This is a genomic window from Rhodococcus sp. IEGM 1318 (assembly GCF_033142465.1).
GTDB classification, from domain to species: Bacteria; Actinomycetota; Actinomycetes; order Mycobacteriales; family Mycobacteriaceae; genus Rhodococcus_F; species Rhodococcus_F qingshengii_B.
Window position 1 is genome coordinate 1 of record NZ_JAWLSC010000005.1, and the last position, 56,361, is coordinate 56,361.

General features: G+C 62.3%; 55 protein-coding genes and 5 pseudogenes (1 of these 60 only partly in view). 37 read left to right on the forward strand and 23 right to left on the reverse strand.

What is annotated here, in order from left to right; all coding sequences use genetic code 11:
- Positions 1-39: 39 nt before the first annotated feature.
- On the forward strand, positions 40-588 hold the full coding sequence (locus R4P65_RS13145; protein ID WP_317826817.1) for a hypothetical protein: 549 nt from the start codon (positions 40-42) through the stop codon (positions 586-588).
- Between the two features lie 48 nt (positions 589-636).
- On the opposite strand, the pseudogene R4P65_RS13150 reads toward R4P65_RS13145, so the two are convergent.
- From R4P65_RS13150 to R4P65_RS13160, 3 genes and pseudogenes are all read right to left on the reverse strand, one after another.
- Positions 637-865, reverse strand: a pseudogene (locus R4P65_RS13150) (SulP family inorganic anion transporter); the annotation flags it as partial.
- Positions 866-967: 102 nt separating this feature from the next.
- Positions 968-1,114: a hypothetical protein gene (locus R4P65_RS13155; RefSeq protein WP_317826818.1), complete on the reverse strand. Its 147-nt coding sequence runs from the start codon at positions 1,112-1,114 to the stop codon at positions 968-970.
- A gap of 15 nt (positions 1,115-1,129) precedes the next feature.
- Positions 1,130-1,789, reverse strand: coding sequence for a GAP family protein (locus R4P65_RS13160; RefSeq protein WP_317826819.1), 660 nt, complete (start codon positions 1,787-1,789; stop codon positions 1,130-1,132).
- Between the two features lie 258 nt (positions 1,790-2,047).
- Between R4P65_RS13160 and R4P65_RS13165 the strand changes: the two genes are divergently transcribed.
- Positions 2,048-2,260: a hypothetical protein gene (locus tag R4P65_RS13165; RefSeq protein WP_317826820.1), complete on the forward strand. Its 213-nt coding sequence runs from the start codon at positions 2,048-2,050 to the stop codon at positions 2,258-2,260.
- Between the two features lie 89 nt (positions 2,261-2,349).
- On the opposite strand, the gene R4P65_RS13170 is transcribed toward R4P65_RS13165, so the two are convergent.
- On the reverse strand, positions 2,350-2,766 hold the full coding sequence (locus tag R4P65_RS13170; RefSeq protein ID WP_230815965.1) for a hypothetical protein: 417 nt from the start codon (positions 2,764-2,766) through the stop codon (positions 2,350-2,352).
- A gap of 145 nt (positions 2,767-2,911) precedes the next feature.
- On the opposite strand from R4P65_RS13170, the gene R4P65_RS13175 reads away from it, so the two are divergent.
- Positions 2,912-3,385 (forward strand): SRPBCC family protein, encoded by a 474-nt coding sequence (locus R4P65_RS13175; RefSeq protein WP_317826821.1) that lies wholly within the window; start codon positions 2,912-2,914, stop codon positions 3,383-3,385.
- 54 nt (positions 3,386-3,439) lie between these two features.
- Here R4P65_RS13175 and R4P65_RS13180 read toward each other — a convergent pair whose 3' ends face one another.
- Both R4P65_RS13180 and R4P65_RS13185 read right to left on the reverse strand, forming a co-directional pair.
- A complete protein-coding gene (locus R4P65_RS13180) occupies positions 3,440-4,111 on the reverse strand; it encodes a cation transporter (RefSeq protein WP_317826822.1) in 672 nt (223 codons plus the stop codon).
- Positions 4,111-4,455: a metalloregulator ArsR/SmtB family transcription factor gene (locus tag R4P65_RS13185; protein WP_317826823.1), complete on the reverse strand. Its 345-nt coding sequence runs from the start codon at positions 4,453-4,455 to the stop codon at positions 4,111-4,113. Before R4P65_RS13185 ends, R4P65_RS13180 begins: the two co-directional genes overlap by 1 nt.
- A 126-nt stretch (positions 4,456-4,581) precedes the next feature.
- Here R4P65_RS13185 and R4P65_RS13190 point away from each other — a divergent pair, with 126 nt between their 5' ends.
- Positions 4,582-5,352 (forward strand): acyl-[acyl-carrier-protein] thioesterase, encoded by a 771-nt coding sequence (locus R4P65_RS13190; protein WP_317826824.1) that lies wholly within the window; start codon positions 4,582-4,584, stop codon positions 5,350-5,352.
- Here R4P65_RS13190 and R4P65_RS13195 read toward each other — a convergent pair.
- The gene (locus tag R4P65_RS13195; protein ID WP_317826825.1) at positions 5,343-5,939 is read right to left on the reverse strand and encodes a CHAP domain-containing protein; all 597 of its coding nucleotides are present in this window, start codon (positions 5,937-5,939) and stop codon (positions 5,343-5,345) included. The two genes, R4P65_RS13190 and R4P65_RS13195, sit on opposite strands and share 10 nt — an antisense overlap.
- A 131-nt stretch (positions 5,940-6,070) precedes the next feature.
- Here R4P65_RS13195 and R4P65_RS13200 point away from each other — a divergent pair, with 131 nt between their 5' ends.
- The 4 genes and pseudogenes from R4P65_RS13200 to R4P65_RS13215 all read left to right on the forward strand — a co-directional run bounded on the left by R4P65_RS13200 (position 6,071) and on the right by R4P65_RS13215 (position 9,272).
- On the forward strand, positions 6,071-6,586 hold the full coding sequence (locus tag R4P65_RS13200; protein ID WP_317826826.1) for a toxin-antitoxin system HicB family antitoxin: 516 nt from the start codon (positions 6,071-6,073) through the stop codon (positions 6,584-6,586).
- Between the two features lie 65 nt (positions 6,587-6,651).
- A complete protein-coding gene (locus R4P65_RS13205; RefSeq protein WP_317826827.1) occupies positions 6,652-7,527 on the forward strand; it encodes a DUF4097 family beta strand repeat-containing protein in 876 nt (291 codons plus the stop codon).
- A gap of 14 nt (positions 7,528-7,541) precedes the next feature.
- Positions 7,542-8,483, forward strand: coding sequence for an ATP-binding cassette domain-containing protein (locus R4P65_RS13210; protein WP_317826828.1), 942 nt, complete (start codon positions 7,542-7,544; stop codon positions 8,481-8,483).
- A pseudogene (locus R4P65_RS13215) lies at positions 8,480-9,272 on the forward strand (ABC transporter permease). The gene R4P65_RS13210 and the pseudogene R4P65_RS13215 overlap by 4 nt, the downstream one beginning before the upstream one ends.
- Before the next feature lie 74 nt (positions 9,273-9,346).
- Here the strand turns inward: R4P65_RS13215 and R4P65_RS13220 are convergent.
- Together R4P65_RS13220 and R4P65_RS13225 are read right to left on the reverse strand one after the other, a co-directional pair.
- Positions 9,347-10,021: pseudogene (locus R4P65_RS13220) on the reverse strand (2-phosphosulfolactate phosphatase); the annotation flags it as partial.
- Between the two features lie 12 nt (positions 10,022-10,033).
- Positions 10,034-10,861 (reverse strand): transglutaminase domain-containing protein, encoded by an 828-nt coding sequence (locus R4P65_RS13225; protein WP_317826830.1) that lies wholly within the window; start codon positions 10,859-10,861, stop codon positions 10,034-10,036.
- An 88-nt stretch (positions 10,862-10,949) separates the two neighbouring features.
- On the opposite strand from R4P65_RS13225, the gene R4P65_RS13230 reads away from it, so the two are divergent.
- A complete protein-coding gene (locus R4P65_RS13230; RefSeq protein WP_317826831.1) occupies positions 10,950-11,963 on the forward strand; it encodes an ABC transporter substrate-binding protein in 1,014 nt (337 codons plus the stop codon).
- On the opposite strand, the gene R4P65_RS13235 is transcribed toward R4P65_RS13230, so the two are convergent.
- Positions 11,938-13,230, reverse strand: a complete 1,293-nt coding sequence (locus R4P65_RS13235; RefSeq protein ID WP_317826832.1) for an MFS transporter — start codon at positions 13,228-13,230, stop codon at positions 11,938-11,940. The genes R4P65_RS13230 and R4P65_RS13235 overlap by 26 nt on opposite strands.
- A gap of 132 nt (positions 13,231-13,362) precedes the next feature.
- Here R4P65_RS13235 and R4P65_RS13240 point away from each other — a divergent pair, with 132 nt between their 5' ends.
- Positions 13,363-14,484 carry an endonuclease/exonuclease/phosphatase family protein gene (locus R4P65_RS13240; RefSeq protein WP_317826834.1) on the forward strand — a complete coding sequence of 374 codons (1,122 nt, stop codon included), beginning with the start codon at positions 13,363-13,365 and terminating at the stop codon, positions 14,482-14,484.
- Here the strand turns inward: R4P65_RS13240 and R4P65_RS13245 are convergent.
- Complete coding sequence (locus tag R4P65_RS13245; RefSeq protein WP_317826835.1) at positions 14,455-15,534, reverse strand: alpha/beta fold hydrolase; 1,080 nt, start codon at positions 15,532-15,534, stop codon at positions 14,455-14,457. The two genes, R4P65_RS13240 and R4P65_RS13245, sit on opposite strands and share 30 nt — an antisense overlap.
- A 106-nt stretch (positions 15,535-15,640) precedes the next feature.
- On the opposite strand from R4P65_RS13245, the gene R4P65_RS13250 reads away from it, so the two are divergent.
- Complete coding sequence (locus R4P65_RS13250; RefSeq protein WP_317826836.1) at positions 15,641-16,243, forward strand: TetR/AcrR family transcriptional regulator; 603 nt, start codon at positions 15,641-15,643, stop codon at positions 16,241-16,243.
- On the opposite strand, the pseudogene pip reads toward R4P65_RS13250, so the two are convergent.
- Positions 16,231-17,190 (reverse strand): annotated as a pseudogene (pip, locus tag R4P65_RS13255) (prolyl aminopeptidase). The gene R4P65_RS13250 and the pseudogene pip sit on opposite strands and share 13 nt — an antisense overlap.
- 101 nt (positions 17,191-17,291) lie before the next feature.
- On the opposite strand from pip, the gene R4P65_RS13260 reads away from it, so the two are divergent.
- The 9 genes and pseudogenes from R4P65_RS13260 to R4P65_RS13300 all read left to right on the forward strand — a co-directional run bounded on the left by R4P65_RS13260 (position 17,292) and on the right by R4P65_RS13300 (position 25,696).
- Complete coding sequence (locus R4P65_RS13260; protein WP_230815949.1) at positions 17,292-17,750, forward strand: hypothetical protein; 459 nt, start codon at positions 17,292-17,294, stop codon at positions 17,748-17,750.
- 4 nt (positions 17,751-17,754) lie between these two features.
- Positions 17,755-18,351, forward strand: coding sequence for a hypothetical protein (locus R4P65_RS13265; protein ID WP_317826837.1), 597 nt, complete (start codon positions 17,755-17,757; stop codon positions 18,349-18,351).
- A gap of 84 nt (positions 18,352-18,435) precedes the next feature.
- Positions 18,436-19,056, forward strand: a complete 621-nt coding sequence (locus R4P65_RS13270) for a helix-turn-helix domain-containing protein (protein ID WP_317826838.1) — start codon at positions 18,436-18,438, stop codon at positions 19,054-19,056.
- Between the two features lie 9 nt (positions 19,057-19,065).
- A complete protein-coding gene (locus tag R4P65_RS13275; RefSeq protein ID WP_069145366.1) occupies positions 19,066-19,926 on the forward strand; it encodes a 3-hydroxyacyl-CoA dehydrogenase in 861 nt (286 codons plus the stop codon).
- Between the two features lie 152 nt (positions 19,927-20,078).
- Positions 20,079-21,122: a ParB/Srx family N-terminal domain-containing protein gene (locus R4P65_RS13280; RefSeq protein ID WP_317826839.1), complete on the forward strand. Its 1,044-nt coding sequence runs from the start codon at positions 20,079-20,081 to the stop codon at positions 21,120-21,122.
- 47 nt (positions 21,123-21,169) lie between these two features.
- Positions 21,170-21,445: pseudogene (locus tag R4P65_RS13285) on the forward strand (sulfite reductase subunit alpha); the annotation flags it as partial.
- A gap of 46 nt (positions 21,446-21,491) precedes the next feature.
- Positions 21,492-22,385: a hypothetical protein gene (locus R4P65_RS13290; RefSeq protein WP_317826840.1), complete on the forward strand. Its 894-nt coding sequence runs from the start codon at positions 21,492-21,494 to the stop codon at positions 22,383-22,385.
- Between the two features lie 132 nt (positions 22,386-22,517).
- Positions 22,518-24,152, forward strand: a complete 1,635-nt coding sequence (locus tag R4P65_RS13295; RefSeq protein WP_317826841.1) for an ABC transporter ATP-binding protein — start codon at positions 22,518-22,520, stop codon at positions 24,150-24,152.
- On the forward strand, positions 24,149-25,696 hold the full coding sequence (locus R4P65_RS13300) for an ABC transporter ATP-binding protein (RefSeq protein ID WP_317826842.1): 1,548 nt from the start codon (positions 24,149-24,151) through the stop codon (positions 25,694-25,696). The genes R4P65_RS13295 and R4P65_RS13300 overlap by 4 nt, the downstream gene beginning before the upstream one ends.
- Before the next feature lie 773 nt (positions 25,697-26,469).
- Here the strand turns inward: R4P65_RS13300 and R4P65_RS13305 are convergent.
- Together R4P65_RS13305 and R4P65_RS13310 are read right to left on the reverse strand one after the other, a co-directional pair.
- Positions 26,470-27,555, reverse strand: a complete 1,086-nt coding sequence (locus tag R4P65_RS13305) for an ABC transporter substrate-binding protein (RefSeq protein ID WP_317826844.1) — start codon at positions 27,553-27,555, stop codon at positions 26,470-26,472.
- A 73-nt stretch (positions 27,556-27,628) separates the two neighbouring features.
- Positions 27,629-28,459 (reverse strand): siderophore-interacting protein, encoded by an 831-nt coding sequence (locus tag R4P65_RS13310; protein ID WP_317826845.1) that lies wholly within the window; start codon positions 28,457-28,459, stop codon positions 27,629-27,631.
- 171 nt (positions 28,460-28,630) lie between these two features.
- Between R4P65_RS13310 and R4P65_RS13315 the strand changes: the two genes are divergently transcribed.
- The gene (locus tag R4P65_RS13315; RefSeq protein ID WP_317826846.1) at positions 28,631-30,217 is read left to right on the forward strand and encodes a helix-turn-helix domain-containing protein; all 1,587 of its coding nucleotides are present in this window, start codon (positions 28,631-28,633) and stop codon (positions 30,215-30,217) included.
- 19 nt (positions 30,218-30,236) lie between these two features.
- Here R4P65_RS13315 and R4P65_RS13320 read toward each other — a convergent pair whose 3' ends face one another.
- Positions 30,237-30,893, reverse strand: a complete 657-nt coding sequence (locus R4P65_RS13320) for a TetR/AcrR family transcriptional regulator (protein ID WP_230815938.1) — start codon at positions 30,891-30,893, stop codon at positions 30,237-30,239.
- Between the two features lie 167 nt (positions 30,894-31,060).
- Between R4P65_RS13320 and R4P65_RS13325 the strand changes: the two genes are divergently transcribed.
- The 6 genes from R4P65_RS13325 to R4P65_RS13350 are packed head-to-tail and all read left to right on the forward strand — an operon-like array spanning position 31,061 to position 38,838.
- Positions 31,061-32,449 carry a flavin-containing monooxygenase gene (locus R4P65_RS13325; protein WP_317826847.1) on the forward strand — a complete coding sequence of 463 codons (1,389 nt, stop codon included), beginning with the start codon at positions 31,061-31,063 and terminating at the stop codon, positions 32,447-32,449.
- Positions 32,446-33,600 (forward strand): serine hydrolase domain-containing protein, encoded by a 1,155-nt coding sequence (locus R4P65_RS13330; protein WP_317826848.1) that lies wholly within the window; start codon positions 32,446-32,448, stop codon positions 33,598-33,600. Before R4P65_RS13325 ends, R4P65_RS13330 begins: the two co-directional genes overlap by 4 nt.
- Positions 33,597-34,637 (forward strand): NAD(P)-dependent alcohol dehydrogenase, encoded by a 1,041-nt coding sequence (locus R4P65_RS13335; RefSeq protein ID WP_317826849.1) that lies wholly within the window; start codon positions 33,597-33,599, stop codon positions 34,635-34,637. The genes R4P65_RS13330 and R4P65_RS13335 overlap by 4 nt, the downstream gene beginning before the upstream one ends.
- A gap of 19 nt (positions 34,638-34,656) precedes the next feature.
- A complete protein-coding gene (locus R4P65_RS13340) occupies positions 34,657-36,318 on the forward strand; it encodes a class I adenylate-forming enzyme family protein (protein WP_317826850.1) in 1,662 nt (553 codons plus the stop codon).
- Positions 36,315-38,060 carry an amidohydrolase family protein gene (locus R4P65_RS13345; RefSeq protein ID WP_317826851.1) on the forward strand — a complete coding sequence of 582 codons (1,746 nt, stop codon included), beginning with the start codon at positions 36,315-36,317 and terminating at the stop codon, positions 38,058-38,060. The genes R4P65_RS13340 and R4P65_RS13345 overlap by 4 nt, the downstream gene beginning before the upstream one ends.
- A complete protein-coding gene (locus R4P65_RS13350) occupies positions 38,050-38,838 on the forward strand; it encodes an SDR family NAD(P)-dependent oxidoreductase (RefSeq protein ID WP_317826852.1) in 789 nt (262 codons plus the stop codon). Before R4P65_RS13345 ends, R4P65_RS13350 begins: the two co-directional genes overlap by 11 nt.
- 2 nt (positions 38,839-38,840) lie before the next feature.
- Here R4P65_RS13350 and R4P65_RS13355 read toward each other — a convergent pair whose 3' ends face one another.
- The 3 genes from R4P65_RS13355 to R4P65_RS13365 all read right to left on the reverse strand — a co-directional run bounded on the left by R4P65_RS13355 (position 38,841) and on the right by R4P65_RS13365 (position 41,183).
- Positions 38,841-39,320: a carboxymuconolactone decarboxylase family protein gene (locus R4P65_RS13355; protein ID WP_003943220.1), complete on the reverse strand. Its 480-nt coding sequence runs from the start codon at positions 39,318-39,320 to the stop codon at positions 38,841-38,843.
- Entirely contained in the window at positions 39,317-40,441 is a 1,125-nt protein-coding gene (locus R4P65_RS13360; protein ID WP_317826853.1) for a dihydrodipicolinate reductase, read from the reverse strand. The genes R4P65_RS13355 and R4P65_RS13360 overlap by 4 nt, the downstream gene beginning before the upstream one ends.
- A gap of 61 nt (positions 40,442-40,502) precedes the next feature.
- On the reverse strand, positions 40,503-41,183 hold the full coding sequence (locus R4P65_RS13365) for an NrtR DNA-binding winged helix domain-containing protein (RefSeq protein ID WP_317826854.1): 681 nt from the start codon (positions 41,181-41,183) through the stop codon (positions 40,503-40,505).
- 79 nt (positions 41,184-41,262) lie between these two features.
- On the opposite strand from R4P65_RS13365, the gene R4P65_RS13370 reads away from it, so the two are divergent.
- The 7 genes from R4P65_RS13370 (at position 41,263) to R4P65_RS13400 (ending at position 50,990) form a co-directional block, all read left to right on the forward strand.
- On the forward strand, positions 41,263-42,231 hold the full coding sequence (locus tag R4P65_RS13370; protein WP_317826855.1) for an ADP-ribosylglycohydrolase family protein: 969 nt from the start codon (positions 41,263-41,265) through the stop codon (positions 42,229-42,231).
- Positions 42,232-42,371: 140 nt separating this feature from the next.
- Positions 42,372-42,881, forward strand: coding sequence for an O-acetyl-ADP-ribose deacetylase (locus tag R4P65_RS13375; RefSeq protein ID WP_317826856.1), 510 nt, complete (start codon positions 42,372-42,374; stop codon positions 42,879-42,881).
- 270 nt (positions 42,882-43,151) lie between these two features.
- Entirely contained in the window at positions 43,152-44,294 is a 1,143-nt protein-coding gene (locus R4P65_RS13380; protein ID WP_317826857.1) for an Ig-like domain-containing protein, read from the forward strand.
- Positions 44,295-44,323: 29 nt separating this feature from the next.
- The gene (locus R4P65_RS13385) at positions 44,324-46,069 is read left to right on the forward strand and encodes an Ig-like domain-containing protein (protein WP_317826858.1); all 1,746 of its coding nucleotides are present in this window, start codon (positions 44,324-44,326) and stop codon (positions 46,067-46,069) included.
- A gap of 102 nt (positions 46,070-46,171) precedes the next feature.
- Positions 46,172-48,295, forward strand: coding sequence for a phosphocholine-specific phospholipase C (locus R4P65_RS13390; RefSeq protein WP_317826859.1), 2,124 nt, complete (start codon positions 46,172-46,174; stop codon positions 48,293-48,295).
- A gap of 80 nt (positions 48,296-48,375) precedes the next feature.
- Positions 48,376-49,845: a cellulase family glycosylhydrolase gene (locus R4P65_RS13395; protein ID WP_317826860.1), complete on the forward strand. Its 1,470-nt coding sequence runs from the start codon at positions 48,376-48,378 to the stop codon at positions 49,843-49,845.
- 83 nt (positions 49,846-49,928) lie between these two features.
- Positions 49,929-50,990 carry an alpha/beta hydrolase gene (locus R4P65_RS13400; protein WP_317826861.1) on the forward strand — a complete coding sequence of 354 codons (1,062 nt, stop codon included), beginning with the start codon at positions 49,929-49,931 and terminating at the stop codon, positions 50,988-50,990.
- Positions 50,991-50,997: 7 nt separating this feature from the next.
- Here R4P65_RS13400 and R4P65_RS13405 read toward each other — a convergent pair whose 3' ends face one another.
- Positions 50,998-51,324, reverse strand: coding sequence for a helix-turn-helix domain-containing protein (locus R4P65_RS13405; RefSeq protein ID WP_317826862.1), 327 nt, complete (start codon positions 51,322-51,324; stop codon positions 50,998-51,000).
- Between the two features lie 56 nt (positions 51,325-51,380).
- On the opposite strand from R4P65_RS13405, the gene R4P65_RS13410 reads away from it, so the two are divergent.
- A complete protein-coding gene (locus R4P65_RS13410) occupies positions 51,381-52,265 on the forward strand; it encodes an NAD(P)H-binding protein (protein ID WP_317826863.1) in 885 nt (294 codons plus the stop codon).
- Positions 52,266-52,325: 60 nt separating this feature from the next.
- Here the strand turns inward: R4P65_RS13410 and R4P65_RS13415 are convergent, their stop codons facing one another.
- Entirely contained in the window at positions 52,326-52,454 is a 129-nt protein-coding gene (locus R4P65_RS13415) for a hypothetical protein (protein ID WP_003943237.1), read from the reverse strand.
- A 179-nt stretch (positions 52,455-52,633) separates the two neighbouring features.
- Complete coding sequence (locus R4P65_RS13420; protein ID WP_317826864.1) at positions 52,634-53,206, reverse strand: TetR/AcrR family transcriptional regulator; 573 nt, start codon at positions 53,204-53,206, stop codon at positions 52,634-52,636.
- A 53-nt stretch (positions 53,207-53,259) separates the two neighbouring features.
- Here R4P65_RS13420 and R4P65_RS13425 point away from each other — a divergent pair, with 53 nt between their 5' ends.
- Positions 53,260-53,697 carry a DUF2867 domain-containing protein gene (locus R4P65_RS13425; protein ID WP_317826865.1) on the forward strand — a complete coding sequence of 146 codons (438 nt, stop codon included), beginning with the start codon at positions 53,260-53,262 and terminating at the stop codon, positions 53,695-53,697.
- On the opposite strand, the gene R4P65_RS13430 is transcribed toward R4P65_RS13425, so the two are convergent.
- Positions 53,698-54,387 (reverse strand): YoaK family protein, encoded by a 690-nt coding sequence (locus R4P65_RS13430; RefSeq protein WP_230815919.1) that lies wholly within the window; start codon positions 54,385-54,387, stop codon positions 53,698-53,700.
- A gap of 14 nt (positions 54,388-54,401) precedes the next feature.
- Positions 54,402-55,955: an MBL fold metallo-hydrolase gene (locus R4P65_RS13435; RefSeq protein ID WP_050654984.1), complete on the reverse strand. Its 1,554-nt coding sequence runs from the start codon at positions 55,953-55,955 to the stop codon at positions 54,402-54,404.
- A 244-nt stretch (positions 55,956-56,199) separates the two neighbouring features.
- On the opposite strand from R4P65_RS13435, the gene R4P65_RS13440 reads away from it, so the two are divergent.
- Positions 56,200-56,361, forward strand: partial view of an ABC transporter substrate-binding protein gene (locus R4P65_RS13440; RefSeq protein WP_317826866.1) — the 5' end (the start) only. The gene runs 816 nt beyond the window's last position; the window shows 162 of its 978 coding nt (coding positions 1-162); it begins with the start codon at positions 56,200-56,202; the stop codon falls past the right edge of the window.

Consider the following 56,361-nt stretch of genomic DNA (forward strand, 5'->3'; position numbering starts at 1 on the left):
CACCTTCGCTGATCGTTGGCCGGGATCGGAAACTTACTGATGGAAACCGGCCGAAACACCGTTAGCGAGACAGACCCGATCAGTTCCACGTCCTACGCTCGCGCTCTCGGCCGGATGTACGGGCGCATCTGGAGTGTGCCGACTGCGACGCTTCGTCAGGCGTGGCGTTGGATAGCGGTCGTGTTCGTAGTAGCTACATCGGTGGTCGGGGCGGCCCTGTGCCGAGAACTGAATGGTGTGCCGGGGGTGGGCAGACTCCTGGAATTTGTTGCTGTCTACGTGGTGTGGGCGCTCGTCTGGACTGCCGTGCCGATGCTGTTGACGGCCAATCGCATGACCACTCGTATGTGTGTCGGGTCCGGGTTGCTCACCGCGACGGGTCTGAGCGGACTGCACGTGGCAGGCACCCTTTTCCTGCCCCGTATGACCAAGACCTCTCAGGACGAGTTCGGCCTCCTGGGCGTGATGTTCACCGTCATCGGCTGGCTGTTCGTCTTCTCGGCCATCGTGGTTGTCGCGTCGTCGATCGTCGGATCGGTGGCCAAAGATTCCGGCCCACTGGGAATCTGGCTGCGAACCTCACGCTGAGGCGCTGCCTCCACCTGCAAGCGCCTGCAACACGGTCGGATAGACGTCGATGCCCAGTAGCACGACGAGGAGCGAACCCGGTACGAGCGGAAGCCATCGCTTGACGCCCAGGACCATTGCCAGGCTGAGCAATCCGATGATCACCGTCGGTCCGTCGACCTCACCCAGTTCCTTCACCAATGATGATCGTGAGCGCCAGACCCACGATAAAGCCCTTCAGAACCGGCTCGAAGATGAAGGAGGCGATGAAGCCGAGGCGCATGAATCCCGCCAGCAGAGTCGCGCCGAGAACGAGATGGAGGATGGGCACCCACAGTGGAGGGTGTGCGCTGGTGAACCTGGAGTGCCGTCAAAATGGTGTATGCGCCGGCCAGCGCGACTATTCCGAGATACCACCCGACCGGGTACGCGATGCTGTTGATCCGCGCTCGTTCGGAAAGGAGCACGCAACAACGGCAACCACCGCCAGTGGGCTCATGATGATCCCGAGCGCCAGCGGGATCTGTTGCAGTAGCAACGATCCCATAACTACCTCCAGTTGTCAGAGACCGCCGATGCCCTTACCGATGAGAACAACACCGATAACCAGGATCAACACACTCATCACTGTGGCGTTGTTGTCCTGCAACCACACCTTCAGCTTGGCCAGCGGACCGCGCAGTCGCTCCGCGGCAACGAGGTAACCGATCACGGGGACGCACACTGTCGAGGCCGCGATGATCGTGAAAACCAGAATGGCGACAACAACTTCTCCGGATCCAAGCGAGGCGGATCCGATCGAGATTCCGGCCGCGATACACATCATCAGATTCTTCGGATTGATCGCAGCCAGAGCGAAGCCCAAGCCGAGGCCTTTGGGAGCGGTCATGTCGTCGATGGCTTGCATCCACTTCGGGGTTTCGTGCTCGCCTCCGCGTCCGCGCCATTGCTTCGCTCCGAACGTAAGAAGCAACACACCCAACGCCAGCTTGATCCACGAAACCGTCGCTGACGGATCACCTTCGGAGTCGCCGAGCTTGCTGGACAAGAGCACGAAGATCACAGTGGCGACAACGATTCCGAGTATCCAGCCCAGAGCGAACCCGACGCTCGTGCTGCCGGCTCGCTTGGACAACAACATCAAGATTGCGGCGATGATCGGGATCGGCGATACCGCGACGCCGACCGCGAGGGGTAACAGATCCCCGATGACAGATCCCATGCCGACCTCTTCTCTCTCCCGGTCGACACTAGGGGCGGGGGCCCTGCGCAGCCTCACACGAAAAGGATGAACAGAACCGTGGCGACATTCACCCGTAGGGGATGAAGCCCGAGGAGCGTGCGCAAGTAAGACTGGATCCCACGGATGCGGAGTCCTGGATCGAGCAGCGACGCCGATTGCACTTGACGACACCTGATTTCGAGACTCGGCGCGGGGCGGGTCCGAACCTCATGGCCCTACGAAATGGAGCGGACCCTGATGAATGCTCCCACTCGGTATCAATTCCTCATCGACGGCGAAGTGTCGGACCGCGTCAAGGCCGCGTTTCCCGAATTCAGTGTTGCGAGCGCGGCCGGCGGATTCACCAGTTTGTACGGACCCGTCGCGGACCACACGGCCATGCGAAGCATCATGGCCCGCCTCGATTCCCTGGGATTGACGGTCGCCGAACTGCGAAGGCTCCCGGACTGATCCGAGACGTCGGACTGCCTCGCGCACGAGCGATGGTCCCGACCGAGTCGATTCGGTCGGGACCAACAGCTCCCGCAGTTATTCGGTGCCTAGACTCTGTCCCTGTCCCAGGTCGCGACGGCCCAAATCACTACGACATCGAGCGCGATGACAAGGATCGACCACACTGGGTAGTACGGCATCCACAAGAAGTTGGCGATGATCGAGAGCGACGCAATGACGATTGCCGCCGCCCTGGCCCACACTGCACCGGTGAAGAGGCCGAGGGCCACCAAAATTCCGATGATGCCCAAGATGATGTGGATCCAACCCCACGTCGAGATGTCGAACTTGTACGTGTAGTTGATACCCACGACAAACAGATTGTTGTCAGCGACGGCCGCGATGCCCTGAAGCAGAGCGACAATGCCTGCGGTGAGCAGCAGAATTGCTGCTGCAAACGTCGTACCGACCGCGAAACCCTGCCGGACAGGGTGATTCGCGGGTTCCCGCGGTGGAGCAGTCATCAGCGTTCCTTTCGACAGAATGCACTTCCCTTACTCAGTCTCGAGGGGCTGGAAAGCGAAAACATCACCCGCCGCGGATGAACCGCAGGTCATCGACCCGTACCCGCTTGCCGGCGTCGCAAACCAACATTGACAGACTGGCACCGTGCAGCACACCGTAGTCGTGATCACCGATATCTATGCTCCACCTGCGGTGATCTTCGATCTCGAACTCGACATGGACGAACACTCCGCCTCGCTCCGAGCAACAGACGAGCTGGCTGTCACCAGTACGGGTAGATCAACGCTCGGAGAGAGCGACGAGGTGTCTTTCACTGCTCGGCACTTCGGGCGGAGATTCTCGATGACAAGCCGGATCACGCAGTACAACCGTCCCTACTCATTCACAGACGAGCAGGTCCGCGGCCCCTTTGCCGCAATGCAGCACGAGCATATCTTCGACAGTCAGCCGGGCGGCTGGACGCGAATGCATGACCGCTTCACGGTTACGGCCCCGTTCGGCATGCTCGGACACCTGATACTGAGGTTGGCTGTCGCCCGCTATCTGCGGCGTCTTCTCGAGCAACGGGCCGCGCACATCAAGAGCCGTGCAGAAGCCGGCACCCCTTTCACCGACTGAGTACCCTCTCTGACGCGCCGCAGAGAGTGCTCACTCGACAAAACCAGTGCCCACTCAGCAGCAGTCGCACTCGTGCCCGCTCTTGGGCGCAGCCACGACCGGGCAGCACGGATCACCCTTCCACGCGTTGATGCCTTCTTTCACCGCGATGACGGCGATGACCAGTGCCGCAATCGGATCCGCCCACGACCAGCCGAGCAGCGAGTTGAGCAGCAAACCGACAAGCAACACCGCAGAGAGGTAAGTGCAGAGCAGCGTCTGCTTCGAGTCCGCGACCGCCGAGAGCGAACCCAACTCCCTACCCGCTCGGCGCTGCGCATAGGACAGGGTCGGCATGATCGCCAAACTCACTGCAGCCAAGACTATTCCGACAGTAGTGTGCCGCGCTTCACCCAGACCGAACAGTGACCGAATCGCGTCGAAAGACACGTACGCGGCAAGCCCGAAGAACGAGAAGGCAATCACTCGCAGTGCCGACTTCTCACGACTCGCCGGATCCGGAGCCGAAAACTGCCAGGCGACCGCTGCCGCCGAGGACACTTCGATCACCGAATCAAGACCGAACCCGAACAGGGCCGCGGAAGACACTCGCGTCCCCTCCGTCAACGCGATAATCGCCTCGACGACGTTGTAGCTGATCGTGATCGCCACGAAGATGCGAATTCTTCTCGACAAGAGCGCTCGTCGGGCAGCCGACTGACCGACGTGATCGAGCGGCGCAACCATCAGCAGCACCCCTCTGATTCGCTGTCCGGGCAGTACGACGGATCAACCGCGAGAACGACCCCGAGCAGGTCGTCGAGAGCCTGACCGATATGTGCGTCGGCGAGTTCGTATCTGGTCCGGCGCCCTTCCGGGACCGCCACCACCAAGCCGCAGCCACGCAGACAGGCCAGATGGTTGGACAGCTTTTGCCTGGTCACAGCCAATGTTTCAGCGAGGTCGGACGGATACCGGGGCGCGGTCTTCAGCTCGAGCAGTATCCGTGTTCGAGTCTCGTCGGAGAGAGCATGACCAAACCTCGCAAGCACCGCCACGTTGGTCACCACATTCATGCCGTCGATATCCATGGGTACGACAGTACATCGAAATCTGTATTCAGAAAACAGTGAACTCAAATGGTTCAAGATCCGGCCATCGGGTACCGCAAGCCTGGAACGCCCGACCAGACTTCGACCAGCGGGAGCCCGCATCAGATGAACCGCACAAAAATCGACGATCGCATAGCGATGCCAGAACTTCCGAAAACCGGCAGCATCTTTCATGCCTCCTGGCCCGTGCGAACAGGGGACATTCACACCGACAAAAGCCTGCGCCTCGACGCGATCGCGCGATACCTCCAAGACGCGGGCTTCGACAATCTTGTCGACCGCGGCGCCATGGAGACCCATCCACTGTGGATGGTGCGGAGGACGGTGATCGACGTACTCGAACCCGTCGTCTGGCCGGATCGAGTTCACCTGCAGCGCTGGTGTTCCGGACTGTCCAGCAGGTGGTGTTCGATGCGGGTTCGCATCAGGTCCGAAGCCGGCGGGTTGATCGAAACCGAGGCGTTCTGGATCAACATCGACCCGAAGACGGGAATGCCCGCAACCATCAGTGAAAAGTTCACCGCCGCGCTTGCATCGACCGCAATCGACCAGCATCTCCACTGGCGGCGGTGGATCGACCCGGCCCCGGACACGACGCCGTCAGCGGATACGCCATTCCCATTGCGCTCGAGCGATTTCGACCCCTTCGATCACGTGAACAACGCGATCTACTGGCAGCCTGTGGAAGACGCGCTGACCGATGACCTGAAGCGCGGACCCTTTCGGGCGATCCTCGAGTACACGCAGCCCATCAAGAGAGGTGAGCAGGTGACTGCGCGAGGGGGCGCGAACGCCCTGCACATCGACGCCGGCGGCGAAGCACGAGCGTCGGCGCGCTGGTTCGCCTTGACTCCGAAGAGCAGCGATCAGGGGTGAAGCTTTCCGAATCCCACGACGGCAGAGTCGGATTGCCAGTCCAGATCGTGCACCCGCACCTTGCCGAACTCGTTGCCGCCAACCGTGATCGCTGTATCGCCGTCCACTGCCACCACGATGTTGGTGTGCTGACCGACCCATCTCGAACTGTCGTAGATCACCACATCACCCACGTTAGGGGTGTACCCGCTGCCACTCTCGGCGTACGCGCCGATCCCCTGGTAGTACTCCTGCAAGGTGTACACCCCCGGAATGCGCCAGCTTCCGGAGTTCGGGTTCGACAATGGCCGACCCGCTTCCCTCATGATCCAGCTGACAAAATCGGCGCACCACTCTTCGTCGATACCGTCGGAATAGAAAGTGCCCGGACGGTCCTGCTCATGCTCGGATTGCAGTAGCTCGAGCACCCGACCTTGATCCGACGTAAGCACACTCGCATCCACCGCCGGGAACTCAGCCGTGTCCCAGGGCAGGTAACGCGATGGCGCGACCGCGACGACAACCACCCCAACCACGATCACGAGGCCGAGCACCCCGGCAATCCAGAGCAAGATGCGGCGTCGGCGGTTCGATTCGGCAGGACTCACCCTCACGAGTGTGCCAGCCTGCCGCGAACCGAATCGCCGGCCACCCCGATGACCTGGTAATTCTCATCAAACCCACACGAATGTGCCATCGAGCTATTGCTATGGCACCAAAGTGATGCCATAGTGATGCCATGGATTTGACACCGTACGTCGACAACCTTCGCCACGAACTCGCGGTGGCGGCCGAAGCAGGCGGAGAAGACGCAAAGGCACTCGCCGATCGTTTGACCGCACCGTTGGAATCAGCAGTGCGACTCACCCTGCTCGACGCATTGTCTGCGGCAGCTGCCGAGATCACCCGGGACCTCGCCCCCGGCTCGGTGGACCTGCGCCTGCGGGGACGCGAACCCGAATTCGTGGTGGCACCGGCTATCAGCGAACCGGCTCCGGCTCCCGTCGAAGAAGAAACGGTTCCGGCTCCGCGCCCTGTCACGGAGTCCGACGACGCCTCGATGACTCGAATCAACCTGCGTCTGGGGCAAGACCTCAAAGACCGGATCGAGGCAGCGGCCCGGGAAGCCGGGATCTCCGTCAACGCGTGGCTGGTTCGCTCGGCTGCAACCGCTCTGGAAGGCGGCATGAACAGAAGCATTCCAAGACAGCGCACGTCCCAAGGTTCCGATAGCTTCACCGGCTGGGTGCACTGACACCGGCCTACTTTTTCGCACCACCCTCTTTCATTAACCGAGACAACCTCATCGGGAGTATCACCATGCCCACATTCAGCACACCCGACCCCATCACCTTGAGCTTCGACGTGGCAGTCGGGCACATCCGGATCACGGCGAGCGACCGCAACGACACTGTCGTGGAAGTGCTGCCCAGCAACTCGTCTCGCGAGGTCGACGTTCGAGTCGCCGAACAAACGCGCGTCGAATTCGCGGGTGGCCGGCTGCAGATCAAGACTCCGAAACAGCGCGGCCTCGGCATTTTCGGGAAGACAGGATCTGTGGACATCTCCGTTCAACTTCCCTCCGCTTCGGAACTCGAAGGCACTGCCGCAGTTGCCAGCCTCCGCGCCGACGGCACTCTCGGACGATCACGCGTGAAGGTCTCGGCCGGCGATTGCACACTGGACACCACAGGACCGCTCAACGTCAGCACCGGGGCCGGCGCGATCACCGTCGAGCACGTGGCCGGAGACATCGACACGAGCACCGGGTCCGGAAGTATCCGCATCGGCCGCGTCGACGGCAACGCGGAGGTCAAGAATTCCAACGGTGACATCAACATCGGCATGATCACCGGCGCGCTGAAGGCGAAGACCGCCAACGGAAGCGTCGCCGTCGAGCACGCCGAATCCGACGCGAGCGCCGCAACCGCCAACGGCGACATCCGTTTCGAGACGATCGAGAGTGGAGTCGTATCCGCAAAGACGGCTGCCGGGCGAATCCATATCGGTGTTCGATCCGGAACCGCCGCGCGATTCGACGCTCATACATCCTTCGGTCGCGTCGACAACCAGATGAATGCCACGCACGGACCGGCTTCGACCGAACGCCGGGTAGACGTCCGGGCGCACACCAGCTACGGCGACATCGTCATTCGACGTTCGGAGCCTCGAGAAGAATCCAACAAGAAGATCTAGCGAAAGGAACGCTGATGTCCCGTAAACCAGCCATCACCGCGACGGGCCTGAAGAAGGCCTACGACGACAAGACGGTACTGGACGGAATCGACATCTCCGTCGACCGCGGAACCGTCTTCGCGCTCCTCGGACCCAACGGCGCCGGCAAGACAACCATCGTGGAAATCCTCTCGACCCTCGTTCCTGCCGACGGCGGCGACATTCGTATCGCCGGGTACAACCCTTCCGACGATCCCGACGCGGTGCGTTCGCGTATCGGCGTCACCGGGCAGTTCTCGGCGGTCGACGACTATCTGTCCGGTGAGGAGAACCTTCTCCTCATGGCGGACCTCCATCATCTCGGTAGAGACGAACGTCGAACTCGCACTGACGAACTCCTGAAGAAGTTCGATCTGGTCGACTCCGCAGACAAGCTGGCCTCGACCTACTCGGGCGGCATGCGCCGACGGCTAGACCTGGCAATGACGTTGATCGGGCGGCCGGAGATCATCTTCCTGGACGAACCCACCACCGGTCTCGACCCCCGGAGTCGACGCACCATGTGGCAGATCATCCGGGAGTTGGTCAGCGACGGTGTCACCATCTTCCTCACGACGCAGTACCTCGAGGAAGCCGATCAGTTGGCCGACCACATCGCCGTCCTCGACCAGGGACGGATAGTCGCCCAAGGTACGGCGACGGAACTCAAGCGGCACATCCCCGGCGGCCACATTCGACTCCATTTCTTCGACCGAGATCAACTCGATACTGCTGCAGCTGTTTTCGACGAATCATCGCGTGATGACGCCGCCTATGTCCTCCAGGTCCCCAGCGACGGGGGTGTCCGCTCGCTGCGTTCTCTTCTCGACCAACTCGACGCCCACTCGATCGACGTCAAGGAACTCTCCGTACACACACCGGACCTGGACGACGTGTTCCTGACTCTGACCGCCACCGAAAGGACCGACGCGCGATGACCACCATGACGCTTGCCTATCAGGACTCGAAAACCATGCTGCGTCGCAGCATTCGACACATCCTTCGATATCCGTCGATGACGGTGATGCTTGTCGGGATGCCAGTCGTCTTTCTGTTGCTGTTCGTCTACGTGCTCGGCGGGACGCTCGGGAACGGCCTCGGCCCAGGCGGTGGTGGCCGAGCCGAGTACGTCAACTACGTTGCACCGGCGATCATTCTGATGACCGTGGCATCAGCGGCACAGGGTACTGCCATCTCCGTCGCAACCGATATGACCGCGGGGATCATTGCACGATTCCGCACGATGGCGATCACGCGTACGTCCGTCCTGACGGGTCATGTTCTCGGCAGTCTCCTTCAGACGATCGTGAGCCTGGTAGTCGTCATCGCCGTGGCGATAGCCGTCGGATTCCGGCCTACGGCAGGCTTCGTGGAGTGGGTCGCGACGTTTGCCCTCCTGATCCTGGTCTCCATCGCCATGATCTGGTTGTCCGTTGCCTTCGGCCTCGTCAGCAAGAGCGTCGAGACGGCAAGCAATCTCCCGATGGTGTTGATCCTCTTACCTTTCCTGGGAAGCGGATTTGTCCCCACCGACTCGATGCCGACCGTGTTGCGATGGTTCGCCGAGTATCAGCCGTTCACTCCGATCATCGAGACCCTTCGAGGACTGCTTCTCGGCGAAGCGATCGGGAACAAGGCGCTCCTCGCGATCGGATGGTGCGTCGCGATCACTCTCCTCTCCTACCTCTGGGCGCGGAGTTTTGTTCAACCGACGCCCGGTGCGCTGACCTCGAAACACACGATCTTCAAGAACAGGTACGGTGTCGCTGTCGTCGAGTTCCGAGGCGATGGCGACGTCGTGTGGAAACCCCATGACGATCAACTCGCGTCCTGAGGCACAGTCCCGCAGGCGGTCCTCGTACGAATCCGACACCGCCGCCCAGGCATCCGCCGCCATCCGCGCCTCGGGCGATACGTGGCCGTCCCAGCCGGCCGCGGTCAGTGCGGCCACGACAGCACCAGCGCCCCACAGATCTTCCACCGCAGGACGCAACTCTCCACCGGGCCACTTCTCCCCGGAAGCGACAATTGCCACTCGGGATCGCGGACCATGCTCGTGCACAATCCAATCGGCGACGGCGGAAGCGTTCCTCAATGAAGCGCCGACACACACCGCAACCTGGGACGCCAACGCAAACGCGATAGTCGACCCGTTCGGCGAAGGCAGTACCAGCCGACTCGGCACCTCGGCCTCGCGAATCGTCCGGGGAGACAGACTGATCTGCCCCTCCCTGGCCACACTTCGTCGTACTGCCAGGGCCGCATCGGCATCACGTGCGTAGTCGACCGCACTCTCGTCGTTCCAGGAATAGGGAAAAACGTCGATTCCCGCGTCAGCGGCGACGCTCAACGTCGTCGTGAACGAGAGGACGTCGACCACGACGGCGGTATCGACTCCCGCAGCGATCGCCTCGGCGCCGCGCAGGCCCCAGTCGAATCGAAGTCCGTACTCGAGTTGGCGATGCTCCGGATTCATCGCACCAGCATCTCAGAAACGAATCAGGTTGTCCGGCACGCACAAATCCTCGTGCTCGTACAGTGCTCGCACGGCAACTGGATCGTCGCCGGCGCACACCTCGGCGATATCGTCGAGCAGTAGGTCGTAGTCGGCGCCGGTCTTTCCGTCGTAGGCGTCCGTCATACGACCCCACTCGTCCCACGGCAGGGTTTCGACCTTGTTCATCGCGGCAAGATCCTTCACTGCGTTGCCGCGGATCTCGGCAGGCCCCCAGTTCTGGGTGCCGTACACCCCGAACTGGGACCCGTCGATCTCGCCGCGTCGATACGCCAGCCACGCCTCGCCGCCACTGAGGAATTCTCCCGGCTGCAGATCGTGGGCGTGAGAAAGCACGTTCTGTCCGAGGATCTCCGAGTCGATGCGGATCCACCGCTTGCCGGCGTTGTCCCAGTACTCGGTAATCCAATGGTCGACGCCCTGTCCCGGTTGAAAGTAGGTGGCAAACCCACAGCGGACCCGCGCAGCAAAACCGCGATAGCGCAGAAACGCACAACTCAAAACGGCAAAGTGCCGACAGGTTCCGACGAGCCGCTTGTCGGGTTGCCGGGCAGAGGTCACCGGTGCCGGATCGAGCGCAAGCAGGCGTTCGAGCAGAACGCTTGCCGGCCGGATCTGGTTTTCGTCGAATCGGTCGGTGGGCAGATTCAGCGACCGCGCATCGGTGGGTTGGACCACCAGGTACGGCACTACCCGGCATATTTGCACGGGGTCGGTGGGGAGTGACTCGAGGGCGAGCGGGTCCACTCCGTCGATGCGGGTGAACGGTCCTGCTGATGTGTAGTCGAGAACCGCCGTCATGGGCGGAGACTAACAATCCCTGCCGACACTGCCGCTCCACTATGGTTAGGGTCCCATAACCATGAAACCCGAGGTTGCTGTGAACCCAATGTTGAGCCGCCGTGCCATGCTGTCCGTCACCTTCGCCACAGCAGCAGGTTTTGCCCTTGCTGCCTGCGGCGACAGCGCGAAGGACGAATCCACTCCCGGCACCGAAGGTGCTCACGCCGAGGCCAACGCCTTCCCGGTGACGATCGACCACAAGTTCGGCTCCACCATCATCGGGCAGGCACCCAGCCGCATCGCAGCGGTCGGCATCGGCGACGCAGACGTACTGCTTTCCCTCGGGCTGACTCCCGTCCTGGTCCCGGTGTGGAAGGGATCGACCGACGACGGAATCGGAGTCTGGGCCGACTCGGCAGTCCAGGGCGCCGAGCCGACACCATTGGCCAACGCCACCACCGATTTCGACATCGAAACGATCGTGGCAGCAGCGCCTGACCTGATCATCGCCGTCAACAACGCGATCGACGAGGATCTGTACAAGCAGCTCAGCGCCATCGCGCCGACTGTGCTTCACGCCGCCGATCAGACGGATTGGGTTCTGCCCTGGCAGGAAGTCACGACCCGCATCGGTACGGCTGTGGGCGTTCCCGCGCAGGCAAAGCAGGAGGTCCAGGAAGTCGAAGACCTCATCGTTCGCACCCGCGCGGAGAACCCCCAGTTCGAAGGCAAGACAGCAGCTCTCGTCATTCGCTGGAGCGACGGAAATCTGCGAGCGTTCAGCCCCGAGGCAGCGCGCGCTCAGCTGCTCACGCAATTGGGATTCACGGCTCCTGCCGCACTGAAGGATCGGTTCGCGGGCAAGCTGAACTACGAGATCTCCGCCGAGAACTACGACCTCCTCGAGTGCGACTACCTGCTCTTCGACAACTACGAAAAGGCTCGCCCCGAGATGGAGACGCAGCCGGCGTTCACCAATCTGAACGTGGTCAAGACCGGCGGCCTGATCAGCTTGGACCCCATCGTCAGTGACGCGGTGTCCATGCCGAACCCGCTCACCATTCCGTTTGTGCTGGAAGATTTTGTAGCAAAGATCAATCAGACAATCGCGGGTCGATAACCTTCGTTCGACCGGACCACACCCACAACACCACAGCCGACACGGCCACGCAGACCGAAACGATCACCCATGGTGACGCCGGCGCTGCGTGGCCGTTGTCGACTAGGTCGTACACGAATCCGACTCCCACGGTTCCCAGGAGCGCGAGCAGACCGCCGATCGTGTTGAGCATGCCGAAGTGCGCTCCGAGGTTGCTTTCACGACCGAGGATGGCAATGGTGTCTCGCATCGGCGGCACCATCAACATCTGTCCCAGGTGCAGCAGCCCGATCCACACCGCCAGACCGACTATCTGCGTCGACGCCGAAGCTGCGGAGTCGACGCCGGTGACCAGCGGCACCAGGAACGACACCGAAATGAGCACAAGCCCGAAGGTGATCGCGCGTCGATGCCCGATGCGGTGGGCAACCGCGACCGTCGGTCCCTGCCCGACGATCACCAACACCGCTGCGCCCACGTAGAACCATCCCAGCGCCGACTGCGAACCGATTCCGCGCTCGAGCTGTTCCGGAAGCATCAGGTACAGCTGGCTGTACGCAACCAGCTGAAAACTGCAGAGCGTCGCGAAGAGCAGAAAGTTGTTGTTGGTCAGGACGCTTCGCCAGACGTCGCGCAGCGTATAGGTCGACACCTGGCCGTCGTGGGCATCGCCCGGCCGCGGGAACCAGATGAAGAACCCGACCCACATGATCGCGAACAGCAACCCCGCGCTCGACGCCGTCCACGAGAACGGAAACATCAACAGAGCAGCACCCAACGCCGGACCGATCACGGTTCCCAGACGACTGCACATCTGTTCCACTGCAAACAGATCCGTACGACGCATGACTCCTGAGGTTTCGAGTTCGCGTCCGTATTCGGCGTTGGCCGACTCCACTGCGGGTGCGAACAGAGCTGCGGCGAACCCGACCAGAAGCACACCGACGATCACCGCCGCCATACTCTCGGCCAATCCGAGCATCAGGAAGCCGACCACGCGAACTGCGATGCCCAGCAGAATGATCGGACGCTTGCCGAACCTGTCGGCAAGGCTTCCACCGATGAAGAACATGCCCTGCTGACTGAACATCCGGAGCCCGAGGACCAGGCCGACAATCCAGGCCGCGAATCCGAGGTCCTCCGAAAGGTGCACCGCGAGAAAGGGGACAACCAGATAGAACCCGATGTTGAACAGCACCATCGAAAGAAGGAGCAACTTCACCACCGGCGGCAGGACACGAACCTTCGCGAAGGTCTTGTTACCGGGGAAACGCTCACTGAGTACCACGACCAAAAGACTATTGCCCGCGCGGTGTTCTGTGGAAATCTGCCATTTTGCTATTGGTTAACTGTCCGTTTAGGTAGCGATGGTAATCATCTTCCGGGGGTTCGAGCACACGACAACGAGAGCCGGGATTTGATGAATGGATTGACGCGCCGCCAGATGGTCAAGGCGATGGCGGTAGCCGCAGGGACAGTCACCGCGAGTGCATTTACCTTGGGTGCCAATGCCTCCGTCGCAGGAGCGAACCCCGCGACGGAGATCAAAGTGCTCTCCCTCAATACCTGGCACGGCGGAACCAAGATCAACGGTGGCCTGCAGCTGATCGCCGACATGATCATCTCGACCCAGGCGTCGATAGTTCTCCTGTCGGAAGCCGGCACTGCGACAACTGTATTGGCCGACATGCTGACCAAATCAGGAACCACCTTCTACGGAGCAGCGTCCTCCGACGTGGGGATTCTCTCCAAGTTTCCGATCGAGGAGACAGCCGACCTGAACTCGATGATCAAGGCAGTCGTGACGGTCGACGGCAAACAAATCGCTGCTTACTCGGCACATCTGGCCTACACGTCCTACGCGACCTATCTACCGCGCGGATACGGCGCGGGTGTTCCCAAGCCTGGAGAGTTCTCCGAGTTCGGCTGGAACAAGATGCCGTCCGGTCCGGTCACGGACCCCGAGACGGTTCAGCGTGTGAACGTCAATTCGGGACGACCCCTGGCAATTTCGACGTTCATCGACGATGCGGCCGCAGAACGAGCGAAGGGCAGGTCCGTCATCCTCGGCGGCGATTTCAACGAACCGTCGGCCCTGGACTGGACCGACGGCACGCGAAATCTGTTCGACCACAACGGTGTCGTCATTCCGTGGGAATCCACCCGTCTGCTCGACCAAGCCGGATTTGTCGATGCATACCGCAGCAAGTACCCGAACCCGGCTACACACCCGGGCTTCACCTGGCCGTCCGACAATCCCGACGTCGACACCTCACAGCTCACCTGGGCACCCGAGGCAGATGAACGCGATCGGATCGACTACATCTTCGCCGACCGCGCTTCCGACCTGAAGTTGGGATCTGTAGGAATCATCGGACCCCGAAAGACGATCGTGCACAACAAAAGAGTGGAGGAGAACTCCCAGGACAACGTCATCGCTTCACCGACGCCGTGGCCGACCGATCACAAGGCCGTTCTTGCGACGTATCGTTTTGCCAGCTTCGGCGGCGGATCATCTACCGGTTCGTGGAACGGTTCCTGACAGGGCATCTCGTAGCCAGTCGATCATCATCGGCGTCAACTCGGGCAGCTTGCTCACTGCGCAGTGCCCCGCATCCGGGATGACGTGTACCTGCGTGTTCGGGCGCTCTTCGAAGAGTGTTGTGTCCGAGAGCGGGATGTGAACGTCGTCGGCCCCGTTGACCACAAGCATCGGGGCCCGGCCGTCGTCGGCGGTCATCAAGACACTGCGATCGAACGCACGGAGACCCTGTACCAGCGCCTCTTTGGTTGCCGGGGCATCGAAACCCAGTGCGTTTCCGACGATGTCGCCCATGCCGTAGACCAGGCGCTCGGCGTTCGCAGCCTCGAACGCACCCTTGACCGGGGCACCGATGTTGATCACCGCATCGACGGCGCCGGTCAACCCCGAGCGCACGGCGAAGTTGCCGCCGAAGGAGACTCCCAGGTGCGCCACCTGCCCGTTGCCGAGAGCGCGAGCCGTCGATACGAGCCCGTCGATCACCTCGTCGCCGAAAGCATCGAGAGGAACGGGTGATTCACCAGTTCCCGGCTGATCGAAAGCAACAACCGTCACCCCGGCGTTCTTCGCGAACGCGCTGGCCAACGGATGCATGTCCATCTTCCAGCCGTCGACGCCGCCGCTGAGCAACAGGACGGGTGCGTCTTCGTACCGTCCGTCCGCCGAGAGGATGTGTACCGGTAGCTCGATCTCGCCGTTTCCGTAGGGCAGGGACAGGATTCGACGCTCGAACTCGAGCCCGAATCCTGGTGCTGCCTTGACGTATTCGTCCACCTGATTGCGCAGAGCCCGTCGACGGGATTCGTTGGCCAGCACCGGGAACTTGGCGATTCCGTAGATCATCGCTGCCAGGGAATGATTGCTGGCCGCGGAGTACTTCGCCGCCAGCGCCGACCACTCGTACGACCAACCACCCGGCGCGTCGGCCCAGGTCGAGTTGATGGACGCGCGCAGTTCCTCGAGATCCGAGACGGGGAGCCCGAAGCTCAGAAACTGACCTGTGCGCTCTTCGAAGAGGCCTCGGTGATCGACAGGAAATTCGTATGACATGGGAAAACACCCCTCAATTCATCTCTAATGCAACGACCAGTTGCATTAGCTCAGTGAATCACGCGTCTCCAGCTAACACAACACCTTGTTGCGATAAGGTTTACCCATGACCTCGACACCACAACGGCCCGGAGGGCGAAGCGCCAGGGTGCGCGAGGCCGTCCTGGCTGCCACCGCGGCCGAACTGTCCGAACGCGGATTTGCAGCGATGACCATCGAGGACATAGCCGCCCGTTCCGGAGTCCACAAGACCACCATCTACCGGCGGTGGAGCACACTGTCCCAGTTGGTGGCCGACGCGGCCGTCGAAATATCGGCAACCACCGTTCCCATCCCGGACACCGGTTCCGTCGAATCCGACCTGCGCGAGATGGCCAGATCGATAGTCGCACTGGTAACAAGCGAGTCGGGCGGCGCGTTGGTGGCTGCACTGTTCTCTGACGCGGTTCGTACGCCAGAAGTGGCAAGACTCAAGCGCGAGTTCTATTCCGCACGTTACGAACTGGCCGATATCGTGGTCCGCCGAGCAGTCGAACGCGGGGAAATCTCCGAGAAGGTCTCAGCTGCTGATCTTCTGGCGGCCGTCGCCGCGCCCATCTACTATCGCCTGTTGGTCGCCGATCTACCTGTCGACCAGTCGGTTGCCGATCGCGCTGCTGCCGGCGCGCTCGCTGCGGCGCACGCCGGAGCACTCGATCAGACCGAATGAGCCAGTGAATTCAGCGCTTCCACGATTGCCTCGTTGAATCCACCCCCGCCATGCCCGGCGTCGTCGAGCACCACCAACTCACTGCCCGGCCAACGCTGGTGGATCGCCCAGGCAGTATCGAGTGGTCCGGAAATGTCATACCGGCCGTGCACGAGAATCGCGGGAATCTCGGCGAGACGGTCCATTCCGTCCAGGATCTGATTCGGCGCGAGGAAGCAATCGTTGGCCCAGTAGTGCGTGACCAGCCTGGTCATCACCCGACGGAAGTCCGGATTCTGGTATCGAACACTCGGAGTCCACCCCGGCATCAGCGACACATGTACGTCTTCCCAGCGGCACCACTGCACCGCAGCATTCTCCCGCACAACAGGATCCGGATCGGCGAGCAGTCGCGCGTATGCCGCGGGAAGGTTTCCGTCACGCTCTTCCTCCGGCAACGGCGCGACGAACTCTTCCCACTCGCGCGGAAACACTCTGCCCATGGCGCGGGTGATTCACTCGATTTCGCCCCTCGTCCCGCCGGTGATCGCGCCCAAGGCCATCGCGATCACCCGCTCGGGAAACGCCTGGGCGTACACCAGCCCCAAACTCACGCCCCAGGAAAGTCCCGTGACGATCCATCGCTCGATACCGAGATGCTCACGAAGACGCTCGATGTCTTCCACAATGTGCGCCGTCGTGTTCACGGTCAGATCGACGTCCGGACTGCTCGCAAGAGGAAGACTGCGCCCACAGCCCCGCTGATCGAACAGAACTGCGCGAAAGGCTTCGGGATCGAAGAAGCGCCTGGCACCGACAGTGCATCCCGCACCGGGACCGCCATGGAGATAGAGAACAGGAATACCCGTCGGATTCCCGACGGTCTCCCAGTAGAGACTCTGACCATCCGCCACTTCCAACAGACCGGACTCATACGGTTCGACGGGCGGGTACAGGACAGCAGTCATAGGCGGTGATTCTTCCATCAAGCCGGCTACTCGAGTAGGCAGCACGCGGCCGAGCAATGGCCTAGCGTGGACAGGACACCACTGCGACGGGAGTACACCAGATGCGTGATGGGTTCAGGTTGCCGGGGTACGGCGGCGCAGCGGTCTTCCTTCGCAGTCATGCGGTTCCCGCCACTGTCTTCGAATCCGACGTGCCCACACTTGTTTTCGACGTCGGGCTGCTCAGCCCCGATCGGTTCAATCAGTACCTCAGCCGACACACGGATGAGGGGTTTGTCGAGCGGCTGGCGGCGTTCTTCTTTCACGCGGCCGCAGACTTCCATCCCGAAAAGTCGCTCCCGCCGTTTACCGACGAACGACTCGGGCTGATGATCTCGGTCTGTTCCAGCACCGATCGAGAGGTGGAACTCGACTTCTCACTGGCCGAGGATCCCGAATCGGAGGACACCGAACGCGACGAGATGACCTTCGAGACAAGCCGAGTCGTCCTCGCGACCTCGGCGCAGACGGTTTCTCGACTGACCGGTGGAGTAGCCACCCACTTCGACGGGGAGTTGTAGAGACATGGGTTTTCTCTTCGAGGTTCTCGATTTTCCCGAAGGCAGTCGGATGACCGATCTGTGGAACAACACGTGGGCCGAGCCGGCAACCGGAGAGGAGATCGCGTCCGGCCACTTCATTCACCTCGGAGACGATCAGCACGTCGACGTGGAGACAGATTTTCTCAGTAGTCACCTGCCCTTCAACGTGGCAGGCTTCGGCGGAGTCTTTCCCGACGGCAAACCCTGGATGTTCGTCATGCAGAAGGCACCGGCCGACCTCGCGACCAGGCTGCGCGGTGAGGACGATCCACACTCGCTTCTGCGCGGATCACTCGACCGCGCCATATCTTTCAATCCCGATGCACTGGTGGCCGAGGAATTGTCCTGGAGGCATGACGATCTGGTGAAGGTGTACGAGGAAGAGGGCATCCCAGCAGCATCCATCGTCGGCTGGTCGGCCGCGGATCTCCTGCGCGGCCTCTTGGCGCAGTGTTGCAATGCCGAACTTGCCGCCGTCGTCGCCGGATACCCCGAATGTGCCTACCCCGAATCGGCGCATGCGTGCGAAGCAGACGTGTTCGCCGACGTGTTCGCCGGTTGGGTCAGCGGAATGCGGTGATGTGACGGAGGAGACCCCATCCTCTCGATATTTCGGAGTAGACTCATTTATGAGCGGGATCCGAAATGAGACGAGGTGAGCGGGATGACGAAATCGGACCAAGAGTTGGGTCGTCGTGAACGCAACAAACTCGAGAAGCAGACACGCATCTTCGACGCCGCGGCCGAACTGTTCGCGGAAAAGGGCTACAGCGCAGTCACAACTCAAGAAATTGCCGATCGCGCCGATGTAGCCGGTGGCACCCTCTTTCGTTACGCCGCAAGCAAAGCCGAGCTACTGCTCATGGTGTACAACGCGGAGTACCGCAAGCAGATCGAACTGGGAGAAGAGCGTGAGGCCAAATCGACGGGCACAGAAGATCGTGTGCTCGAGCTTGTTTCACCCCTGCTGATCGCGAGTCGCCGAAACGACGAGAACACTGGTATCTACCAACGCGAAGTGTTGTTCGGCGAGCCCAGCGAATGTTTCCGGGCCGAAGGTCTGGAACTCTCGCAGCGCCTGCAAACGCGGATTGCGCAAATCTTGCTCGAGGGGCACCCCAAACACACCACCCGAACCATCACTGCAGCGCGAACGATTTCCAACGTGCTGCACTTCGAAATAGCCCGCGCGGCATTGGACCGGATCACGGCTGACGAACTCACGAACATCGTTGCCGCACAAGTTCGATTGACGCTTGCCGGACTACCCACCGAAAAGGATTGAGGATCAAAAATGACTGAACTGAAGCAGATCACCGTTCTGGGTACCGGAGTTCTCGGCTCGCAGATCGCCTATCAGACCGCCTATCACGGATTCGACGTCGTCGCGTACGACATCAACGCCGAGGTCATCGAGAAGGCCAAGGCTCGGTTCGACTCGTTGGCCGCGGCCTACAAGGCCGAAAACGTCGAGGGCGCCAAGGAAGGCAAGGCCGACGAAGCGCTACAACGTATTACGTACTCATACGATCTCGCCGAAGCCGTGACCAAGGCCGATCTTGTCATCGAGGCAATTCCCGAGGACATCGCCATCAAGCGCGACACCTACGAGAAGCTCGCCGCAGTAGCTCCTGAGCACACGGTGTTCGCAACCAACTCCTCGACGCTTCTGCCGAGCGACCTCAAGGAGTTCACCGGCCGCCCCGAGAAGTTCCTCGCACTGCACTTCGCAAATCACGTGTGGGTCAACAACACTGCCGAGGTCATGGGCACCGAGTCCACCGACCCCGCCGTGTACCGCGAGGTCGTCGAATTCGCGAAGAACATCGGCATGGTGCCGATCGAACTCAAGAAGGAGAAGGCGGGCTACGTACTCAACTCGCTCCTGGTCCCGCTCCTCAATGCAGCATCCGACCTGCTGATCGACGGCATCGCCGATCCCGACATGGTCGACAAGACGTGGCGTATCGGCACTGGAGCCCCGTTCGGCCCCTTCCAGATCATGGATGTCGTCGGGTTGACCACCGTCTACAACATCTCCTCGCAGGGCGGCGAGAAGCAGCGCGCGTTCGCCGACTACATCAAGAAGAACTACATCGACGAAGGCAAGCTCGGCGTCGCTGTCGGCGAGGGCTTCTACAACTACAAGGGCTGACCGACTTACCGGCTCACCGCGCGGTGGCTACGACTTGAATTCACGTGGTAGCCACCGCGCGGACGTCTGTTGTCAGCAAGTCCGAAACCACCCTGAGCGATTGTGACGCAAGCTTCTTCACGTGCGAACCCATCCTCAGGAGAGATCCCCACATGCGTCGTTCCGCCATCTCGGCACTCACAACACTGGTACTGCTCGGCGCCGGAACACTGGTCAGCACACCCGCTGTCGCTGCTCCCCTCGCGTGTGGCGGAATCTCCACCGGTTCGTTCTCAGGCTCCGTCGGCGGCTCGGAGTACCTGTGCGCCAAAGAAGGTGACCTTCTGGACGTGCGCATCGGCGACGTTCATGCGACGCAGCCTTCCCTCGGCTACGACGAGGTGTACTACAAGCTCGGGCGATACACGCTCGGAAAAGATGCGATCAACAAGAAGTTCGACGACTGGTGCGAGGCGAACGGCCAGATCCAGGCTGCGACCGCTACTCCCGCCTCGACGCTGAAGGACCCGTCGTCCTTCACCTGCCAGATACCAGTGGGTCAGGAAACCGCCGAGAGCATCGCGCCCATGAAGACCGTGGTCGTCGGACCCCGCGGCGATCTCTACCTGACCGACGGTCACCACACCCTCACGTCCTTCATCGAGACGGCAGACGGGGGTCCCGACCTTCACGTGCGACTTCGAGTTCTCGGTAACCTCAGCGGCCTGAGTGAAGGGGCCTTCTGGACCGAGATGGAAAAGAACAAGTGGGTCTGGTCGCGTGACGTGGACGGAAACCAGGTACCGGTCCAGTCCCTGCCGAAGAGCGTCGGCCTGGCCAACTTCGCCGACGACAAGTACCGCAGCCTGATGTACTTCTCCCGCGACATCGGATTTGCCGCTGGCTCGATCCCGTTCCAGGAGTTCTACTGGGGTGCGTGGGTCCGCGACACCGCGCCCGTCGACCTCACCAACTGGAATCGCGACGACCTCTCCAGCTACCTGGAGACCGTGAAGTCGGTGACCAAAGCACAGACCGCGTTGGCGGGCGATGCCGTCGTCGACAGCGGATTCACTGCCACCGATCTTGGTGTCCTGCCAGCCTGGAACGACGGCAAAGCCGAGTCCAAGGGAGCTTTCGCAAAGCTGTCGAAGCCGTACACCGACGACAAGCCGGGCAAGATCGCTTACGCACTTGCCTACAAGGCAACCCTCTGACTTGCTCGAATCCAAGTCGCACCCAACAGACTGGCCTGACCCGTGACGGTGTCCTGACGCGTCTCGACCTCGCCTTCTCTCGTGATCAGTCCGAGAAGATCTACGTCCAGACCCGCATGCGCGAGCATGGCCGAGACTTGTTCGACTGGCTCGAAAACGGTGCGCACGTGTACGTCTGCGGCGACGCGACCCGGATGGCAAAGGACGGCGACGACGCGCTGCACGAGGTGGTCTCCGAGCACGGTGGGTTGGGTGCGGACGCCGCCGAGGATTACGTCAACAACCTCAAACGATCGAAGCGGTATCTACGGGATGCCTACTGAGATGTGCCCGCACCGTGGCGAATGCCGTTGCGCAGCTTTGGCGCGCATGTCGGACCTGGACGCACTACTTGCGCGTCCAGGGTTCCGCGGTGGACTGATCGACACCGCACCTGAGGTAGTCGGCAAAATGCTGCCACTCTTGGACGACGCCGTAGCGATCACCGTTGCAGGTCCGGTGGCTGTCAACGACTCGGGCAAGTACGCCGTTCCAACAGTTCCCGGCGATCCGCTGGTCTGCACGCCCGGACTCGTCTCCCTACGTTTGAAGCCTTCCGCCCTCGGTTCGGTGGTGACCACTGACGCAGAACAGCACCTGCCCCCGACGCTTCGGATGTTCGGTACCCACGAGTCAAGTTCACACACTACGTATTTGACCCCGACCTCGGATCGTCTCGCCTTCGAAGCGATGCGAACTGCACCGAGCACTGTGAGGGAAACAAGCCCTCCCGTCCAGACATCGAATACTCCCGCCTTTTGGGCCGAGGCCGATCAGCTGACACAGCTCGACTTCATCCTCGCGGACAGCGGCACCGAACGTCGTAGCGGCTTAGTCGCTTTGGGTGCCCTCGGCTACCGGCGAGTCGATCCTCACCTCATGGCTGCCGGGATGGAGCACCTGTCCTACCACCAACTGCCCGTCACGAGTGTCGTCGCCGGCAACGGCTGCCTGCAGATTCATCGCGGTGACCTCGACGCCGCAGCCATGTTCGGCGGGACATTGACTCTAGCCTCGGACACGTGCCGAACGATGATCGATCTGAACGGCGTCTCGGAGTGCTGGCTGACCCGCACCCACGGAGTGCACGGTTTGACGACGTCTGTCGAGGTGTACGACTTCCGCCGCAAGTGCGTAGCCGTGTTCACTCAGACTGGCCCAACCGAATCCGCGGTCATGAGCGTATGGGAAGACGTCATGAGCAGCATTTCTGCAGCATCCTGAAAATTGCAGTGCGTTCCATTCAGGTGTAAGAAATCGGCGCATCGCGATAACTGGACAGGACGACCGAAGCCTAGCCTTGGGTTTCGGTCATTTGTCGTGTCTGCACCCGGACGCTGATTCAAGGAGTTATCCATGCCCCGCCCTCTCGTCGAACCGTCGCTGGTCCCGGCTTTGCGCCCGGCGCTTCCTGCATTGGCCGCCGGGGTGGTCGCGGCGGCAGCGTCGGGGGTCGCGATGCTCGGTGCGCTCTGGAGCGTCGTGCAACTCGTCGGTGAACCCTCGATGAGCCGGGCCGGGTGGGCATGTGGGCTGTGGCTCACCGGGGTAACGCTCGCGGCCACGTCGTCATGGCTCTCGCATCACGGCGAGTCGCTCTTCGAGGCCAGGCTTCGACGCCAGCTCGCAGCTCATCTCGTTCGACTGCCCGCAAGTACGCTGTCCCGCTACAGCGGAGACGCACTGAGGAGGCTCGTTTCGGACGACATCTCAGCGCTGCACCATATGACTGCGCACCTACCGGCCGAGTTCGCGACACTGATCGTGGTCCCGGCGGTCACGATCGCGGCGCTGGTCGCCTCAGCCGGCCCCGTGGCGCTTCTCGCTCTGGCTCCTGGCATCGTGGCAGCACTGTTCTACTTGTTCGTGATCCCCAGAATGGCCGCTCGGCACAGCGCCGAAAGCGCGGATGTCATGGGCGACATCGTGACCGCTGTGGACGACTATGCCCGCGGTATCCACGTCTGCCGGATCTACGGCGCGCAGACCGGCGCTGCCGCCGACTATGCAGAATCGACAGCACGGTTCACCCGGGGAATGCAGGAGCGCGTTCGACTCGTGGCTACCCCTGCGGCCGTCGCGGTTGCCCTTATGCAGGCGACGGCGACGTTCGCGATCGCCTATGCCGTCGGATATCGCGGGGATGCAACGACGTTGGCCGCCACTATTCTCTTCAGCCTCGCAATCGTGACACCGGCCCTGCGGCTCGGGCACGGCCTCGACTACGTCGCGGCTGGACGCGCTGCTGCAGTCCGGCTCGCCGCTGCCCTGGACGAACCCACCCTTCCTGCCGGTGAAGCACTCACCGTTCCGGCGTCGAGTCCCTCCGACTGCCTGGAGATCGTTGACCTGACTGTCATGATCGCGGACCGCAGAGTCGTCGACGGCGTCACGCATACATTCCGCCCAGCCGCGATCACTGCGATCACGGGACCGAGTGGAGCGGGCAAGTCGACGCTCCTGAAAGCACTGGCCGGCTTCGAGATCCCGGAACTGGGTACCGTCCGCTACGCGGATCAGAGCGTCGTCACGATCGACGAGAACCTGCGGCCACAGTCCATTCTGCTCACACCCCAGGGCGCAGACGTGCTGCCGGCCACGGTGCGCGAGAACATCGCGCTGGCCGCCCCCGATGCAACGGACGCGGAATACACCGCCGCACTACGCCGGGCACAGATCGACATCAGCCTCGACACCGACGCCACTTCACTCTCCGGCGGAGAACGTCAGCGAGTCGGGCTCGCTCGGGTATTCCTCTCGCCCGCAACAGTACTGCTGCTCGACGAGCCGACAAGTGCGCTCGACGATCGGACAGCGGCCGAACTGCTGAAGGAACTGCGCCACTTCGCGCACGACGAAGGAAAGACGATCGTGATCGTCACCCACGACCCTGCTCTTGCAGACGACGCCGACGATCGACTCGACCTCGTCAGTCCCAACTCGCACAACGCCGCCTCGCGCAATGCCGCCCTGACTGGAGCCGAACAATGAACAGCGCCAACGTAGCCCGCCGCCGCTTGATCACCATTGGATTCGGTTGGGTGTCCGTTGCTGTCCTCGAGGCGATCGCGTACACCACCCTCGCCCTCTCGATCGCTGATCACCGGTCGCCGGTTCTCGTGCTGGCCACGGCCGCAATCGCTCTCTTCGTGACCGTCCTGGTCTCGCGGGGCGGTTACTTCACCGGGGCTCGACTCGTCGGCGATCTCTACGACGCGCTCGGCGACGCCTTCGCCCGTGCAAAGCTGTCGTGGTTCACCGACGCCAACCGGGCACTGTTCGCCACCGTCGCCGGCCGCGGAATCCCGTCACTGATGAGCGTTCCCGCGCACCAACTTCAGACCTTCCTCGTTGCACCACTGATCCCGCTGCTCCTGCTTCCCGGAATCGCGGTCGTTGCGGGACCCGGCGTCATGCTGATCGTCGGCGGACTGCTCGCCGTTTCGCTCGCCGCTCAGACGCTAGCCCAACGCGCGCTCAGCCGAGCGGACGAGCGCCGACACGAGGCAGAGCTCGCAGCAACGCAGTCGACGCTCGAACTCACCGACCATCTCGAATTACTGCGTACGGCAGCCGGTCCCACACGTTCCGTCGAACGCATCGAGCGAAGCTGGCTGGATCAGGAAACCGCGCTTGCGCGGACCAATCTCGCCGCGGCACCAGCGACATTCATCTCGGCGATCGCCACCATTATGCCGTTGGCAGGCGCAGTGATTTTCCTCGCCGCCACCGGATTCGACGATCCCGCATCCGCTCTCGCCCTCGTCATCCTCACCGTTCGCGCCGCTGCGCCGCTCGACGAACTCGCCCTGGCCGGAATCGGAGTCAACGAACTGCGCGCAACGGTTCGCGACTACCGCGCCGCGACTTCGGCTCCCGCGCTGCCTGAACCCGCACCCCAGGACGCCGCGCGCCCTGTTGGAACGGACATCAAGGTCGTCGGGGTGGACCACGCTCCGGTTCTGCATGGCATCAACGCGGAGATCCCCGCTGGTGAGCGTGTTCTCGTCGCAGGGCGCTCCGGTACGGGGAAGAGCACACTTCTCGGGCTGCTCATGCGTTTCGATGACCCGGACGACGGCAGCGTCACTCTGGGCGGAGTTTCATTGCGCGACTTGCCCTACGACGACCTGGCGGCGCACATCGGCTACGTGCCACAAGATCCACTCGTGTTCTCGGGCACGCTCGGCGAGAACATCGGACTGGGAAGACCGGGCGCTACCGAAAGCGAGATCGAGGACGCCGCAAGGCGCGCTGCCCTCGGCGCCGTTCTCGAACGCTCGACGCTCGGCATCCATCAGGACGTCGGACACCAGGGTGCCGCTCTCTCCGGCGGCGAACGTCAGCGGGTGGCGATCGCTCGCGCCTTCCTCAAAGACGCTCCCGTCCTGGTGCTCGACGAGGCTACTTCGGCTCTCGACGAGGGCACCGAGCGCCGCATCGCCGGCGCCGTGCGGGAATTGGCGGCTACCGTCTTCGTCGTCACCCACCGCGACCCCGCCATCTGGGAGCCCACCCGCACGATCACCCTCTGACATAACTTGCCCTACAGCCAGGCCTACATCGATGCGGCCTGGCAGACTCAGCGAAAGCCTTTGCCCCGTAAAGCGAACGGTTCTTCAGATCAGCTTCCTGTGAGGACCAGCGCTGGGAGCATTGATGAGCCGACGGCGGCCGACCCAATGCCTAGAGGAATCAGCGCCGACATCATGTTTCGGTAGTCAACGGCCTCGATGGGCGGAAGCCCGGGGATGGGATTGGGAACGGGAGCGTGACGTTCCCAAGCCCCACATCGATTCGAAGTGAAGCTAGTGTCGCCCCACATGATTTCTACTGTTTCCGGCCCACCGCCGAAGTTGTTGTCGATGATGTCCCGGCCATAACCTGTCCGTTCCCAGTAACAAGACCGGCCGCCGGAGGTACTCCAGAGACCAGGCAGCATCTGGCCCTCGCCACTGCCAACTCGGTAGGTGCCATCGGTACCGGCCGGAATATACGTACCTGCGTTTGCGACACCGCCACCCACAAAGATCAAACCGGCAGATGCTGTGGCACACAACAGTGCCCCGACTAACTTTTTCTTCACTGACTCTCCTAAAACTCGCAAACTCGACCAGCGAACCTTAGGCGACCGACCGGTCGGATCGCGCACACCTGTCCGAATTGTGAAGTATTTCACCCCGGAGTGAACGAAGCCCTCGACGATCAGGTCCAGCGTCGACCCCGTGTTATCACTGCGACACGAACGACCCGCCGCCACACAATCCTGTGGCGACGGGTGAGTGCTTTCCGTTCTGCAGTTGTGTGTCTACAGCTTCGCGCTGATGAGCGGCACGATATGTTCAGCCGCCCATATTGTTCCGATCGGACCACCACTCGTGATCGCCCACAGAACATCCCCGCCGTCGGCGGTGCGAGGAGGCAGGCCAACCCAATGACCGGAGGACACAGCTCCCAGCGCTTGGAAAAGCTTCCCGCCGGTCAGCTTGTCGAAATCCTCCTCGCTGCCGGCGGCACTGCGGCCGATCAGGAGGAAGTCCGCATCGATGTTCTCGAGAAGTTCCTCGCCGACAGTACTCTGGGTGACGAACTCTTTTGCGTGCGGGTTCTCGGCGAAACCGAGCTCACCCAAGAATGTTGCCGGAGCCGAACCGAGCGCCGAAAGATACTGCAGCCCATTGCCGGTGCCGTAGAAGATCGCCCAGGTTGCAGTCAGACCCGCGAGTTGCGGGTTCTCCTGGCGCACGTTCGCAAAATACTGGTCATGGTCGGCCACGATCTTTTCGGCCGCCTTCGAGAGGTCGAGCGTCTCGCCGAGTACGCGGATCGACTCCTTCCACGGCACGAGCATCCGCGACTTCGTGTCGGGGCTCGTCACAACCGGTGCGATGGAGGACAAATGCTCGTAGTAATCGCCCAGGGACAAACCACCCAGGCCGTCAGCCCAGCCGACGGCGACGATGAGGTCCGGTTCGCTCGCGGCGATCGCTTCGACGGGAAGTGTTCCACCCATCGCGAACTCGAAGGTATCGAGATTCTCTGCGTCGTAAGGCAACAAGTACGACTGGGAAGCCGATTCCTTCACCATCGACGAGGAGAGGACGGGTTTGACGCCGAGCGCGAGGAGCATTTCCGTGTCGACGGCGTTGGGCACGATGGCGGCGATCCGCTCCGGTCGCTTCTCGAGAATACTTGTACCGTATGGCGATTCCAGGGTCAGCGGGTAGGTAGTCGTTCCTTCCGCAGCCGGAAGGGCGTTCCCCTCCGAACCGGGAGGGGATGCCGTTTTCGAGTCTTCGGCCGAGGCCGAGCACCCGGTCACGAGTAGCGCTGCGGCGAGCGCGGCCCCGATCAGTCCGGTGATCCGTGATCGTCTGGTGCGCAGGACTGTCATTTCTGCCTTTCGGTGTTATCGAACACTTTCGGTGTTGCTGAGGTGAAGGTGTTGGGTGAGCGATGGAGCCAGGTCAGGAATCTGCACGCACGGCCCCGCCTCGTTTCCAGTAGCCGGTGAAATCGATGTCCGTCCTCGCAATTCCTCGATCACGAATCAAATGACGACGAAGCGAGCGAACCGTCGCCTGTTCGCCTGCAAGCCAGCCGAATACGCGCCCGTCAGGCCATTCGACAGCACTGACCGCGTCGAGCAACAAAGTAGTAGCGCCGGACTCGGCCCCCTCGCGTGGCAACCAAGTGACACTCACCCCGGACAACTCGCGCACCGATTGGATGTGAGCCGAGTCCGCAATTTCGACGAACACATGCCCCCTGGCATCGGCGGGCAATTCCTCGAGAAGACGTGCGATCGCCGGCAACGCGGTCTCGTCACCGACGGCCAGCAGATACTCGTAATCTTCCGGGAGTCCCTGCGATACAGAGGGGCCCGCGATGTGCATTCGGTCGCCCGGACTGGCGTCCCGCGCCCAGGTGGTAGCCACTCCCTCGCCGTGAACGACGAAATCGACGTCGAGTTCCCTTGTTCGCGGATCGTAGCGGCGCACGGTGTATGCGCGGGCAAGCGGACGGCGCCCCGCAGCGAAAGTCACACTGCCGTCGACCATTACCGGCAGCACCGGGTCGGATTCGCCGGGGTAGGTGAACAGCAACCGGATGTCGTCGTCGAAGCCCGTACTCGCGAAGGCGGGTTCGGCAATTCCGTCGGCGTTGGTGAAGGTGTCGAGTTGGGCTCCGGTGAGCGTCACTCTCCGCATGCCCGGCGTCACCTCTGTCACCCGATGTACCTCGAGTTCGCGCAAGGTAACGGGGTACGCCCTTGTCGGACGGGTGTTTCGGGGCACGGAAAGTCTCCTCGGAAGCGCACAGACGGGGGTCCGGCCCACGTTCGATCACGGCGGGAGGGCCAATAAATAAAGCTAGCCTGCCCTAATCAGTTATGGTTATCCGTGCGTGCCGACTTCTTACACTCATCGGTCGGCTGGAAGAGAATGCATCGACGTCGGGAGGGCATCGTGGGACCACGGTTGGTGTTCCCCGCAGGCGAAGTCCCCGAGATCCCCGCGGCTCGGCTCGCCTCGATCGCGAATGAACGCGAGCCACTGCTATTCTGGGTACATACCGGGCGCGCAGAACTGCAGATCGGCGGCCGTACCCGCAGTGTGACTGCGGGGGCGGCAATCTGGGTACCGGCGGGAATCGCGTACAGCATCCGGGTCGATCCGGGCGCGGTCGCATTTCCCATCCCACTGCCCGCGGCCGACCTGCCGCCCGCGTTGAACCGGGTCATCGACTTCGAGATCCCAGCAGACTGGCAGGACTGGCTCGTCCACCAATTCGCGCACAACTTGGGATTTCTTCGGGGCGAGACGGCAGCGGGAGCCGGACTGATCGAGCTTGTCGCGGGAGCCCACGCCAATGAGGTCAGCGCTTCGGTGCCGCACTCCCCGCCGAGTTTGCCTCGCTCGGCCGAAGCCCTCGAGATCGCTCGCACGCTTCTACGGACCCCAGCCGATGACACGGAACTTTCCCAGTTCGCCCGGCAACTCAAGATCGGTGTCCGCACCCTGCAGCGCCGATTCACCGAGGAGACGGGGTTGCCGTTCGTGCGCTGGCGCACCTCGGCCCGGATCGCGGCAGCAACCGCTTACCTGGACACCGGCCGTGAAATCGGTTGGACGGGTACGCAGGTCGGATTCGCAACTCCCGCGGGATTCACCCGCGCCTTCCGTGAACACACCGGCATGACACCCAGCGCCTACGCACGTGCACACCGAGGTTCGGCGCCGATCCAGGAGAACGAAACGTTGGCACAGAGCGTCGCACTGTTGTCCGAGGAAGGCGCCCCGCCAGGCTCGGCACCGATACCGCCGACGATCCCCGCAAGCGGAACATGGGCTAGGGTCAACGACTTTCACGTCGTCGTCTGGATCTATCGAGGCTCCGCCCGGGTTACTTTCGGCGACCGAACGTGGAATCTGAGGCGGGGCGACGCAATGTGGCTTCCAGCGGGGGTGCGCAACAGTGTCGAGATCGCGGAAGGCTCTCTGCTACTTCCCCTCGGGTCCCAGCCGGGCGCCTCTCCGGTCGCCGCACCGCCGCCACGTGTGCTGCACTTCGCTCGCGAAGCGGAGACGTATCTGTTGCACACGGTGGTCGCGAATTACACTCACCTACGCCCCGAGATCCACGACCCGGCGCGAATCTCGAGGCTGGTCCGCAGCTCTGCAGCGGCTCGTCCACACGGCAGCCGTCAGAGCGATCCAGTCGAGACGATCCTTGCCGCACTACGGGCCGACCCCACCGATTCCCGCACGCTGTCGGAGTGGAGCGCTCGACTCGGCGTCGACGAGAACTTGCTCCAGAAAGACTTCACTGCGGCCACCGGCCAGAGCTACCCACGCTGGCGAGCCCAGTTACGCATGACCCTCGCGCGTGCCCATCTCGAGGAGGGTCTCTCGGCCGGAGAGACTGCCCGCCGACTCGGCTACGCGCACGCCTCCGGCTTCACCAAGGTCTTCATCGCTGCCCACGGCATGTCGCCGCGGGATTACCAGCGCCGCGGGTGGCGAGGCACGACCGAAGGACTCATCGACCCGTGAACCTCCGTCGGATTCACACCTACCGCTCGGCGACGCCCTTCGATTCCGGCGACAGAGCCGGGAACCAGATATCTGTCAGAACCTCGGCCGCCTGAACCCGCGTCACATCGATCGTCCCCTGCACGGCCCAGCGTGTGAAGAATCGCTCCAGCTGACTCACGAGCAGTTCGACGCGCAACCTCGCCTCGTCGTGCTGTTCCACCGGCCACCGGCCCAGATATTTGGGCATGGCGTTCGGTAGTTCGGTCATACCGTCTCGCGCTGTCTCGCGGAACTCCGGTTCGAGTGCCACGGCCTCGTCCCAGGCCGGCAGCAGGCGCTTGTTTTCGTCGAACCAGTCGAAGGCACGTTCCAGCCATGCGGTGAATTCCACGCGAGAGTTCGTGTCGAGGACTCGATCGAGATCGATGTAGAAAGCGAACGCACTCGCCGCCATCCCGGCCGCGCCAATCGTCTTGAGCATCTCCACCTTGCTGGCGAAATGCACGTAGAACGTGGCTCTACTGCATCCGACGACCGAGGCGATGTCGTCGACCGTGACTGCCGCATATCCCCGCTCTTCGAACAGGGTGCGTGCGGCGTCCACGAGTTTGGCCCGCGTCGCGCGTTTCTGCTCGTCGCGAAGGGTTCCCCGCCTGTTCTTCGGGCCATCGGTAGTCGTGCTCACGTCGCCCACCTTGCTCGCATTTCGACCTTCTGGCAAATCACCGACTTACCGTCATCGAAAAACATTGCGTCATTCATTGACACATCGTCAGCGAATGGCGCACTATGACTCAAGTCACTTCTCGGGCATCGATTCTTTTTCTCGCACGCCCGAGACAGAACAGAAAGCGATGGCGAATGAGCCCCTCCCCCTTGCCGAGCGTGTGCATCATCGGCGCCGGGCCCACCGGAATCACGACGGCCAAGCGAATGAAGGAATTCGGAATACCCTTCGACTGCTACGAAGCGTCCGACGAGGTCGGCGGAAACTGGTACTACAAGAATCCCAACGGGATGTCAGCCTGCTACCAGAGCCTGCACATCGACACATCGAAGTGGCGCTTGGCATTCGAGGACTTCCCGGTCTCCGCTGACCTTCCCGACTTCCCTCACCACTCCGAACTCTTCCAGTACTTCAAGGACTACGTCGAGCACTTCGGCCTGCGTGAGTCGATCATCTTCAACACCAGTGTTGTTGCAGCAGAACGTGATGCAGACGGACTGTGGACCATCACGCGCTCTGACGGCGAAGTTCGCACCTACGACGTCCTGATGGTCTGCAACGGACATCACTGGGATCCCAACATCCCCGACTACCCGGGTGAGTTCGACGGCGTGCTGATGCACAGCCACAGCTACAACGACCCGTTCGATCCGATCGACATGCGCGGAAAGAAGGTAGTCGTGGTCGGAATGGGGAACTCCGGCTTGGACATTGCTTCCGAACTGGGGCAGAGATACCTCGCCGAGAAGCTCATCGTCTCAGCGCGCCGCGGAGTCTGGGTACTCCCGAAGTATCTGGGCGGCGTGCCGGGAGACAAACTGATCACCCCGCCCTGGATGCCCCGCGGTCTGCGCCTGTTCCTGAGTCGTCGATTCCTCGGCAAGAACCTGGGAACCATGGAGGGCTACGGACTACCCAAGCCAGACCACCGTCCGTTCGAGGCCCACCCGTCGGCCAGCGGCGAGTTCCTGGGACGCGCCGGGTCGGGCGACATAACCTTCAAGCCTGCCATCACCAAACTCGACGGAAAGCAGGTTCACTTCGCCGACGGCACTGTCTCGGACGTCGACGTGGTCATCTGCGCCACCGGCTACAACATCAGCTTCCCCTTCTTCAGCGATCCGAATCTTCTGCCGGACAAAGACAACCGATTCCCACTCTTCAAACGAATGATGAAGCCCGGAATCGACAACCTCTTCTTCATGGGACTGGCGCAGCCCATGCCGACGCTCGTCAACTTCGCTGAGCAGCAGAGCAAGCTCGTCGCGGCCTACCTCACCGGCAAATACCAACTGCCGTCCGCCAGTGAGATGCAGGAGATCACCAAGGCCGACGAGGCGTACTTCCTCGCCCCCTATTACAAGTCACCGCGCCACACGATTCAGCTCGAGTTCGATCCCTACGTCCGCAACATGAACAAGGAAATCGCCAAGGGCACCAAGCGTGCAGCGGCCTCCGGAAACAAGCTACCTGTTGCGGCCCGTGCAGCAGCACACGAACTCGAGAAGGCGGATCGCGCATGAGCACGGTGAACGGTCACTGCAACAACGAGTTCGACGCCGTCCGCACCGCCTTCGAGGCTCATCTCGAATCCGGCGAAGAACTCGGCGGCTCCATCGCCATCACCGTCGACGGAGAAGCCGTAGTAGACATCTGGGGCGGGTACACCGACGAATCCCGCACCACTCCTTGGGGTCCGGACACTATCGTCAACACCTTCTCCATCACCAAGACCATGACGGCTCTGTGTGCGCTCCTGCTGGTCGAACGCGGCCAACTGGACGTGTACCAGAAGGTTGCTCACTACTGGCCCGAATTTGCGGTAAACGGCAAGGAGGACATCGAAGTTCGCCACCTCCTATCGCATACGTCTGGCGTCTCCGGTTGGGAGCGCCCGATCGAACTGAAGGACATCTACGACCTCGAGACGTCCACCGCTCGCCTCGCTACCCAGAAGCCTTGGTGGACCCCAGGTACGGCGTCGGGCTATCACGCGATCAACTACGGCCATCTCGTCGGTGAAGTCATTCGTCGCATCGACGGTCGGACCCTCGGCAGGTTCTTTGCCGAAGAGCTTGCCGGTCCACTGGGCGCCGACTTCCACATCGGTACGTCCACAGAGCATTTCGGTCGAATAGCCACCATGGTTCCGCCGCCCGCGTTGGAGTTCGACCTGTCCACGCTCGACCAGGACAGCATCTTCATCAAGACCCTGACCTGCCCACTGCTCGACTACCCAGAGGTCAACACCGCGCCCTGGAGGGAGGCCGAGATCGGCGCAGTCAACGGCCACGGCAACGCACGTTCTATCGCTCGGGTCCAATCCGTGATCTCGAACGGTGGTGTGCTCGACGGCCAGAAGCTGCTCTCGCAGAGCACCATCGACCTGATCTTCGAGATCCAAGCCGACGGTATCGACCTCGGGATCATGACTCCGCTCAAGTTCGGCATCGGATACGGACTGCCGCACCCGGATACCGCACCCCTGGTTCCAGGTGGACGCGCTTGCTGGTGGGCCGGTATCGGCGGCTCGATGCTGGTCAACGATCTGGACCGTCGGATGACTTTCGCCTACGTCATGAACAAGATGGCGCCGGGGCTGATCGGATCCGACCGCAGCAACTCCTACCTGAGCGCCGCATACAACTCCGAGGTCAGCGAGGTCAGTTCATGAAGGCAGCTCAGCTCATGGGGCCCGGACTCCTGGAAATCAACGATGTGCCGGTCCCGGAGATCGGTCCGTCCGAACTACTGATTCGGGTTGGCGCCGCGGGAATCTGCCACTCCGATCTGCACCTCCTGCACTTTCCGTACAAGATGCGCGAAGAACCGCTGACCATCGGCCACGAGATCGCCGGCACCATCGAAGCCGTCGGGGCCGGCGTGGACGGTCGGTCCGTCGGGGAACGCGGTGTCGTCTACCTCTGTTGGTCGTGCGGACAGTGCCGAGAATGCATGAGCGGCAACGAGAACATGTGCCTCGCCGCCGGACGCACCGCGATGCCGCCCTGCCCCGGGCTCGGTCCCGAAGGCGGGATGGCCGAGTACGTCAAGATCCCGGCTCGCTCATTCGTACCCATCGGAGACCTCGACTTCCTGCAGGCCGCACCACTCGCCGATGCAGCACTGACGAGCTACCACGCCATTCGCGGCGCACGCGAACATCTCCAGCCCGGTGCCACCGCCGTCGTGATCGGCGTCGGCGGACTCGGTCACGTTGCAGTACAGATACTTCGGGCAATCAGTGCCGTGCGCATCATTGCCGTCGACGTCGGACAGGATCAACTCGATCTCGCCAAACGTTGCGGCGCCGACATCACGCTCGAATCGGGACCGGACACCGCGCAGCACATCCTCGACCTCACGTCGGCCAGAGGCGCAGAAGTCATCTTCGACTTCGTCGGTGTCGATGCAACGGCTCAGATGTCGGTTCAAGCGGTTGCGCCGAACGGCGCGTATCGCATGGTAGGTCTCGGAGGCGGAAACCCCGGAATCACCGCCGAAGCGGCCGGCGGGCCAGGCTGGCCGTGGGGCGCATCGATCCGGAAGTCCTATGGCGGCACCAGAAACGACCTCGTCGATTCCATCGCCCTGGCACAGGCCGGTCTGGTAACCGTAGAAGTAGCCCGCTTCGACCTCGCTGATGCCCGAGACGCACTCGACCGTCTCGAACACGGCAAGGTCACCGGACGCGCAGTGCTCGTACCCTAATCTTCGAAAGGCACTTCACGTGACTACTTCCGCTGATACACAAGCATTCATCGCGTCGGTCATGGCTGGGCTGACCGGCCCCGGTGGTCCTTTCGAGATGCAAGTCGAGGATGTACTCGGCAGCTCGATGCCCGTCATGAAGAACCGTGACAAGGCACTCGGCGACGTGCTCGCCGCATCCTTCGATTACGGATCACGCGACTACCTGGTGACCAAGGAACGACGCTTCAGCTACCTCGAGCACGGCGAGGCCGTAGCAGCATTGGCCACCGCGCTGCGTGAGCGGTACGGCGTTCGCAAGGGCGATCGGGTGGGGATCCTCGCCGCCAATACGCCGGAATGGGTGATGACCTTCTGGGCGGCTCAGTCGCTTGGCGCCATCGCCGTCGGGTTCAACTCGTGGTGGGTGGCCCGTGAGGTGCAGTACGGCACCGATCACACCACGCCCACCGTGGTGATCGCCGACGCGAAACGCGCACAAGTTCTTTCCGAAGTGAACACCGGTGTTCCCGTGCTCACGATGGAAGAAGATCTACCGGCTCTGATGGAGAAGTATTCGGGTTCGGCACTGCCCCGCACGTCCGTCGACGAGGACGACCCGGCCGTCATTCTTTACACGAGCGGAACCAGCGGCCGCCCCAAGGGAGCTGTTCACACTCATCGAAACGTGTTGGCCGTCATCGACTACCACCGCTACAGTGATCGCCTCGCCGCGGCGTTCACCGGCAAACCCAGCGATGGCAGACCAAGCGACTTGCGGTATCTGCTGACCGCACCGCTGTTTCACATTGCAAGCCTGCATAACCTGGCGATCCCACGACTCGCGACGGGCGGAGCCGTGGTCATCCAGCAGGGCGCCTTCGACGTCGACGAAGTCCTTTCCCTCGTCGAACGCGAGAAGGTCACCAACTGGGCGGTGGTCCCCACTATGGCAACCCGTCTCCTCGAACATGGCAGTCTCGAGAAGTACGACCTGACCTCACTGAGCGCCTTTGCACTCGCGTCTGCGCCGTCATCTCCGGCCTTGCAGGACCGCCTGCGCGCACGACTGCCTTTTGCGCAGCACACCTTGGTCGACAGCTACGGGCTCACCGAATCTTCCACCGGCATTTCGGTTGCCACGCCACCAGAACTCGCCGCGTTCCCCGGAACTCTCGGACGGCCCATCATCGGTGTGAGTGTGGAGGTCCGTGATCCATTCGGTGTTGCGGTTCCCGACGGCGAGGAGGGCGAAATCTGCGCTCGCAGCCCGTATGTGATGTCGGGATACTGGAACGACGAGACTGCGACTGCTGCCGCCATCGGTCCCGACCGATGGCTCCGAACCGGCGACTTCGGAGTTCTCGAAGACGGCCGACTCCGCCTGACCGGCCGCCGGTCCGATCTGATCCTGCGCGGCGGCGAGAACGTCTACCCCCTCGAGATCGAGCAGACTATCGACGAGCATCCCTCGGTACTCGAATGCGCTGTGATCGGGATTGATTCGGCAGACCTCGGCCAAGAAGTGGCGGCCGTTGTCGTTCTTCGCAGCGAGGGAGCAGCGACCGAAGAAGAACTACGCGACTATGTCGCCGAAAGACTGGCGTACTTCAAGGTGCCAGTCAAGTGGAGACTGAGCACAACTCCTCTGCCTCGCAATGCAACCGGGAAGACGATACGCGCAAAGGTGGCTATCTCATGACCTATGACGCCGTGATCAACAACGGTCTGTGGTTCGACGGCACCGGGGCGAACCCAGCTGTCCGCAATCTGGGTATCCGAGGCGGGCTGGTCACTGCCATCTCCCTCGATTCACTCGACGAAACCGACTGTCCCCGTGTCATCGACGCGCGGCGCAAGTGGGTGATCCCGGGCATCGTGGACATCCACACTCACTACGACGTCGAGATCCTCGAAGGCCCGGCGCTGAGCGAATCTCTCAGACACGGGGTCACGTCGATCTTTGTCGGATCGTGTTCCCTGTCCACCATTCACGCCAGCCCGTCGGACGCAGGCGACCTTTTCGGCCGCGTCGAAGCTATCCCACGCAAGCACGTCGTCGAAGCACTCACGCGGGCCAAGACCTGGAACTCCGCGAGAGACTATGTTGCTGCACTCGAGGCGCTTCCGCTAGGTCCCAACGTTGCAGCCTTCATCGGACACTCCGACATGCGAGCCGCCGAGATGGGACTGGATCGTGCTACCAGGAAGGACGTGCACCCCACCGACACCGAACTCGCGTCGATGGAAGCACAGTTGACCGAAGCTCTCGACGCAGGATTCGTCGGGATGTCCAGTCAGCAATTGTTGTTCGACAAACTCGACGGTGAGACCTGCCGCTCACGCACGCTGCCGTCGACGTATGCAACCACGAAAGAACGACGCCGACTCAATGCGATCCTGCGCCGCCGAGGACGGGTATTTCAGGCCGGACCTGACCTCTCCAACCCGATGGGTACCGGAGCGATGGCGTTCTCCAGTGCGGGTATCTGGCGTAAGCGACTCAAGACGAGCATGCTCTCGGCGGCTGATATCAAGTCCAACAAGTTGGCCGTGGTAATCCTCGGCCCGCTGGCGCACCTGGTCAATCGACTCGGCGGCGACCTGCGCTGGCAGCACCTACCGGTTCCTTTCGAGGTATATGCCGACGGCATCGACCTGGTTGTCTTCGAGGAGTTCGGATCCGGCGCTGCAGCACTGCATCTGACCGACGAGATGGAACGCAACGTTCTGATGCAGAGTGAGGAGTACCGGCGACAGTTCCGCAAGGACTACGACCAAAAGTTCGGTGTCAAAGTTTGGCATCGGGATTTCTTCGACGCCGAAATCGTATCCTGCCCGGACGAATCCCTGGTCGGCAAGAGCTTCGGGCAGGTCGGCGTCGAACGAGGCGGCCTCCACCCTGTCGATGCCTTCCTGGATCTGGTCCTCGAACACGGCACGGAAGTGCGTTGGCGCACAACCATCTCGAACCACCGGCCGGAGATTCTGGACAAGTTCGCCCAGGACAACGGCGTCCAACTCGGGTTCTCCGACGCCGGAGCGCATTTGCGCAACATGGCGTTCTACAACTTCGGCTTACGACTACTACGACGTGTCTACGATGCCCAAAAGGTCGGCCGTCCCTTCATGACCGTCGAGGCAGCGGTGCATCGCCTCACCGGCGAACTCGCCGAGTGGTACGACGTCGACGCCGGGCACCTTCGATTAGGTGACCGCGCCGACCTGGTTGTGATCGATCCCGCCCATCTCGACGATTCACTCGAGGCGTACGCCGAAAGTCCGGTCGTGGAGTACGACAACCTCTCCCGCATGGTCAATCGCAACGATCAGACCGTCACCGCAGTGTTCGTCGGCGGCGAGTACGTCTTCGGCGACGGAGAAGCAGCACCCGTTCTCGGCAACCGCCGAACCGGAAAGTTCTTGAAAGCAGGTGCCCATTAACACGTCCAGATTTGCCGGCAAAACCGCGGTTGTCACCGGCGCAGCATCGGGTATCGGTGCAGCCATCGCACTACGACTTATCGGCGAAGGCGCACAGGTAGCCGGAATCGACATCGATGCAGAGGGTTTGAAGGAGATAGCCTCCAAGCACGGCGCGTCTTTCCTCGCCGTTCCCGCCGACGTCACCAAGGAATCCGATGTTGCCGAGGCTATTGCCGCTGCGGCTGCGGAATTCGGCGGTATCGATCTGGCTTTCAACGTTGCCGGGGCGTCGAGGGTGGGGCAGATCGTCGACCTCGACGAGGCCGACTGGGACTTCACCATCGACCTGGTGCAGAAGGGCGTCTTCCTCTGCACCAAACATGAAGCGCGGCATATCCGAGAGCACGGTCGCGGTGGTGCGATAGTCAACGTGTCCTCATTGAACGCGCACGTGCCGAGCCCCTACGGGAGCGCGTACGCGACAGGCAAAGCCGGGGTCGAGATGTTCAGCAAGAATGCCGCGATCGAACTCGCTGCGTCGGGGATCCGGGTCAATGCCGTTCTCCCCGGCCTGGTCGACACGCCACTGGTCGCGCCGGTCATGAACTACGAACCCGCCCGCGACATGTTTCTCAGCCGAATTCCCATGTCCCGAGCGGCAACTCCCGACGAGATCGCGGGCCCCTGCCTCTATCTCGCCAGCGACGACGCCTCGTACATCACCGGAACCAGCCTGGTCGTCGACGGCGGCTGGGAGGTCTCGAACTACCCGGATCTGACGACGCTGGGCAACTAGGTTCAGTTGCCGGGCAACACACATTGAGTATCGAGACCGAGCACGTGGTTGAGCCGGCCGAAGGCCAACCACGATCCGAGGCACATGCTCAACTCGACGATTTCTCGCTGGGAGTAGTGAGCTGTCATACGTTCCCAGAACTCGTCGTCGAGCCCGTGGTGGTCGAGGGCGTATCTCTCGGCGTATTCGGCAGCGAGACGCGTCCTGTCGTCGAAGGCATCGGTGGTGCGCCAGTCGGTGACAGACTGATCGAACGTCGACTCCACAGTCTCGCCGTCACGCTCGGTGCGCCAGTCCTGACAGAAGATGCACCCGTTGATCTGAGCGATCCGAAGCCTGGCCGCCTCGAACTCGCGGAGTCCGAGAGTGCCGTCTGTGTAGACCTTTTGGGAGAATCCGGCGGCCGCGGGTCCGATGCCGGGGACCATCTCTCCCCACACGTAGCCGATCGGATTCTTGCCTTCGGGTATGTCGATATTCATGTGAGTACCTCCGAGTTTCGGGCACCGAGCTTGCCGACGCCGGGTGCGAGCGGAACGTCCAGCGCGTCGTAGAGACCGGGTTCAGCCTGACGTAGCCACGGAATTGCGTTGACGAGACGTCCTACGGCCGTGGCATTTCCACCGGCCGCGCGGTTTCCACCTTCATCGGTGGCTTCGACGTTGATCTCGATTCGTGGTCGTCCTTCGACGATCACCTTGTGCGCGCCGTCGCCTCCGTCTGGCGGGAGCGGCCAGTCGCGGGCACAGGACGGATGAATACGCGTGACGTGTTCGATCACGATCAGGGGTTCCCCGCCGACGATTCCCTGAACCTCGAATCGCAGTGCGCCTTGGGTTCCGGCCGCGAACTCCCCCATATGTTCGGTCGACACGGTTTCCTCGAGCGGGCGGCGCAGCAAGGTCTCGCGGATCTCGTCGAGTTCCACCCCGAGTGCCCGCGCGATGAGCCGAATCTGCCCGCCCCAGACCATGGTGGGTACGGTCGGCGCGACCATGGGAGGTTCGTAGTCCATCGGCTGACCCATCCCGATCAGGTAGCGGACAGAATCCGGCTGTTCGTAGGTCGTGTAGTCGAAGATTTCCTGACACCGGATCTGGTCGATTGTCCCCGCGAGCCCGCTGACGAGAATCGGCAGGATATCGTTGCCCCAGCCTGGGTCGATACCGGAGACGAACAGAGCGCCGCCGCCCGCCTTGGCAGCAGCTTCGACGGGATCACGAAGTTCGGGAGGCGCAGATTTCGGGTCGTACAGCGCATATACGGACGGCGTGACCACCACAGCTCCGGCGGCCAGTGCCCGCGTGATGTCGGCAACCGCGTCGTCGGGCCGAATGTCGCCGGACGCCGCGTAGACCACCGCGCCGGGAGACGCTGCGAGCACGGCATCGGCGTCGTCGGTAGCCGCGACGCCCAGGTGCACTCCCAGATCGGCGAGGTCACCGGCGTCTCGCCCGACCTTCTCGGGGTTCGCAACGATGACGCCGACAAGTTCGAGGGCCGGATTGGCTGTCACAGCGCGAATCGATGCACGCCCGACGTTGCCGGTACCCCACACGACAGTCGGAATCTTGGACTCGGCTTCATTCGAAACTGCACCCATCAATCGGACATTACCCAGCTCAGCGCGTCAGGTCAGCAGAACTGCAAGAATTCGTTTCACTTCATCCGGTCAAAAATGCCATTGCCTGCGCAGTCAGTGCGCCGTCACCCCGCCTCCGGTACGTCTCGGCGGGTCGGCCGTTACCTGGTCTGCTCATCTCGCCGGTACTTTCGAGCGCGTCGAACACCTGCCGGCGGAAGCTGTCCTTCTGGAACGGACGATCGAAGATCACCTCGTACAGTCTCCGAAGTTCGGCGACGGTGAACGTCCCGCCCGACAATCCGTCCGGATCGACGTACGACGCATACCTCGTGCGTAGGTCCGTGACCGCGAGTCGCACCATGTCGGCGTGATCGAACCCGAGTCCGCTCACTGCCTCGTCGTCGTACACATCGACGAGAAGCGCCGAATCGGGCAGTTCCGATTCCGGTAGGCCCGCGGTATGCGCGACCGACAGAACCCAACCGCGGTCGTCGCGGTCCGGTCGGTCGAAGATCGCCAACTGATGGAAGCTCGTCTGGGCCAACTCGGCCTTGACCGACAGGGCACGATCGGCTGCGGCCGTGAGCAATTCGCGTTCGTGCAGAAATGTTCCCGGTAGCGCCAGCGCACCGAGGCGGTGCCGAACGACCAGAACTTTCAGAGATCCACCGCTGTACGTCAGCACCGCGACGTCCACTGCCACAGACGGGCGCGGATAGTCCGTCAATCCCTTGCCGCTCGTGTCTGTCCATTTATTCACCCTTGCATGTTATCTCAAACATGATCTATTGTTAGCGCAAAGTTGATCAAACGATCTCCGCGAACGTGAAAAGGTGGCTATGAAACTCACCGCACAGCAGTCCGATCGAGCGGCCGGCGTTCTGCTCGGCGCCGCAGCAGGAGACGCACTCGGCGCCGGCTACGAATTCACCTATCCGAACTCCGAGGTCACCATCGACATGATCGGTGGCGGCCCGTTCAACTGGGCTCCTGGAGAATGGACCGACGACACCTCGATGGCAGTTGCGATCGCTGAGGTGGCCGCGACCGGAATCGATATCGGAAGCTCCGGCGGTCTCGATGCCATTGCAGCACAGTTCATCCGGTGGTACGACTCAAAGCCCGCGGACATCGGCAACCAGACGCGAGCAGTGTTGTCTGCCCGCTCCGAAAGCGCAGCAGCGATGGCGGATCGTGCGCGGGCGATCAGCGGCCACAAGGCAGGCAACGGCTCGCTCATGCGGACTGCTCCCGTCGCCCTCTCTTACTTGGACGATGCAGAAGGTGCCAGGTCGGCAGCGCACCGGATCAGTTCACTCACGCATGACGACCCGCGCGCCGGGCAGGCCTGCGAATTGTGGACCCACGCCATCCGCCATGCCGTTGTCGCCGGCAACTTCGAGGGGGTTCGCGACTTCCTCTCCGTTGCCGATCAGGAGGTCGCCGAATACTGGGGCCCGCTGCTCGATCAGGCCGAAACCGGGAACCCGCAGGACTTCTCCAAGAACGGCTGGGTGGTGCATGCACTTCAGACTGCCTGGTGGGCAATCACCTCCACGGATAATTCCGATGCTCGCCACCTTCAGCACGCATTGGAAGCGGCCGTAAGCGCCGGCGGGGACACCGACACGACCGCGGCTATCGCAGGCGGGTTGCTCGGCGCCCGTTGGGGAGCGTCGGCGGTTCCCGCGCGCTGGCGCCGAATCATGCACGGCTGGCCGGGATACCGTTCCTCCGATCTGGTTCGCCTGGCGATCAAGACTGCTCGCGGCGGAACCGACGACCAGAACCGTGATACTCGATGGTGATCGGGCGTGACCCCTACGACGTACGCTCGGCTATGCCGTGGGCTCGTCCGAAGCGTGAACTCTGGAACACAGCCGTCGGAAACACAGCCGTCGGAAACACAGCCGTCGGCTACGCGCCAGGTGGACACGCAGGAGGATCAATGCCCACTATTACAGTCGCCGAAGGTGACATCACGACGCTGACCGTCGACGCCATCGTCAATGCGGCCAACTCCAGGCTCCTCGGCGGTAGCGGTGTCGACGGCGCGATCCACCGAGCCGGAGGACCGGAGATCTTGAAGGGTTGCGAGGTATTGCGCAACACCAGCCGTCCCGACGGCCTCCCGGTGGGCGCGGCCGTGGCCACCACCGCGGGAAAGCTCCACGCCGAGGCCTTGATTCACACCGTCGGCCCGAGGTATTCGCGCTCCGAGGACCGATCCGGATTGCTACGGTCGGCGTACACCCGCAGTCTCGCCGTTGCCGACTCGATCGGCGCACGAACCGTCGCCTTTCCGTTGATCTCGGCAGGGGTCTACGGCTGGCCGAAGGAAGATGCGGTCCAACAGGCCGTTTCAGCGATTCGCGCGGCGAAGACCGAGGTCGAGACGGTCACACTGGTCGCATTCAACAAGGAGACGGCAGAACTGATGCGCCGCGCGATCGCCTGACCGTTTACCGGGCCCACTTCACGCCACGTTAAAGCAGTGCAGAGCGGTCAGAGAAGTGGAGAAATTTCACCGGTTGGACGTTTGTCCAATAATTTGTCCGAATCACATATTTTGCGGCTCGCTCTGTGTTCTACTCCTCTCCAGGGTTTGAGCTGGTGGCGAGCAAACGACGAAGACGTATTCGCTTCTCTGTCAGCTCGAGGCCGGTTCCCGGACCCGGCTTCAAGCCGAGAGCTCGATCTTGTCGAGCGCTACTCAAGGAGAATGTGAATGGTGTCGACGTTGATGCGCCGAGGAGTAGGGGTGGCCGCGTCCTTGACCGGATGCGTTGCCCTGGTCGTCGGCGGAGCGGGAGTTTCATCCGCCGCTGATGTGAACCTTCCGTTCACGGCATCGTGTCACGGGTGGCAGTTCCCCGGTCCGATCACACACAACGAGACGCGTGATTCCGGCGTCACGATCAGTGCGCCGGCCGTGGTTCCGCCGAACTCGACCTTTACCTACCGACTCGCTCCCAAGCCGATGACGGTCCCTAATGACGGCTACGACCTCAGGTCCGTCGTGAACTGGACGCGTCTCAAGTTCGATTTCGACATCCCTGCAGGTACCTCCTACGTGGGGGCGCAGATCGTGGCCGGCACCAGCTCGAATCTGGGTGGGGTCGCCCCGACGATCACGCGGGTGAACGATGCCGGTTCACCCGATCCGAATGGGACGCATCTTCGTATCTCCGGCAACAACATCACCGCGGGCAACGGACCCAACACCGACGACAACGGCGGCGGCGGAATCGAGGTCGGTGGAGGAAAGACGTTCCAGCTCCCGGCAGTCGACGTCACTGTCACGTCAGGGGCTGTGGGAACCCAGATCAAGCCCATGCTGCGCGTTTCCGACACCAACTCCGGTTCCTACGACAGTGCCGCCAACTACCTGACCTTCCTGCAACAGGAGACCCTGCTCGGTGGCGTCAAATACTGGCTGACCACCAATTGCTCACCACGCGACAATCGTTCGGCCGGATTGAACGCAGGCGGCCAGCCACTCGCGGTGATCAATGTCGACTCCAGCCTCGCCCAGACACAGACGCGAATCGACGCACCCGGTAAAGCTGTCGTCGGCGACTCCGTGGAGCTGACGGCAACGGTCACTCCTTGGCCGTCGGGAGGAACAGTGCAGTTCCGTGACGGAGGGGTAGACCTCGGCGCTCCAGTGGCCGTTGTCAACGGCGTCGCGAAGGCCAACCGCACGATGACAACAGCAGGCGACCACAACATCACGGCGTACTACACGGGATCTGCCGGCTTCATGGAATCGATGTCCGGCGCCGTGACGATCAACGTCGTCGAACCGTCCGAGCCCGAGCCTGGGACCGGTAGCCTCGGCAGCCTTGGCACCCCTGGATTCGGGTCGTGAGAACTGTGAACAGAAACCAGAATTCATCGATGAACTCGAAACTCCTACGCGGCTCTGCGATTGCTACCGTCTCGGTACTGGCCGGTGGCTTGTTCGCCATGGTCGGCGGCGGGATCGCCTCTGCTGCCCCCGAGACCAAGAGCGTGGCCTTCACAACTGCATGCCATGTGCGCGAGATGGACGGTGCGGCAAGCCCGATCACGTTCAACGAGACGCTCGGCTCGGGGGTCACCATCACCGCGCCGACCACCGCGGCACCAGGTGAGACCATCACCTACCGCGTGCAGCCGAACGAGATGAAGGCAAACGGCGGAGGCCATGCCAGCCGTGGAGTCGTGCATTGGGCCCGGATCAAGTACGACTTCGACATCCCGTCGGGCGTCGAATTCGTGAGTTCCCAGCTTGTGGCGGACAGTGCGTACGGCCTCGGATCCGACAGTGCCACTCCAACAGTCACACAGATCGACGACGGCGGTAATCCATCTGCATCCGGTACGCACCTACGTATCTCCGGATCGAATCGGACCACCGGAAACGGTCCGTCCTCCGCAGTTCGATCGAGTGACGGCATCATCGTCGGTGCCAACACCAAGTTCCGACTCCCCGCAGTCGACGTCACAGTCAAAGCCGGTGCGGCCGGTAGCGAGATCAAGCCTTCGCTACGAGTTTCCGATCCCGGCTCCGCCAACTACGACGACGACCGAAATGCGCTCACATTCGTCCAGCGCGAAAAGGATGTCTTCACGGTCAACTACTGGGAGCGCTACAACTGCTCCCCGCGGGACAACAGGAACTCCGGCCTCAACGCCGGTGGGCAGGCCCTGACCACCATCTACGTCAGCCAACCGACAACCACCACAATCCAGATGCCCGGCTCGATCCAAGCCAGCACACCGACCGAGCTTGTCGCAAAGGTGGATCCGGCTCCGGTCAACGGAAACGTGCAGTTCAGGGTGGACGGCGCTGACGTCGGTACACCTGTCACGCCCGGTGCCGACGGCACTGCCCGGCTACCGCATACCTTCTTCACCGCCGGAACCGCGCGGGTCTCCGCAACGTTCCAGGGCGTCAACGGGTTCCAGAGTTCCAACTCGACCGAGGCGATGGTGACGGTGACTGCCGCACCTGTCGTCAAGCAGACCGACACTGCCGTGAACGTACCTACCGATGCAAAGACAGGCGTATCGGTGTCGCTGAGGGCGCAGGTCACGCCGACACCCACCGGTGGGACTCTCCAGTTCAAGGACGGCGCTGCAGATATCGGTGCCCCGATCCCGGTGGGCGCTGACGGCAAAGCCACTCTGGAACATGCGTTCGCCTCGGCTGGATCTCATGCAGTGTCGGCCTACTACTCCGGCGCAACAGGATTCATGCCGTCGATGGCATCGGCCCAAACGGTCACCGTGTCTGACCCCGCGCCGTCCGATGTCACCACCTCGACCTCGCTGGCAGCTCCCGCGACGGCCAAGCAGAATGTCGCGACAGAACTTTCCGCGACAGTCAGCCCCAATCCAGGCGGGGGCTCGGTTCAGTTCTTCGACGGTGACCAACCCATCGGACAGCCCGTTGTCGTCGGAGTCGATGGTGTGGCGCGACTGACTCATACTTTCGCCTCGACGGGCGATCATCGGATCAAGGCGTCATTCGCGGGTCGTAGTGGATTCACACAGTCCGCGTCGGACGAATCCGTCGTCAAGGTTTCTGCTGCGCCTGACGATGGCGGGAACGGCGGCTCGGGCAGCCTCGGTTCACTGAGCGGTCTCTTCGGTTCCTGATCGTACTTCTCGACACTGTTGCCGCTGCACCGATTCGGAGCAGCGGCAACAGCATGTCGCGGCCGTAGTCATAGAACTGATTGATCTATCGATGGAGCACAAGTGTCCAGGAATTCCCTTTCTCGACGGTCGTTTCTCACTGCCGGGGTCGGTGCAACTGCAGTCGCCGCCACTTCCCTTCTGCCGCCGTCGCTTCAACGTGCACTGGCGACACCCGCAAACTCCGGCGGGCTCGATTCGATCGAGCATGTAGTCCTCGTCATGCAGGAGAACCGATCTTTCGACCACTACTACGGTGCGCTGAGGGGTGTTCGTGGCTTCGGTGATCCGAATGCGTTGCGTCTACGCAGCGGCCACAGCGTCTTCGAACAACCCGGGCCTACCGGTCCTGTACTCCCCTTCCCCATCCGCGACTCCGCTGCGGCACAACACATGGACACCCAGAACGTCACCGGGCTGGATCACAGCTGGGCGGGCGGACATGCCGCACTCGCCGACGGCTGGCACGACGGTTGGATTGCGGCAAAGACCGGTACGACGATGGCGTACTACGACCGGCAAGACATTCCCTTTCATTACGAACTGGCGGACTCGTTCACGATCTGCGACGCCTACCACTGCTCCGTTCCGACGTCGACGAGCCCCAACCGGAACTATTGGGTCTCTGGATACACCGGATACGAGCCACTTTCGCCTAATCCAACCGAGTCGGTCCTGCCCTCGGATCCGCCCGGCCCCGAGGGAAGAGCTGTAACCAATGCAGCCTACAACCCCTGGCACGCCGGCTACGGATGGACGACGGTTCCCGAGCGGTTGCAGTCGGCCGGCATTTCCTGGAAGACCTACCAAGAGTGGGACAACTTCGGAGACAACAACCTCGAATACTTCACTGCCTTCAAGAAAGTGGCGGCAGGGTTGCTTGGCCGGCCAAGCCTGCTCCCCTACGAACTGCAGACCTTGGCCGGGTTCTATCTCGCCCTGCCGTCGATGCCGGCGCCGGTCCAGGACGCAGCGGTACTGGCTCTCGAGAATGCCGCAGACCAACTGTCGCCTGCTGATCGCCAACTCTACGATCGCGCACTGTACCGATCCCGACCCGGCACACTGGCCGCCGAGTTCAGGAAGGACGTCGAGTCGGGCCGACTGCCGCAAGTGAGTTATCTCGTTCCGTCCGAAGTGGATTCGGAGCACCCATCGGGATCGTCACCCGCGGCGAGCGCAACACTGCTCTATCAAGTGCTCGACGCCATCGCCTCCGATCCCGATCTGTGGGCGAAGACGGCCGTGATCGTCAACTTCGACGAGAACGACGGGTACTTCGATCATGTACCCCCGCCTCGACCGCCGCGCTCGGTCGAAACCGAATGGGTCGGCAATCAGCCGCTCGGTCTCGGCCCGCGGGTGCCGATGACGATCATCTCGCCGTGGACTGTTGGCGGTTTCGTTTGTTCCCAGGTGTTCGACCACACGTCCGTCACGCAATTCCTGGAGAAGCGGTTCGGAATCATGCAACCGGAAATCGAACCGTGGCGACGCACGGTGAGTGGCGACCTGACGTCGGCGTTCGACTTTGCCAACCCGCGTAGCCGACCAACTTTGGTGCGCCCGCAACCCACTCCGCCCCTGGAACCGCGGTGGACGCCAACCCCGCCCACCGAACAGCGAATGCCCCTGCAGGAGAACGGCACCCGACCCGCACGGGCACTTCCCTATCAGCCCGACGCTCACACGAGCGTGGACCCTGGCGCCGGCTCGTTGACGGTCCATCTGGTCAATGCCGGTGCCGCATCAACGCACCTGGCCTTGTACCCGTACGCAGGTGAGTTCGAGGAGCCACGGCATTACGACGTCATCGGCGAAGTCGACGACACCGTCGCGCTCAGTGATCGCGTCTACAGCCTGACCCTGTTGGGTCCCAACGGTTTCAGACGAGAGTTCAGCGGAGCTACAGACAGTGCGGCAGCGTCGCTCGACGTCTCGACAACTATCGACGCAGGGGCGCGCACGCTTCTACTGACCGCAATAAATTCCGGAAGTCGCGCACTCTCCGTCGACGTCGACGGGGACCGACGCAGACTCGGAGCGGGCGCACGCGGCCAGTGGACCGTGCGTTCGGCGGACGGCTGGTATCAGGCCACCGTGACGGTCGACGAAGATCCTGAATTCAGGCGCGTGCTCGTCGGACACATCGAAAACGGGCGGACCAGCGTAAGCCAACCGACGTGAATCGACACCGAGTATTCAAGTCCAGATCTGAATCCATAGTCGGACAAGTCAATCCATCCACACATCCAGTAGGAGTTTCCGTGCGCCGTATCCCGCTCTCAGCACTGATAGTCGCGGGCTCACTGATACTGGGCGGCGGAATTGCCGCGGCTCAGGGCAGCCTGCCCACGTCGGGGAGCGACGGTGGCACTTCGATGTCACCGTCGTACCTGACCGACGACGCCGGCCGCTCCTTGATCCTACGAGGGTTCAACACGGCGTCGAGCGCAAAAAGCGCACCCGACGGCATGCCGAAGTTCACCGAAGCCGACCTCGAACGAGAACACGGCGACATGGGAACGAATTTCGTGCGTTTCCTGATCTCCTGGCGTTCGGTCGAACCAGAACCAGGACAGTACGACCAGGAGTACCTCGACCGCGTCGAGGACCGGGTCAGCTGGTACGCCGAGCGCGGATACAAGGTCATGCTCGACATGCATCAGGACGTCTACTCCGGCGCGATCACACCAGAAGGCAACAGCGGCAACGGCGCCGGCAACATCGGCAACGGCGCGCCGGCCTGGGCGACCTACATGGACGGCCTTCCCGTCAGCCCTCAAGACCGGTGGGAGCTGTACTACATCCAACCCGGGGTGATGCGCGCATTCGACAACTTCTGGAACACCACCGGCCAACACCCCGAACTGGTCGAGCACTACGCGAACGCCTGGCAGGCGGTGGCCGAACGCTTCGCAGGCAACGACACCGTCGTGGCCTACGACCTGATGAACGAGCCGTGGGGCGGTTCCCTCCAAGGCCCCGCATTCGAAGGTGGGCCCCTCGCTGCCCTGTATCAGCGAACCACCAACGCCATCAGGGAAGTTGATCAGGACAGCTGGGTATGTGTAGCCCCGCAGGCAGTCGGCGTCAACCAAGGTGTCCCCAGCGGACTCACCAAGATCAACGATCCACGAGCCGGCGAACAGCGAATCGCCTACTGCCCACACCTGTACCCACTGCCCCTCGACCTCGGTGACGGATACTCGGGCCTCTCACGCACCCTCACCGACGCGACCATCGACACCTGGCGCGACAGCGTCGAACACATCGCCGGAAACGTACTCGGCGGCGTCCCGATCATTCTCGGCGAATTCGGGCTCGACACAACACTGCCCGGCGCAACCGACTACATCGACCGCGTCTACACGACCGCCCGAGAACTCGGCGCGGGTGTCTCCTACTGGTCCAGTGATCCCGGGCCTTGGGGCCCGTACCTGCCGGACGGAACGCAGACACTCCTCGTCGACACCCTGAACAAGCCGTATCCGCGTGCCGTCGCGGGCACACCCACCGAATGGTCCTCGACCGTTGACCGCCTTCAGCTGACGTTCACCCCGGACCCCGCGGTGACGGCACCGACCGAGATCTATCTACCCGAGAGCGGCTTCCCTGGCGGCGTCGACGTCGCCGGCGCCGACATCGTGAACTGGAACCCCCAAAGCCGTCTTCTTACAGTGGAAACCGCGGACGACACGGATCCCGTCACGGTCACGGTGACGCCGGCAGGCTGATCGCGAGCGCCGAGGTTCCTGGATATTGGTCCGGTTGTTTCGTAACGTACAAGCGACGGGTGATCGGCCGACGGAAGGCAAGTATGTCCACGCAGAAGATGTCTGTCCAAGATCGTGTCGCGCGGGTGGTTCTCGATGTTGTTGGCGCCTTACCGACCAGCGCGCAGCGCATTCTCGGTGGCAAGCCGAAGACTATCGACGGACAGACTCTGCACCCCGAGATCCAGCTTGCACTGCGATTGCTCTCGGCGGTCGAAGGTACGAGCTTCGAACATCTTCCAGTCGAAGAGGGACGAGCTCAGATCGACGCCGAATCGCGGCTGTTCGGCGGCAATCCCATCGACATCGAAACGGTTCGCGACCTCGAGATCCCGGCCGCGGACCACGCGATTTCCGCGCGGCTGTATCGCCCGGCCGGGGTCTCGACGCCCGCTCCACTTTTGGTGTACTTCCACGGCGGCGGGTTCGTACTCGGCAGCCTCGAGAGCGGCGACAGTGTGTGCCGCTTCCTGGCCCGCCACGGCGAGGTCAGTGTGTTGTCGGTGGACTACCGGCTAGCACCGGAGTTCCCCTTCCCCGCCGGGGTCGACGACGCCGTGGCCGCATTCCGGTACTGCGTCGAACATGCCGCAGAACTGGGTGCCGATCCGAAATCCATTGCAGTGGGCGGAGACAGCGCCGGCGGAAACCTGGCTGCCGTCGTCGCGCAGTCCACTACCGAAGACGACGTCAAACCCGTATTCCAACTGCTCTTCTTTCCCTGGGTGGACCTTTCGTCGAAGCGTCCTTCGCACAAGATGTTCGGCACCGACTTCTTTCTCACCGACGCCCAACTCGATTGGTATGCGGCCCATTACCTGTCGGGCGGCGCTTCGGCCCTCGACCCGCGAGTGTCACCGCTACTCACTCCGGACCTGGCCGGCCTGCCGCCCGCGTACGTTGCCGTCGCCGGTTTCGACCCACTACGCGACGAGGGTGAGGAATACGCGAACCGGCTGCGAGAGGCCGGGGTTCCCGTTGCACTGAGGCGTCACACTGGATTGATCCATGCCTTCGTCAACACCACCGGCGTCGGCCACACCGGACAAGACGCGATGTTCGAGGCCTGCGGCGCTCTACGGGTGGGACTTTCGGGCCCGCACTGACGGCAGATCAGGAAACGGGGAGAGCCAGATCCGCCCACTCGACCATCGCTTCGAGCACGTAGCGCAGTTCCATCCCCGTCGCGGTGAGTTCGTACTCCACTCGCGGCGGCACCTCGGCGTAGGCAGTCCGGGTCACCAGATCGAACTCCTCGAAACGTTTGAGCCTGGCCGACAGCGTCCTTGGACTGATGCCGGGCAAAGCGCGTCGTAGTTCCGTGAAGCGCATGGGGCCGTGCGTGAGCTCACGAACGATCAGCGTTGCCCACGGTCCGTCCAGGACCAGCAAGAAGCGCGCGACGCCGCACTCCGGAAGAACGTGACCTGATTCACTCATCGATTCCCCATTAGTTCACTTGAAGTAACTGGTTCCCAATCTGAACTATAGGCGTCATGACTTACACAGTGCATGGCGCCACCGGCGCACAGGGCTCTCCCGTTCTCGCAGGATTGGTCGCGGCTCTCGCCGGATCACCAGGGGCCGAAGTCCGAGCAATCACCCGTAACCCTGACCAGACGTTCGAGGGTGCGAACACCGTCGTCGCGGACAATAAGTCCGTCGACTCTCTCGCCGACGCTTATCGCGGGGCGGACGGGGTGTTCTTTCACTTACCACTCGCCGGCGACACCGAGACGCTAGCTGGTTACGCCCACAACGTTCTGACAGCAGCGAGAGTGGCACGTCCTTCGCGGTTCGTGATCTCTACCAGCGGCACGGTGATCGGCGACGCTACTTCGCCGCTTACCGGTCCCAACACACCCGTTCTCTCCGAGCTCGTCGACGGACTTCGCGCCGAAGGCATCGCGGTGACCGTCCTGACCCCACGTTTGTTCCTCGAGAATCTTCTTCTGCCCACCGTGCTGTCGGGGGCGAAAGACGAAGGCGTCCTGCGTTACCCGCTGCGTGCCGATCTCGCGGTCGCATGGAGTTCACACCTCGACGTCGCCGATGCAGCCGTCGCGGCCCTGACTCTCGACGTAGCACCGGACGCAGTCGACATCGGACAGATTCCGGCGATCACCGGTATCGAATTGGCCGAGGCATTCGCCGAACACTTCTCGCGCGCGGTAACTTTCGAAGTCGTGACACCCGATGCCTTCGGTGCATCGATTGCGCCGATCATCGGAGCGGGCGCAGCAGCCGGAGTTTCCCAGCTCTACACGGGACTCGAATCTGCCGACAGCGTCGCGTTCGACTCCGCGACGGGTTCTACTGCTGCCTTGGGTATCACTGCCCGCAGCACTCGGGCCTGGCTGGCAGATCTCGGGGTGAACTGACCGGACAACGCAAACGGCCGGCTCCGCGAAACATCGCGTGGAGCCGGCCGTTCTCCGGGGTCACCGGTGCGTACGGGTCTTCAACTGACGGTTCAGCTGCCGACTCCCGAAGTCCAGACCGGCACCGTCACTGGTGGCCAGCACGGTGAGTCCAGCGGCGACCAGCAACGAAATAAGCACAACGCTCATGGTGAGTCACCTTTCTTCCTGTCGTGAAACGGTTTTGCGCCTCCGGGACATGCCGACATATCCGGCACCCCACTTCAGCTGACCTCAAAGTATCTGTAACTATGGGTTACGCGCAATGTGTGGTCCCTCACCTGAAAGCGCAGGGTGATACGCAGATCACGCTGCGTTCGATGGCGGACTTACCTGGCCAAAACCATGCTCACGAATTCGTCGGCGAGCACGTGAGCGTCCGCACCGCTTCCAGGAACCACATCTGGCACACTGTGCACCAATTGCATCTGCCCCAGGTACATCGAATAGGCAAGTACGCCACGCTGTTTCGCTTTCTGTCTATCCATCCCCAGATCGACCAACAACGTCACGATGTAGGCGACTCGACGCTCGGTGACACGTCGAACCGCCGCCGAAACCACAGGATGGTCGATCCCGGCAAGCAGTTCCAACTCCGCACGGCGACCGGCCAGTCCGGTCGTGACCGCGTCGACCAGGCGACGCAACCTCACCTCTGCCGGTTCGCCGGAGGCCTCGACGGAGGAGATCAGTCTCTCGGTTGCCAGAACTTCCCACCGATCGAGCGCAGCCTGCAGCAATTCGTCACGGTTCGCAAAGTGCCAATAGAAGGAACCCTTGGTCGATCCCAGCGTGCGTGCCACCTTCTCCACAGCGACGGCACCCGGCCCGTAGCTGATCAGAGCCTCGAAAGCAGCATCGATCCACTGATCGCGGGAGAGTCGGGCGCGGGCATTCGTCACCTCCGTACGGTACCGTATGGGTAGGTTCCATACGGCACCGTACGGAGGACGAAATGACACTCGCTTTCAAGGCCATGCCTGCGCCGGACTGGGCAGAGACCACCACGATCACCATCCCGTCTGTTCCGACCCATACATCTGCGGAGTGGGCACAGGCCGTCTTCGACGTCAGAAATGTCCCCACACCCGTCCTCTCGATGTTCTGGTTGAGGGAGCGGGTAGTCGGATTGCTCGGCATCGCCCAGGGCCGCCCCGACACCTTTGCCGTCGACAAGATCGCCGACGGCGAGGCCCTCATCGAAGCGGATGAGAAACACCTACGATTTGTCGCCTCGGTTCAGGCTGACAACGACGCCGGCCTCCTGCACGTCGTCACTGCGGTGGAGCTGAAGAACTGCGCGGGCCGAATCTACTTCGCGCCCGTTCAGCTACTACACGGCGTGATCACGCGGACAATGATGACGTCGGCCCGAAAGAGACTGTCCACGTGATCAACCGTCGAGCTCGCTTCCCTCGTACACCTGTGCCGGCGTCGGGGGCGAGACCTGCCAGGCGACGGCGATCAGAACTACCGTGAATACCGATGCAGGCCACAGAGCGTGAAGACCGATCCACCGATGAACCAACGCACCGATTACCGCTCCGGCGATCAATCCCGCGCACATACCGAAGTGTTGCAGCCACGCCCACTTCGGGCCGCCCAGGAAGGCTCCGGTCAGACGCTGGCCCATCTTGACCAGCGCACCGGTCATGTACGTGACGCCGATCGTGACCTCGCCGTCGCGTTGGAACACCGAGTTGACGGCTCCCATCGCCAAAGCCATCGCCGAGATCGCGCCGGGGGTGACGTCGAGGCTGCTCATCACCGAACCGATGGCCAGCAGTCCAGCCACAACCGCAAGCACCGTGACCTTGCGGGTCCGGACCGAATAGCGCTCCGTGAAGTGGGTGACGACGGTTCCCAGCGCAATTCCCAGGAGGAAGAGCACGATGATGCCGCCTGCCACCCGCGCGGTCGACCACACTCCGTCGGCAAATGCGACGCTCGCCTGCGTCATGTTGCCGCTCATGAACGAAACGAAAGGCCCACCGAGCGTGATGAATCCCAGCGCGTCGACGTAACCGGCCAACCCGGCGAGCGCTGTCGCCAGGCCGATCAGCGACCTGCTGTATCCCGTCACCCGACGAGCTCGGTTCAGCTCAGCTTGCTGGTGCGCAGCTCGTGGCCCTTGGACGTCTTGCAGCGGCCGGTCTCGAGATCCCACTGCCAGCCGTGCAGATCGCAGGTGAGGTTGGTGCCGTCGACGACACCGAACTTCGACAGGTCAGCCTTGAGGTGGGGGCAACGGCGCTGAATCTCGTACCCGCCCAGCTCGATAGAGGCGCTGTCGTCGTGGGCCTCAGCGAACCAACCGTCGGCGTAGGCGATGCGCTCGTCGGTGAGGCACTTGAAGAACGTGTAGAGGAACTCGTTGTAGCCACCGATGCGCCACGCCGTGAAACGCGTCGACAAGAAGATGGTGTTGACCCAGTCGGGCTCGTCGTCACGCAGAACAGTGCGAACCAGTTCGGGAGCGATGCGGAAGCCGTAGCGGTACTTGCCTTCTCCGTCGATGGGCTCGCGAACGATCCGCTTCGGGAAGTCGAGGACAACGGTCTCCTCCCCCATCACGAGTCCGACGGGGTAGCCGATTCCGTCGCAGATGAGATCGGACTGAGCCATGATCGGCTCGAACTTGGCCTTGAGACCGTCGAGCAGCGGCTCGCCTTCGGCCGGAGCCCACGTGGCCTTCTGCGCAGCGATGACCGGTGCCATCTTCTGCGCCATCTTCTCGATGTACTCGGCCTTGTTCGAGAAGATCCTGTCGACATCCGCGTCCGGGATGGGGTGCGTCAGCGCGACCTTTTCGCTTCCGCGAAGTTCGACTGCCGAGCCGGGGATCATCAGGAGACCACGATCGTTGCCGTTGATGCGCATCTGCTCGAGGAACGTGATCTGGTCGGGGAAGATGTTTCCCTCGTCGCCGTGATCGTCGTTGAGGTAACGCAGGTCGTCGTCGAGGAAGACCGGCGGGCCGGCCGACGGGACAACCCAGGCAGCGTCGACCTGAGAGATGTAGTTGCGGCAGCGGTCCATGCCACGCTGACGCTTCTGCTTGCCGAAGTTGCGCTTGGTGCCCTTCGGGATGTCGTAGACCATCGGGTACCAGATCGCGCCCGAGTACTGCAGCAGATGGATGTCGACCTTCCCGAAAGCGTCGGTCAGCGGGTCCAGGTCGACGGGCCTGGCGTCGTTCATGTTGAAACAGGTGGTTTCCCCGTCCGAGACGACGAGGCCCGAGTCACCGATCGGACCGTCCGCGGGAGCGCGCAAAGCGATGATCATGATGTCGAGATCACCCTTGGGACCGCTGACGGTGTGCTTGACGGAGTCTTCCGTCTCGAAGAACTTGTGAAAGCCGAGCTTCTCGAGCTCACGCTTGAGGTCCGGCACCGGGTAATCGGGGAGCAGGACGGTGGCGTCCTTGTTGACGTGCGCGATCAGATTCTTCGGATCGAAGTGGTCCTTGTGCAGGTGCGAGACGTAGAGGTAGTCGCAGTTGCCCAGCGCGTCCCAGTCCAACTCGGTGTTGTCGGGGAACGGCACCCAGGACGCGAAATACGTCGGGGTCACCCATGGATCACACAGGATGGATCCGGCCTCGGTCTGGATGTGAAATCCTGCGTGGCCGACGCTGGTGATCTGCATTGCAACCTCCGAAATCGTACTGCTGGTCAACTCAGCATAGTCGGCGCGATCAGGGCCAAATCGCGATCGAGAAGGCCGTCTGTTGTGACGTCATGCACGTCAGAGGTCGAAAGTGGGTTGTGAATCAGACCTGCCGGTGACGCGGACAACACTCACTGCGCTGGCGTGTTCGCCGTATTTCTTGGCGCTCGCAGGAGCTGTTTCAGCATTCCCGAGGACAACCTCTAAGGCTAACCTAACAAGCATGACTCGACTTCTTTCTCCCTCCACGACCGATCGCGACTACTGGGCGATCGTGGACAACCTGACGCGACGCGGTTTCTTCGGCGTCGGAGCGGGCGTCGCAGCGACCGCGTTTCTCGCCGCCTGCGGAAGTACGGAAAGTTCGACGCCCGAGAACGCGGAG

Bases quoted from the DNA above. Each gene is read 5' to 3' on its own strand.
- R4P65_RS13145 (WP_317826817.1), top strand. From the start codon at position 40: ATGGAAACCGGCCGAAACACCGTTAGCGAGACAGACCCGATCAGTTCC.
- R4P65_RS13155 (WP_317826818.1), bottom strand. From the start codon at position 1,114: ATGGGATCGTTGCTACTGCAACAGATCCCGCTGGCGCTCGGGATCATC.
- R4P65_RS13160 (WP_317826819.1), bottom strand. From the start codon at position 1,789: ATGGGATCTGTCATCGGGGATCTGTTACCCCTCGCGGTCGGCGTCGCG.
- R4P65_RS13165 (WP_317826820.1), top strand. From the start codon at position 2,048: ATGAATGCTCCCACTCGGTATCAATTCCTCATCGACGGCGAAGTGTCG.
- R4P65_RS13170 (WP_230815965.1), bottom strand. From the start codon at position 2,766: ATGACTGCTCCACCGCGGGAACCCGCGAATCACCCTGTCCGGCAGGGT.
- R4P65_RS13180 (WP_317826822.1), bottom strand. From the start codon at position 4,111: ATGGTTGCGCCGCTCGATCACGTCGGTCAGTCGGCTGCCCGACGAGCG.
- R4P65_RS13185 (WP_317826823.1), bottom strand. From the start codon at position 4,455: ATGGATATCGACGGCATGAATGTGGTGACCAACGTGGCGGTGCTTGCG.
- R4P65_RS13190 (WP_317826824.1), top strand. From the start codon at position 4,582: ATGAACCGCACAAAAATCGACGATCGCATAGCGATGCCAGAACTTCCG.
- R4P65_RS13200 (WP_317826826.1), top strand. From the start codon at position 6,071: ATGGATTTGACACCGTACGTCGACAACCTTCGCCACGAACTCGCGGTG.
- R4P65_RS13205 (WP_317826827.1), top strand. From the start codon at position 6,652: ATGCCCACATTCAGCACACCCGACCCCATCACCTTGAGCTTCGACGTG.
- R4P65_RS13210 (WP_317826828.1), top strand. From the start codon at position 7,542: ATGTCCCGTAAACCAGCCATCACCGCGACGGGCCTGAAGAAGGCCTAC.
- R4P65_RS13225 (WP_317826830.1), bottom strand. From the start codon at position 10,861: ATGACGGCGGTTCTCGACTACACATCAGCAGGACCGTTCACCCGCATC.
- R4P65_RS13230 (WP_317826831.1), top strand. From the start codon at position 10,950: ATGTTGAGCCGCCGTGCCATGCTGTCCGTCACCTTCGCCACAGCAGCA.
- R4P65_RS13240 (WP_317826834.1), top strand. From the start codon at position 13,363: ATGAATGGATTGACGCGCCGCCAGATGGTCAAGGCGATGGCGGTAGCC.
- R4P65_RS13245 (WP_317826835.1), bottom strand. From the start codon at position 15,534: ATGTCATACGAATTTCCTGTCGATCACCGAGGCCTCTTCGAAGAGCGC.
- R4P65_RS13250 (WP_317826836.1), top strand. From the start codon at position 15,641: ATGACCTCGACACCACAACGGCCCGGAGGGCGAAGCGCCAGGGTGCGC.
- R4P65_RS13260 (WP_230815949.1), top strand. From the start codon at position 17,292: ATGCGTGATGGGTTCAGGTTGCCGGGGTACGGCGGCGCAGCGGTCTTC.
- R4P65_RS13265 (WP_317826837.1), top strand. From the start codon at position 17,755: ATGGGTTTTCTCTTCGAGGTTCTCGATTTTCCCGAAGGCAGTCGGATG.
- R4P65_RS13270 (WP_317826838.1), top strand. From the start codon at position 18,436: ATGACGAAATCGGACCAAGAGTTGGGTCGTCGTGAACGCAACAAACTC.
- R4P65_RS13275 (WP_069145366.1), top strand. From the start codon at position 19,066: ATGACTGAACTGAAGCAGATCACCGTTCTGGGTACCGGAGTTCTCGGC.
- R4P65_RS13280 (WP_317826839.1), top strand. From the start codon at position 20,079: ATGCGTCGTTCCGCCATCTCGGCACTCACAACACTGGTACTGCTCGGC.
- R4P65_RS13290 (WP_317826840.1), top strand. From the start codon at position 21,492: ATGTCGGACCTGGACGCACTACTTGCGCGTCCAGGGTTCCGCGGTGGA.
- R4P65_RS13295 (WP_317826841.1), top strand. From the start codon at position 22,518: ATGCCCCGCCCTCTCGTCGAACCGTCGCTGGTCCCGGCTTTGCGCCCG.
- R4P65_RS13300 (WP_317826842.1), top strand. From the start codon at position 24,149: ATGAACAGCGCCAACGTAGCCCGCCGCCGCTTGATCACCATTGGATTC.
- R4P65_RS13305 (WP_317826844.1), bottom strand. From the start codon at position 27,555: ATGACAGTCCTGCGCACCAGACGATCACGGATCACCGGACTGATCGGG.
- R4P65_RS13325 (WP_317826847.1), top strand. From the start codon at position 31,061: ATGAGCCCCTCCCCCTTGCCGAGCGTGTGCATCATCGGCGCCGGGCCC.
- R4P65_RS13330 (WP_317826848.1), top strand. From the start codon at position 32,446: ATGAGCACGGTGAACGGTCACTGCAACAACGAGTTCGACGCCGTCCGC.
- R4P65_RS13335 (WP_317826849.1), top strand. From the start codon at position 33,597: ATGAAGGCAGCTCAGCTCATGGGGCCCGGACTCCTGGAAATCAACGAT.
- R4P65_RS13345 (WP_317826851.1), top strand. From the start codon at position 36,315: ATGACCTATGACGCCGTGATCAACAACGGTCTGTGGTTCGACGGCACC.
- R4P65_RS13355 (WP_003943220.1), bottom strand. From the start codon at position 39,320: ATGAATATCGACATACCCGAAGGCAAGAATCCGATCGGCTACGTGTGG.
- R4P65_RS13360 (WP_317826853.1), bottom strand. From the start codon at position 40,441: ATGGGTGCAGTTTCGAATGAAGCCGAGTCCAAGATTCCGACTGTCGTG.
- R4P65_RS13370 (WP_317826855.1), top strand. From the start codon at position 41,263: ATGAAACTCACCGCACAGCAGTCCGATCGAGCGGCCGGCGTTCTGCTC.
- R4P65_RS13375 (WP_317826856.1), top strand. From the start codon at position 42,372: ATGCCCACTATTACAGTCGCCGAAGGTGACATCACGACGCTGACCGTC.
- R4P65_RS13380 (WP_317826857.1), top strand. From the start codon at position 43,152: ATGGTGTCGACGTTGATGCGCCGAGGAGTAGGGGTGGCCGCGTCCTTG.
- R4P65_RS13385 (WP_317826858.1), top strand. From the start codon at position 44,324: ATGAACTCGAAACTCCTACGCGGCTCTGCGATTGCTACCGTCTCGGTA.
- R4P65_RS13400 (WP_317826861.1), top strand. From the start codon at position 49,929: ATGTCCACGCAGAAGATGTCTGTCCAAGATCGTGTCGCGCGGGTGGTT.
- R4P65_RS13405 (WP_317826862.1), bottom strand. From the start codon at position 51,324: ATGAGTGAATCAGGTCACGTTCTTCCGGAGTGCGGCGTCGCGCGCTTC.
- R4P65_RS13410 (WP_317826863.1), top strand. From the start codon at position 51,381: ATGACTTACACAGTGCATGGCGCCACCGGCGCACAGGGCTCTCCCGTT.
- R4P65_RS13415 (WP_003943237.1), bottom strand. From the start codon at position 52,454: ATGAGCGTTGTGCTTATTTCGTTGCTGGTCGCCGCTGGACTCACCGTG.
- R4P65_RS13425 (WP_317826865.1), top strand. From the start codon at position 53,260: ATGACACTCGCTTTCAAGGCCATGCCTGCGCCGGACTGGGCAGAGACC.
- R4P65_RS13435 (WP_050654984.1), bottom strand. From the start codon at position 55,955: ATGCAGATCACCAGCGTCGGCCACGCAGGATTTCACATCCAGACCGAG.